This window comes from Methylobacterium sp. Gmos1, from assembly GCF_053764715.1.
Genome location: NZ_JBSNCC010000004.1, coordinates 444,169 through 499,232, shown reverse-complemented (window position 1 = coordinate 499,232; position 55,064 = coordinate 444,169). Strand labels below are relative to the sequence as shown.

The following is a 55,064-nucleotide window of genomic DNA, read 5'->3' as shown; positions in this document are numbered from 1 at the left end:
CGGGCGGGCCGCGGGCTCGCGGGCTGAGCGGGAATCGGGGACAGCATGAGCGTGGTGGATTTCGCGCGGTTCGTGGACGAGCTCGCCACCCAGTCGGGCCAGGCCATCCTGCCCTTCTTCCGCGCCGCCTTCGCCACCGAGGACAAGGCCAAGGGCCACGCCGCCTTCGATCCGGTCACCGAGGCCGACCGGGCCGGCGAGGCGGTGATGCGCCAGCTCATCAAGCGCAGCTTCCCCGACCACGGCATCCTGGGCGAGGAGTTCGGCACCGAGAACCCGGATGCCGAGTACGTCTGGGTGCTCGATCCGATCGACGGCACCCGCGGCTTCATCGCCGGCCTGCCGATCTGGGGCACCCTGATCGGGCTCACCCGCGGCGGCGTGCCCTGCTACGGCCTGATGAACCAGCCGTTCACCGGCGAGCGCTTCTTCGGCGACGGCGAGGCCGCCCACTACCAGGGCCCGCACGGGAGCCGCCGCCTGCGCACCCGCCGGAAGGGCGACCTGTCCGAGGCGATCCTGCACACTACCGATCCGCGCCTGTTCGGCGACGCCACCTCCGACCGGCAGGCCTACGAGCGGGTGGAGAAGGCGGCCCGCCTCGCCCGCTACGGCGCCGATTGCTACGCCTACGCGATGCTGGCCGCCGGCCACATCGACCTCGTGGTCGAGGCGTCGCTCAAGCCCTACGACATCGTGGCGATGATCCCGGTGATCGAGGGCGCCGGCGGCGTCGTCACGACCTGGGAGGGGACGTCCGCCGCCCAAGGAGGGCGGATCGTGGCCGCCGGCGACAAGCGGCTGCACGAGGCGGCCCTCGAACTCCTGAACGCCTGACCGCGCGGCCTTGCCGGCAGGGTCGGCGCTTCGCGTCGTGGCGGGTCGTCCGCGGCGCCGGCGGCCGCGTCCGGCGCGACTCCCGGACCGGACTGGACCGGCGGGCGCCGGCCGGGCTCGGTCCGGGACCTGCAACGAGGGCGACGCGACGCCTGTCCTGGCGGGCCCGGCTGACTAGCCCGCGAAGACTTGTCGACCGCCTCGACATGCGGGGAATTGGAGAAAAATTCTACGGCTTCCGCCGGAGCGCGGAGCTTACCCCTGGTCATCGACGTCGCGGTCTGCTAGGTAAGGCCGAATAGAACTTGCGAATACCTGATACGCGATTCTGATTCGATGAAGACGCTGATCTCGTCCGACGATCTCAGGTCCCGAAAGAAGTTTCAGACCTACCTCGAGATCGTCCGCGAACACTTCGTTCCGAGCGAGTGCCGGACGGTCGGCGACGGTGCCTTCCGCGCCCATATCGAGGCGGCCCAGGTCGGCGACCTGGTGATCACGCGCTCGACCTTCAACGGCCAGGCCATCGATACGACGCCGCAGACGATCCGTCGCCACGACAAGCACGACACGCTCGCCGTCGTCATCCGGCTGTCCGGGACGGCCCGCAGCAGCCAGTACGACCGGGCGGTCCTCCAGCAGCCGGGCGAGATCATGATCCTCGACAGCAACAGGCCCGCCCGCCTCGAATATCCCGATCCGACGAGCTCGCTGCTGATCGAGCTGCCGCGCGAGCGGCTCGAGGGCGCGCTCGGGTCGGCCCCCCTGTTCGCGGGCCTGTCCATCGGCGCCGGCCTGCCCGGCGCGTCCCTGGCGCGCACGTTCCTCACCGATCTCGTCCGGATGAGCGACCAGCTCAGCCCGGACATGGCCGAGCGCATGGCCCGCATCGGCACCGACCTCATCGTCGCCAGCATCGCCGAGCGGCTGGCGCAGGAGACGCCCCGTCCCCTCCAGGGCACCGTGATCGTGCAGCGGGCGAAAGCCTACGTCGACGCCAATCTCGGCGATCCGACCCTCGACCCGTCCCAGCTGGCGGCGGCGATGGGCGTGTCCCTGCGCCACCTGCAGCAGCTGTTTCACGAGCGCGGGCACGCGGTGGCGGACTGGCTGTGGCAGCGCCGGCTCGACGTCGCCGCCCGGCGGCTCGCCGATCCCGGGCACGCGCACCTGTCGATCGGGATGCTCGCCTATGACTGCGGCTTCATCAGCCAGGCGCATTTCGCCCGCCGCTTCAGGGACCGCTTCGACCTCACCCCGAGCGAGTACAGGCGCTCCGCCCTCCGACCGCCGCGTGAGGCGCGGCGGCCTCACCGGCACTTGTAGCTGCGCGGGACATCGGGCAGCCGCGCCGCGCCGGCCGGATGCGTCGTCGTCCATCCCGTGTGGGGCCGCGCGAGCGAGGCTTCGAACGCATCGACGAAGGTCGGGTCGAGGCGGTCGGGCGTCATGCCCCGCAGGATGCCGAGCGCCCCGGCGCGCGTCATCGCCGGGCGGTAGGGGCGCGCCTCGGTCAAGGCCGCGTAGATGTCGCACACGGACATCAGGCGAACGAGATCCTTGACCGCCTCCTTGGCGAGATGGTCGGGATAGCCGGACCCGTCGATCATCTCGTGGTGGTGCCGCGTCGCCTGCAGCACGACCGGATCGCGCAGCCCGGATTCGCGCAGGATGTCGTGGCCGACCGCGGCGTGCGTGCGCATCAACGCCATCTCGTCGTCGGTGAGCGCGCCCGGCTTGTTCAGGATCTCGGCCGGGATGCGGGCCTTGCCGATATCGTGCAGCAGGCCGGCCCGGACCAGGGCGACGCAGTCGCAGGCCGGCAGCCCGAGATGATGGCCGAGATTGGCCGCGAGGCCGGCGACGTGCATCGAATGCTGGACGGTGTCCTGGCTCGGATGGGCGTGGATCAGGCAGAGCCACTGGTGCACGCCCCCGTCCTGCAACACCCGCATGACCGGGTAGACCATGTCGTCCACCGCATCGAGGCCGATGCGCCCGTCGGCGGCCTCGTCGAACAGACGCGACAGGGTGGCCCTCGTCCGCTCGAAGATGCGGCCGGCCAGTAGATCGTCCATCGTTTTACTCCATGCGGATTCCGTCGCGATCGATGATCGCCGACGATTCCAATGCGAGACGGATCTGCTGCGGATCGAGCAGCAGTTCATGGTACGAATACTTGTGATCTCGACGGCAGCGACCCGTTAGCGACGAGTCGATGCTCCGGGACGAATAACCGAATCGTCGTCGGCACGCGCAGAGACGCGGCCCGCCACCGACGGCCGGGACGATCCGGCGCCGAGGCAGAAACCCCACGATCGCCTATCGAATGACGAAAATACGAGGGGCAGGACGCAACGATGACCGACGACCGTGGAGAACGACTTGCCTCGGCCGAGTCCTCCCACCCTTGAACTGCCAATCGAGCCGGCCTTTATCTTATCCGCCGGCCGCCGCCCGCATCAGGGCCCGTGTCCGGTTGCTTCGGTACGCCCGGCTTCTCGTACGCGCTGGCCTTGTCGTAGGCCGGCGCCACCATCGGATACGCATCCGGAAGGCCGAAGCGGGCCCGGTACTCCTCCGGCGTGAGGCCATGGGTGGCGAGATGCCACTTCAAGGACTTGTACGGCTTGCCGTCGATGAAGCTGACGATCCGGCTGCGCTGCACCGAGGCGGCGATCTGGATCTCGGTGAGCCGCACCGTCCCGCTCGGGCCCGTCCACGGCTGCGTCAGGGCAGAAAAGCCGGCATGGATGCGCGCGATGAGATCCCCGATCTCGGAATACGGCACACGATGTCGAGATACGTAGGCCGCCGTCACCGCCGATGTCAGCCTCAACATAGTCGACTTATTCATCGATACGCACCCGATAATCACCTGTGCGGTGAGGAACCAAGACGACTGGTGATCGCGTCGATAATTCTGATTTATCTGAAAATCGGCTGCAGGTCCCGGCAAGACATTGATGAAGCCCCTTCGCGATCGCCATCCAATCTGTGGAGACCGTATCGCAAGGGCGAAGCCGGCGCTTGCCTGAGCGCGCGCCGTGTTTTGACCGAACGCGCAATCGGACGGGATGTGCTGTCGCCGGCCCGGAGAATCCCGGCCATGACCTGGGATGATCGGCGCAATGTCGAGAACACCACAGTGTTCGATATTCAACTGCGCACATAACCGTAATAATACAAATTTTACTCGAAAATCCGCGAAAAACAAGGATTATGATTCGAGACATTGGTATAAAGCCGCACATTATCCCGCAAGAGCCCGAATACCGGGCGCGTGGGCGCACGCAGACGGGCAGCCTCCGGGATGGGCGGCGGGTGATCGGCTCCCGCTCGGCAGGACCGCCGCGACCTGGTCGCGAGTAGGCCTGCCGACGAGCGGTGCGTAGAAGCGAAAGGCTGCGGCAGCGCCGGACGAGCGGACCGGCTCGCTTCACGATGCCAGGCCCCTCCGGGGTGCCGGGCGGAGCGATCCCCCGGACCCACTCGGCCGGGAAGAGGGAGGAGACGCGACGGGGAACCCGCCCCGGGGACGTCGGTCCCGGACAGGGCGCGCCGTCAGGCGGTCGCGCGGCTCGCGGATTCCGGGACCGGCGCCGCCGTCCCGGGCACGAAGGCGTCGAACGCCGCCCAGAACTGCTCGCGGATCGCGTCGCGCTCCATCAGGATCTCGTGGCGGGCGCCGCGCAGCGTGATGGTGTGGCCGGCCGCGAGCCGCGCCGCGAAGCGCTCCACCGCCGGGGTGCTGCAGACCGGATCGGCGCCGGCGGCCACCACCAGCACCGGCACGCGGATGCCCAAGGGGTAGCGCGGGTCCTCGAAGCGGCGCATCGCCCGGAAGGCGGCGGCGAGCCAGCCGATGGTGGGATCGCCGATGGCGCCGGCCCCGACCGCGAGCGCCGCCGCGGCGTTGCGGGCGTAGCGGACCGGATCGGCGGTGAGCCGGTTGTTCGGGAACGGCTTGGTGGCGATCGAGACCGCCGAGCCGCCCGGCACGTAGCGCCGGCCGTGGCCCAGCGCGCGCAGGAACGCGGCGAGCCGCATCGCCGCCTTGGGCCGGCGGATCATGCAGATCGCCACCATCGGGGCGAGCACGACGAGGCGGCTGAACGGCAGCCAGCCCTCGCGCGCGGCGGTGAGGCAGATCGCGCCGCCCATCGAGTGGGCGAGGCCGAAGAAGGGCCGCGGCATCCGCGCCTCCATCACCTGCGTCTCCACCGCCGCGAGGTCGAGCTTGTACTCCGAGAAATCGTCGACGTGGCCCTTGTGCGGGTCCTCGACGGTGCGGTCCGAGCCGCCCTGCCCGCGCCAGTCGAAGGCGACGACGTGGAAGCCGCGGTCGCGCAGCTCGGTCACGGTCTCGAAGTACTTCTCGATGAACTCGGCCCGTCCCTGCACCAGGCAGACCGTGCCGTGCACCACCCGCGCCGTCGGCGCCCAGGTGGCGACGCGCAGGGACAGGCCGTCGGCGGTCCGGACCGTCAGGAGCGTGGCCCCCGGCGGGATCGGGTTGTCGGGCGTGGCGAGCAGCGGCACGGTCACGAGAGGGCCCCCGAAACGGTCATCCGCCGCATCCTGGCACGGCGCACCCTAATGAAGTGGGGCGGGAATCGCGTCCGTCCGGCCCTCCGAAAAAATTTCGCGGCAGCCCCTGGTGGCGGCCTTGACCAGTCGAGGCCAAGCTCCAATATGCGAGGAGCGCCGGCCGATACGGCGGCGCGCAAGACCGGGACCGGCCCCCGTGGCGGTTCCACAAGACTACATATTGCTTCAGATGGAGAATATGTCATGCGTCAGTTCGATCTCGCTCCCCTGTACCGCTCGACCGTCGGCTTCGACCGCCTGTTTTCCGCTCTCGACCAGTTCGTGACCTCGGATGCGGCGCCGACCTATCCGCCCTACAACATCGAGCGCACGGCCGAGAATGCCTACCGGATCACCCTCGCGGTGGCCGGCTTCACCGATCAGGACCTCTCGATCGAGACCCGCGAGAACGCCCTCACGGTGAAGGGCGAGCGCAAGGCCGAGGCCAAGCAGGCCGAGTTCCTGCACCAGGGCATCGCGGCCCGCGGCTTCGAGCGGCGCTTCCAGCTCGCCGACCACGTCCAGGTGACCGGTGCGGTGCTGGAGAACGGCCTGCTCCACGTCGATCTCGTCCGCGAGATCCCGGAGGCCAAGAAGCCCCGCCAGATCCAGATCGCCTCGGGCACCCGCCCGCAGTCGATCGAGGGCAGCGTCCAGAAGGCCGCGTAACCACCAAGCCTTCACCCTGTCAGGGGAACGCCCCGGCCGCGAGGCCGGGGCGCTTCTTCGCTTGCGTTCAGGGCAGGATGTGGGTGCCGTGGGTGAGCGCGGCGCCGGCCCGCAGGGCCACCGCCACGAAGACGGTCTCGGCGAGTTCCTGCTCGGTCGCGCCGGCCTTCTTCGCCGCCTCGCGATGCACCTCGAGGCAGTAGGGGCACTGCGTCGTGAGGGCGACGGCGAGCGCCATCAGTTCCTTGTACTTGCGCGGGATCGCGCCGTCCGCCAGCGCCGCCTTGTCGAGGGCCTCGAAGGCTGCCATCGCCTCGGGGGCGAGGCCCTTCAGGCCGGCGAGCTTCTGCAGGTTGCCAACGTCGTACATCGCGTTGGACATCGTGTGGTTGGACATGGGCGTGATCCTCCCGGGTTGGCCGGTGTCGTGACCGGCCGCCCGTCGGTCGGGGCGGCTCGGCACCCCGACTGTTAGAGGATCGCGGGCGGCAGGCCCAATGCGGCTTTGGGCCAGCCCGATATGCGTCAGAGGTCGCCGAAGGCGAGCTGGGCCGCCGCCGGGCTCTTCTGCGGCTTGCCGGCCTTGGCCGCGCCCGTCTTGGCGGCACCGGTCTTGGCGCCGGCCCTGGCCCCGCTCCTCGCCGCCGCCTTGCGCGGCCGCTTCGGCTCGGTGCCCTGGATGCGCGCCTTGCCCTTGTCGCGGGCCACCGCCTCCGGGGCGGTCTGGTCGCCCGAGAGCCACTTGCCGCGCTTGATCACCTCGTTCACCCGGCCCTGGTTGACGCCGAGCTTGAAGGCGATCTCCTGCTGGGTCATCTCCGTCGAGCCGTGCAGCTCGAGAATCTCGCGGGCGAGTTCCGGCGTCATCTTCTTGCCGACGATGCGGCGCCCGGGCTTGACCACCCGGTTGGCGCGGTCGCGCTCGCGCAGGCGCTCGAGAATCGCCAGCGCCATCTGCATGCCGTTCTCGCGCAGGGCTTCCTCGAATTCCTTCAGCGTCGCCATCAGGACCGAACTCCGCTGTCACGTTCCGGCAGGGAAACGGCGCCGGTCGGGGCTGGTTGCCACCGTGCACAGATCATCCACGGTTTGTGCGCGTCCTGTTCCGGGTTGGCAACCGCCCAAGGGGGGCCATCCACCGCTGTTGGAATTCCCGCTCCCGCCCGCGTGGACAAGCCCGGCGGCGTCGCGCATGGGTTGCCGCATCGCACGAGGAGGCTCACATGGTTCTGGAGATCGCGCAGATCGAGGTGAAGGCCGGGCACGAAGCGGCCTTCGAGGCCGGCGTCGGCAAAGCCGCGGAGCTGTTTCGCCGCGCCCAAGGCTGCCGCGGCATGGAGTTGCAGCGCTCGGTCGAGATCCCGACCCGCTACCGGCTGATGGTGCAGTGGGAGACCCTGGAGAACCACACCGTCGATTTTCGCGAATCGGCCGACTTCCAGGCCTGGCGCGCCCTGGTCTCGGAGCATTTCGCCGCCCCGCCGCAGGTCGAGCACACGGTGCTGGCCGTCCAGGGTTTCTAGCACCGGGGCTTCTCGAAACCGGGCCAGTCGCCGGCCGTTGCCCTCCGGACCGAGACCGGAGAGAGCCATGACCGACGACCGCACACCGGAGCCGAAGCCCGGCGAGGGGCTCGCCAACGACAGCCTCGGGGCGAGCCGCCGTCCTGCCGGCACGGCCCCGGCGGGAGCGGGCGGGCCGAAGCCCGCCGCCGGCACGCCCCAGGGCGGCCGGCCCGCCGACGAGCAGGTGCCGCGGGACTGATCGCCGGACGTCGCGCCGCAGCGTGACACGGGGCGCCCGACCCGCTACTCGCGAGGTCAAGGTTCCTCGATCTCACGGCACCCGACCATGGCCCGACGTCCCCTGCGCATCGGCACCCGCGGCAGCCCGATGGCGCTCGCCCAGACCGGGATGGTGCGCGACCGCATCGCGGCCGCGCATCCCGACCTCGCCGAGCCCGGCGCGATGGAACTCGTCGTCGTCACCACGGTGGCCGACAAGGTGCTCGACCGGCCGCTCTCCGAGATCGGCGGCAAGGGCCTGTTCACCAAGGAGCTGGAGCAGGCGCTCCTCGCCGACGAGGTCGACGTCGCCGTCCACTCGATGAAGGACGTCGAGACCTGGCTGCCGGACGGCCTCGTCATCGCCTGCATCCTGGAGCGGGACGATCCCCGCGACGCCTTCCTGTCGCCGCACGCGAAGCGGCTGGCCGACCTCGCGCCGGGGAGCCGGGTCGGCACCTCGTCCTTGCGCCGCGGCGCCCAGGTGCTGATGCGCCGGCCCGACCTCAAGATCGTGCCCCTGCGCGGCAACGCCAACACCCGGATGAAGCGGCTCCAGGAGGGCGCCTGCGACGCGACCCTGCTCGCCATCGCCGGACTCGAACGCCTCGGGCTCGCCGACCGCGCCCAGGAGATCCTGCCGGTGAGCGAGATGCTGCCGGCGGTGGCGCAAGGCGCGCTCGGCATCGAGTGCCGGGCCGGCGACGCCGAGGTGATCGCGCGCCTCCAGGCCGTCGCCTGTCCCACCACCACCATCGCGGTCGGGGCCGAGCGGGCGCTGCTGGAAGAGCTCGACGGCTCCTGCCGCACCCCGATCGCGGCGCTCGCGCAGATCGACGGCGACCGGCTCGCCCTCGACGGGCTGCTGTTCCTGCCCGACGGCAGCGCCCACTGGGCCACCCACCGCACCGGCCTCGTCGCGGACGCCGTGGCGATCGGGCGCGAGGCGGGCGCCGAGCTGAAGGCGAAGGCGGGCGAGACCTACCGGGCGAGGCTGCAATAGCGCTCCACGTCGATCGAGATACGTGACAAGGTACGTATCTTGACGGGGAGCAATCATGGCACAACCGGAATTCAAGGGCGCCATCACGACCACGGGCCGGTCGGAGGCGATCCGGCTCGACAAGGCCCTGTTCAAGGCGCATCCGGAGTTCCGGCAGCGTGCCCGCGTGCGCGCTCACGTGATCGGCCCGGGCAGCCTGCTGGTCACGCTCGACCCCGACCAGGAGGAAGCAGAGGCGAGCGCCGACGTTGTGGAGCGCGACCCGGTCGTGGCGGCCTACCTCGCCTTCCTGGAACAGGACATGCGCGCGCATCCGGAGGCCTTGCGGGCTTTCACCGACGACGAGATAACCAGGCTCCAAGCTCTCACGCAGGACGTCGTCGCGACGGACGATGACACGATTCCCGACGACGTCGGGCTGTGAAAACGCCGACTCGGCGCGACGAGCGTCACGGCTGGCGCATCTATCGCACGCAGGCCTTCGATGCGGCACTCGGACCGCTCGAGACCGAAGTCAGGCGTCTCGCGGCCGAGCAGCCCGACGAGTGGGTCAGCCATCCGAAGGCCAAGCTCCTGCGTCGGATCAACGACCTCATCTTTGACGAGATCCCGCGCGACCCGGCAGCCAACCTCCATGCGCTCGGCAACACCCTCGGCCCGGCGCATCGCCACTGGCGCAGAGCCAAGTTCATGCAGCGGTTCCGGCTGTTCTTCCGCTTCGACAGCGCCAGCCGGATCATCATCTACGGCTGGATCAACGACGAGACGACGTTGCGCAAGGCCGGGCCGCGCACCGATCCCTACGCGGTCTTCCTCCGGCGGCTGAACGCGGGCGACCCGCCGAGCGCCTGGGCGAACTCCTCGACGATTCTGGGCCCTGTGGTGATCCGGTCGGGTGAGAACTCTTCGTACGGATTTCACCCGATCCAGTCAGATGAAGATCGAGCGGAAATCGCATCACACCAGCACCGGCACCGCCTGCTGCGCGCCCACCCCGAAGACCCGCTTGTAGCGCTCGACCTCCTCCTCCGGCCCCAGCGCCTTGGTGGGGTTGTCGGAGAGCTTCACGGTCGCGTGGCCGTTGGCCGAGATCACCTTGCAGACGATCGAGATCGGGTCGAGGCGGCCGTCCGGCGCCAGGCCGCGGAAATCGTTGGTGAGCAGCGTGCCCCAGCCGTAGCCGATGCGCAGGCGGCCGTGGAAGTGGCCGTGGATCCGCTCGATCACGTCGACGTCGAGCCCGTCGGAGAAGATCGCCAGCTTCTCGCGCGGGTTGCGGCCGTGCCGGGTCCACCAGCGGATGGCCTCCTCGCCGCCCTCGATCGGGTCCTTCGAGTCGATACGGATGCCGGTCCAGTCGGCCATCCAGGCGGGTCCGCGCTCCAGGAAGCCGGTGGTGCCGTAGGTGTCGGGCAGGATCACCAGGAGGTTGCCGGCATAGTCGCGCTGCCAGTCGGCGAGCACCAGGTAGGGCGCGCGGGCGAGATCCTCCTCGGTCTCGGCCAGCGCCGAGTAGACCATCGGCAGTTCGTGCGCGTTGGTGCCCACCGCCTCGATGTCGTGGCGCAGGGCGATCAGGCAGTTCGAGGTGCCGAGGAAGCTGTTGCCCAAGCCCTCGATCATCGCCTCGACGCACCAGTCCTGCCACAGGAAGCCGTGGCGGCGGCGCGTGCCGAAATCGGCGATCGAGAGGCCCGGCAGGGTCTTCAGCCGTTCGATCTTCTCCCAGATCCGCGTCATCGCGCGGGCGTAGAGCACCTGGAGCTCGAACTTGCCCATGCCCTTCAGCACGCCGCGCGAGCGCAGCTCGTTGAGGATGGCGAGCGCGGGCACCTCCCACATCGTGGTCTCGATCCACGGTCCGTGGAAGGTGAGCACGTACTGCCCGTCCTGCTTCTCCAGCAGGTAGTCGGGGAAGCGGAAGTTCTCGAGCCAGTCCATGAAGTCCGGCGAGAACATCTGGCGCCGGCCGTAGAAGGTGTTGCCGCGCAGCCAGGTCGATTCGCCTCGCGTCAGCCGCAGCGACCGGCAATGGTCGAGCTGCTCGCGCAGCTCGCCGGGATCGATCAGGTCGGCGAGCCGGATCCGGCTGGTGCGGTTCTGGATGCCGAAGGTGACCGAGACGTTCCGGTGCCGCCGGAAGATCGTCTGGGCCATCAGCAGCTTGTAGAAATCCGTGTCGAGCACGGAGCGGATGATCGGGTCGATCTTCCAGGTGTGGTTGTAGACCCTGGTCGCGAGATCGAGCATCGCCCGTGCCTGCCTGCTTCAGGACCGCCTCCTGCGGGCGGCCGGACCGTCGCCCCTCGGGCGGGGCGACGGAAGCTGCGCAGCCGGCACGGTTCGGGCCGCCGAGTCAAGCGCCGGCCCGCTTTTGTGCGCAATCCTCTACCGGGCGCCGAGGTCGACGGCCTTCTTCTCGGTCTTCGGCGACTCGCCGGTCACCGCCGCCTTCACGTAGCCGTAGAGGTGCAGCATCGTCGAGTTCGGGCTGTCCCAGTACTCGCCCTTCTCGGGGTGGACGCGGATCAGCGCGATCGACGGATCGTCCTTGCCGCCCGGGAACCAGGTCTTCATGCCCTCGCTCCACTTGGCGTCGATCTGCGCCTTGTCGCGCACGATCTCGGCCTTGCCCGAGACCGAGACGTAGTTCTGGCTCGAGGGATCGGAATACGACAGGTTGACCTGGTTGTCGCGGCTGATCTCGCCCGCCACCGGCGCGTCGTGCTTGACGAAGAACCACAGGTCGCCGGCCTCGTCCGCGTCCTGGTTCCACATCGGGCGGCTGCGCAGCTGCCCGTCGGAATCGGCCGTGGTCATCATCGCGACCTTCACGTCCTTGATCATCGCGAAGAGCTTCTTTGCGCCCTCGTGGTCGCGGTGGCTGCCCTGATGCATCTCGATCTCCCGTAACGGCATGACGAGCGGGCAGGCCCGCTCGAAGCTGCACGACAACGGACGATCCCGGCTTTGGTTTCGGTTCCCCGCCATCGAAACTCGGCCGTGAAATCGCGCGCCCCCGGCTCGCCGGGACCGGGCGGGGCGCCTATCTGTCCGGCCATGACGGCGCGGACGCGCCACGAGGCGGGAGACCCTTTGCGATGAAGATCAGCGCGCGCAACCAGCTCGACGGCAAGGTCGTCGAGGTGAAGAAGGGCGCCACCACCGCCCATGTCCGGGTCGAGCTCGCCGGCGGGCAGGTCGTCACCGCGGCGATCACCAACGAATCCGCCGACGAGCTGGCACTCGCTCCCGGCAAGGCCGTGAAGGCGGTGATCAAGTCCAGCGACGTGATGATCGCGACGGACTGATTGTCGAAGACGATGCGGCCCGACCGGCGCTCCCTGCTCCTCGGCTCGGCGGCCCTCGCGCTGTCCTGCGCCGCACGCGCCGCGGACCCCGTGCGGGACGATGCCGGCCGGGTCCTCGACGGCCTGCGCGGGCCCGTCGCCCGGGTGTTTCCCGCCGGGCCTCCGGCGGCGATCCTGCTCTACACCCTGGCGCCCGACCTGCTGCTCGGCTGGCCGCGGGCGATCCGGCCTAGCGAGAAACCCTACCTGCTGCCGAAGGCCGCCGACCTGCCGGAGGTCGGGCGGCTCACCGGGCGCGGCAACACCGCCAACCTCGAAGCGGTGCTGGCGGCCAGGCCCGACCTGATCCTCGACGTCGGCTCGACCGCCGAGACCTACCGCTCGCTGGCCGACCGGGTGCAGGGCCAGACCGGCATCCCCTACGCCCTCCTCGACGGGCGGCTCTCCGCCGCGCCCGCCACCTATCGCAGCCTCGGCCGGCTGATCGGGCGCGACGCCGAGCCCCTGGCGGCCCTCGCCGAACGGACCCTCGCGACGGTGCGCGAGCGCGTCGCCGCGGTGCCGGAGAACCAGCGCCCCCGGGTCTACCTCGCCCGCGGGCCGCGCGGCCTCGAGACCGCGCGCCAGGGCTCGATCAACGTCGAGGCGCTGGCCCTCATGGGCGCCGTCAACGTCGCCGGCCCCGGCGGCAGCCTGGCGCAGGTCTCGCCCGAGGACGTGGTGGCCTGGGCGCCCGAGGTGATCGTCGCCCTCGATCCCGCCTTCGCGGCGGCGGCGCGGCAGGATCCCCTCTGGCAGGCGACGCCGGCCCTGCGGGCGAACCGCCTGCACGTGAGCCCGTCGCTTCCCTTCGGCTGGGTCGATTTCCCGCCCTCGGTCAACCGGCTGCTCGGCCTGTGGTGGCTCGGCACGATCCTCTACCCGGCGCAGTTCCCGGAGGACATCCGGGGGATCGCCCGCGACCTCTCGGGGAGGCTCTACCACGTGGTGCCGGACGAGGCGGCCCTCGACCGCCTGCTGGCGGGAGCCTCGTGAGCGGCATCGCGCAGGCCGTCGCGCTCGCGGGGGCCCGGGCGGTGCGGCTCGGCGGGCCGTGGCTCGCGCTCCTCGCCCTGGGGCTCGCCGCCGCCCTCGCCTTCGGGGTCGGACGCTACCCGGTCTCGCTCCTCGACGTCGCCCGGGTGCTCCTCGCGCGCCTCACCGGCCACGCGCCGGACGTAGGCCCGGCGGTCGAGGCGGTGGTGTGGCAGATCCGCGGACCGCGCATCGCCGCCGCGATCCTGATCGGGGGCGCGCTGTCGGTCGCCGGCACCGCCTTCCAGGGGCTGTTTCGCAACCCCCTGGTCTCGCCCGACATCCTCGGCGCCTCGTCCGGGGCGGCGCTCGGCGCGGTTCTGGGCATCTGGCTCTCCCTCGGGGTCTTGGCGATCGAGGGGCTGGCCTTCGCGGGCGGGCTCACGGCGGTGGCCTGCGTCTACGCCCTCGGCGCCGCCCTGTCGGGGCGCGATCCGGTGCTGGTGCTGGTGCTCGCAGGCGTCGTCATCGGCTCGCTCCTCGGGGCGGGCGTCGGGCTCGTCAAGTACCTCGCCGACCCCTACAACCAGCTGCCCGCGATGACCTTCTGGCTGCTCGGCAGCCTGTCGGGCACGCACCCCTCCGACCTCCTGCCGCTCGCAGGCCCGGTGATCCTCGGCACCGGGCTCCTGCTGCTGTTGCGCTGGCGCCTCGACGTGCTGTCGCTGCCGGACGAGGAGGCGCGCTCGCTCGGCCTCGCCACCGGTCCCTTGCGCGTCGCGGTGGTGGCGGCCGCGACCCTCGTCACCGCGGCGAGCGTCGCCACGGCCGGCATCGTCGGCTGGGTCGGGCTGGTGGTGCCCCACCTCGCCCGCTTCCTCGTCGGCCCCGGCTTCGGCCGGCTGATCCCGACCGCGGCCATGCTCGGCGCCGGCACGCTGCTGACCATCGACACGCTGGCGCGCACCGTCGCGCCGGTCGAGATGCCGCTCGGCATCCTCACCGCCTTCGTCGGCACGCCGGTCTTCCTGTGGCTGCTCGCCCGGGCGGAGCGGGACTGGTCGTGACGCTGCTGTCCGCCGACGCCCTCGCCTTCGGCTATCCCGGCCGGGAGATCGGGCGCGGCCTCTCGCTGCGGCTCGCCGCCGGCGAGGCCCTGGCGCTGCTCGGGCCGAACGGCGGCGGCAAGACGACCCTGCTCAAGACCCTGCTCGGCCTGCTGCCGGCGCTCGGCGGCACGATCCGGGTCGAGGGCCGGCCGCTCGGCGATCTCACCGCCCGGGAGCGGGCGCGGGCGATGGCCTACGTGCCCCAGGCGGCTGCCGGCGCCTTCGCGTTCACGGCGCGCGCCGTGGTGCTGATGGGGCGCACCAGCCGCACCGGCCTCCTCTCGGCCCCGTCCCGCGCCGACCACGCGGCGGCCGACGCAGCGCTCGCCCGGATGGGCATCGCCCACCTCGCCGAGCGGCCGGTGACGCGGCTCTCGGGCGGCGAGCGCCAGCTGGTGCTGGTCGCCCGGGCGCTGGCGCAGGAGCCCCGCATCGTGGTCCTCGACGAGCCGACGGCGAGCCTCGATTTCGGCAACCAGGGCCGGGTGATGGCCGAGATCCTGCGCCTGCGCGCCGACGGGCTCGGCCTGCTCTTCACCACCCACGACCCCAACCAGGCCGCCCGCTGCGCCGACCGGGCGCTGCTCCTGCGCGGCGGCGCGGCCCTCGCCGAAGGCCCGGTGGGGGAGGCGCTGGACGCCGCCGCCTTGAGCCGGCTCTACGGCGCGCCGGTCGAGGAGGTGCGGGATACGCAGAGCGGGGCGCGGGCCTTCCTGCCGGGCCGGTGAGCGCCGGTTCGATCCGCGCAAGGGCGGGTCGGTGGTGTCGCGCGGATATCTCCTATCAGGCGGGGCCGCATCTCACCGGAAATCCCGGCTCCCCACCCGCAACGGCCGCGCCGCCCCCCGCGCATCTCCTCCCCCGCGCCGCGCCTCGTCCCCCCGCCCGCCATCGACCGCGAGCGGCTCGACTGCATCCTCCGCCACCCGGCCGAGGAGATCCGAGCGGTCGATCAGGTGCTCGGCGACGAGGTGGATCACCTCGCCCTCGCGCTGCACCCGGCCGCGGGCGGCCATCAGGCCGGCCTGGAGGATCAGGCTGCGCTGGCGGGCAAACAGCGAGGGCCAGATGACGAGGTTGGCGACCTCGGTCTCGTCCTCCAGGGTGATGAACATCACGCCCTTGGCCGAGCCCGGCTTCTGGCGCACCAGCACCAGCCCGGCCACCGTCACCCGGGCGCCGTCGCGCAGGCGGCGCAAGGCGGCGCAGGTCGAGACGCCGTCGCGCGACAGCCCAGCCCGCAGGAAGGCGAGCGGGTGGCGGCCGAGGCTGAGGCCCGAGGCGCGGTAATCCGCCACCACGGCGGCCCCCTCCCCGAGGGGGGCGAGTTGCACCGCGGGCTCGGCGAGTTCGGGGGCGGGCATCGCCTCGCGCCGGTCGGCCGCCGCGAAGAGCGGCAAGGGCGCGGGCGCGAGGCCGCGGATCGCCCACAGCGCCTCGCGCCGCTCCACCCCGAGGCACGCGAAGGCATCGGCGGCAGCCAGGCTGCGCAGGCCTTTGAGCGAGAGCCCGGCCCGGCGCCACAGATCCTCGACCGAGCGGAACAGGTCGGCCTCCCGCACCGTGGCGATGCGGGCGCCGTCCTGGTTGCCCAGGCCCCGCACCAGCCTCAACCCCAACCGCACCGCGAGGCGCCCGTCGCCGATCGGCTCCAGGGTGCAGTCCCAGCGCGAGGCGTTGACGCTGATCGGCCGCACCTCGACGCCGTGGCTCCTCGCGTCGCGCACGATCTGGGCCGGGGCGTAGAAGCCCATCGGCTGGGCGTTGAGGAGGGCGCAGCAGAAAACCTCGGGATGGCGACACTTCAGCCAGGACGAGGCGTAGGCGATGAGGGCGAAGGAGGCGGCGTGGCTCTCCGGGAAGCCGTAGGAGCCGAAGCCCTCGAGCTGGCGGTAGGTGCGGGCGGCGAAATCCGGGTCGTAGCCGTTGGCGATCATCCCGCCGACCAGCTTGTCCTCGTAGAGGTTGATCGTGCCGTCGCCCTTGAAGGTGCCCATGGCCCGGCGCAGGCCGTCGGCCTCCTCGGGGGTGAAGCCGGCGGCGACGATCGCGACCTGCATCGCCTGTTCCTGGAACAGCGGCACGCCGAGGGTGCGCCCGAGCACGCTCTTCAGGGCCTCGGTCGGGTAGGTCACCGGATCGAGCCCGCGGCGCCGGCGGAGATACGGGTGGACCATGTCGCCCTGGATCGGGCCCGGCCGCACGATCGCGACCTCGATGGTGAGGTCGTAGAGATTGCGCGGCTGCATCCGCGGCAGCATCGCCATCTGCGCCCGGCTCTCGATCTGGAACACCCCGATCGTGTCGGCCTTTCGGATCATCTCGTAGGTGGGTTCGTCGCCGGGCTCGATGTCGGCGATTTCCCGCGGCGGGTTCGTCTCCGGCCGGTGCTCGGCCAAGAGCGTGAAGGCCCGGCGCAGGCAGCCGAGCATGCCCAGCCCGAGGACGTCGACCTTCATGAAGCGCAAGACCTCGATGTCGTCCTTGTCCCACTCGATGATCTGGCGGTTCTCCATCCGGGCAGGCACCACCGGGCAGAGGTCGTCGAGCCGGTCGAGCGTCAGGACGAAGCCGCCGGGATGCTGGCCGAAATGGCGCGGCGTGCCGATCAGCGCCCGGGCGATCTCGAGCGTCAGCCGCAAGGCGCGCGCGGAGAGGTCGAGGCCGAGCGCCGTCGCCTCGCGCTCGCCGACGCCCTCGCGCGACCAGCCCCAGACCAGGCGGGCGAGCGCGCCGGTGATATCCTCCGGCACGCCCAGCACCTTGCCGACCTCCCGCACCGCGCCGCGGGCGCCGTAGCGGATCACCGTCGCGGTCAGCGCCGCGCGCTCGCGGCCGTAGGTGGCGTAGATCCACTGGATCACCTCCTCCCGGCGCTCGTGCTCGAAATCGACGTCGATGTCGGGCGGCTCGTCGCGGTTCTCGTTGATGAAGCGGGCAAACAGCAGCCCCTGCTCGACCGGATCGATGGCGGTGATGCCGAGGCACCAGCAGATCGCCGAGTTCGCCGCCGAGCCGCGGCCCTGGCACAGGATGCCCTGGCCGCGGGCGTAACGGACGATCGCCTCGACGGTGAGGAAGTACGGCGCGTACTTTTTCTTGGCGACGAGGGCGAGTTCGTCCCCCAGCTGCTTGCGCACCGCCTCCGGCACGCCGGCCGGGTAGCGCCTCGCCGCCCCCTCCCAGGTCATCGCCGCGAGGCGCACCTGCGCCGGCCGGCCGTCCTCCCCGGCCTCGTCCGGGTAGGTGTAGGTGAGCTCGTCGAGCGAGAAGCGGCAGGATTCGGCGATCGCCGCCGCGCGGGCCAGCGCCTCCGGGTGGCGGGCGAACAGGCGCGCGGTCTCGTCGGGCTCGTGCAGGTGGCGCCCGGCATGGCGCTCGCGGGCAAAGCCCGCCGCCGCGATGGTGGTCTTCAGGCGGATGCAGGTGACGACGTCCTGCATCATCCGGCGCTCGGGCACGTGGTAGAGCACGTCGCCCAGCGCGACCGTCGGCACCCGCGCGGCGCGGGCGAGGGCCGCGAGACGATCGAGCCGCAGGTGGTCGTTGACGCCGAAGCGGCGCGACAGGCCGCAGGAGAGGTTTTTTCCGAAGATCGCCTTCAGGATGCGCAGGCGCTCGGTCAGCACATCATCCGGCCGGTCGGCCGGCAGCACCGCGACGAGCCCCCGGCTCCACGCGGCGACGTCCGCGGTTGTCAGCTGGCAACCGCCGCTTGGCGCCCGCTCCCGCGAGCGGCCGATCGTGAGGAGCCGGCACAGCCGGCCATAGGCCGCCCGGTCGGTGGGATAGACGAGCAGGCTCCAGCCTTCCACCAGATCGAGCCGGCAGCCGACGATCAGGCGGCAGCCGGTGGTGCGCGCCGCGGCGTGGGCTCGCACCATCCCGGCGAGCGAGTTGCGGTCGGTGATCGCGAGCGCCCGGATGCCGAGGAGGGCGGCCGCCGCAAAGAGTTCTTCCGGCGAGGAGGCGCCGCGCAGGAACGAGTAGTGGGTGGTGACCTGGAGCTCGACGCTCATCACGCCTCCCCCAAGCCGTGCAGCCACCAGCGCGCGCCGTCCGGCGTCAGGGCATCGCGAAACAGCCAGTAGCGGGCGCCGGTCTCGTCCTCGATCCGGTAGTAGTCGCGGGTCGCCGCGACCTCGTCGTCGGCGAGCCACCACTCGCCGAAGATGCGCTCCGGCCCGTCGGCGCGGGCCACCCGGCGGCGGGTGCCGCGCCAGGTGAACACGGTGGGCGGGGCGTCGGGCAGCGCCGCCAGCACCGCCACCGGCTCGGGCACGGGCAGCAGGCGGCCGGGCCGCGGCAGGTCGGCGGGCCAGGTGGCGCCGGCGGCCGGGCTCAACGGCGCGACCCGGCGCACCGCCCGCTCGGGCCACTCGCTCTCGACCGGAGCCCTGCGGAACACCCGGCCCGGCCCGAGCCGCAGCACCAGCCGGTCGACGAGTTCGGCCATCGTATCGGGGTCCGGCTCGTCGCCGGCGGCGGCGAGCTGACGCGCCTCCAGGCGCTCGACGCGGGGAGCGGTGAGCCGCGCCTCGTCGAGGCCGTGGCCGGGATCCACGTGGGGCAGGCGCTCGGCGAGGAGACGGGCGAGGTGGCGGGGATCGCGGCTCGGCCGGGCGGTGCCGACGCTGACCGACTGGTCGAGCCCGTCGACGCGGCGAAACACCAGGTCGAGCCGGCGCGCGCCGAGCCCGTGCCGGGCGAGGTCGTCGGCCAGCATCGCGGCAAGCCGCCCGGCCACCCGGGCCAGCGTCTCGGGCGCCCCGATCGGCTCCGGGAAGGCGAGCCGCACCGCGTGCTCCGCCGGCGGCACGAGATAGGCGAGCGGTTCGGGACGGGAGCCGAGTGCCTGGTCGAGGCGCTGGCCGGGCGCCTCGCCGAAGCGCAGGCGCAGCGGGCCGCGGGGCTGCTCCAGCAGATGCGCGACCCGGGTGAGGCCGAGCTGGGCGAGCCCCGAGACGGTGTCGGGGTCGAGGCGCAGGGCCCGGAGCGGCAGGGCGGGGAGCGCGGTCTCCTGCCCGCCGGGTGGCAGCACGGTCTCGGGGCCCAGGCAGCGGGCAGCGGCCCAGGCGGCGCCCGGTGTGTCGGCGAGCGCCACCCGCACCCGATAGCCGGCCCGGGCGAGGCGGCGGCGCAAGGAGGCGACCAGGGCCGCCTCGCCGCCATAGAGGTGGGCGGCGCCCGCGACGTCGATCCAGATCCCGTCCGGCGGGTCGGGAGCGACGAGGGGGGCGTAACGCAGGCACCAGGCCGCGAGGCGGGCAAGCGCCGCCGCGTCGCCCTCCGGGTCGGCCTCGATCACCGCGAGGTGAGGCACCATCGCCTGCGCTTGCGCCAGCGCGAGGCCGGGGCGCAGGCCGAGATGGCGGGCGGCGCGGTCGACGGCCGCGAGCACCCGGCGCGGGCCGTCCTGCATGGCGGCGACCAGGGGCTCATCCGGCGGCTTCCCGCCGTTCCGGCGTCGCCACAGGTCGGTCGGCCAGGTCGGCAGGAACACGCAGACGACCCTTCGCATCGGGAGCCTCGAGGAGCCAGGTGCGGGGCTCGGCGCCCCGGGCGCGAACGAGCGCCACGGTCCAGCGGGCCCGCGACAGGCCCGGCACGGGAAGAGCGGGGGACGGTGCCGCGACGACGCTCCAGCGCGTCGCGGCGGCGTTCGGCTCCGGGATGGCGGCGCCCCAGCGGCGGATCACCAGGGCGAGGCCGCCGCTGCCCTCGGCGGCGAGCTGGAGCCGGCGCGACGGGGTGAGGCCGAGCCGGGCGACCTCGCCGACCACCGCCGCGAGGCCGCGATGGCGCAACCCCTCCTCCATGGTGGGCAGCACCTCGGCCTCGCGCCGGGTCTCGGCGTAGAGCACCCGGTCGGGATGGAGGCCGACCGCGGCGAGGCCGGGAGCAAAGAGGTCGCGGCTCGCCAGGCACCACAGGACCGGGCCGGGCAACCGCGCAAGGATCGCGGCGGCAAACAGGGCCGCGAGCGCCCCCTCCCCGTCCACGGGGCCCGCCGCCAGCACCTCGTGCACCGCGCCGAGGCGCAGGCCCCCGCCCGGTAAATGCCCGTCCAGGGCCGCGACACCGAACGGCAGGACGGGCCGGCCCGCCCCTTCGGGCGCCAGCCCGCCGATCCGCTCGCGCAACGCCGCGAGTTGCCGCTCTCGCTCGGCCTGCCGCATCTCATGCCCATCACCGACCGAACCACCAACTCGTTCTTGTTTTGTTCGGTTTCAACGGAGTGTCAATCGGGGCTGTGGACGGCAGGACCGTCGGACCTTCCGGAAACCGGGCTCCTGTTGACGGCAGCGGGGACAGATGCACCGGCGCCGCCCGGAAAGCCCTGCGGGACAAGGGGATCGGGCGAAGGTGCGATTCGGGCGTCCGGCGGGCACAGCCGTTGGACAAGGCCGCGAAAGCCGCCAGGAGCGCCGCTGAGCTGGATTCGCGGCCGGCAGGTGCCGTACAACTGTCCTGGGGCGCGACGGGCCTCCTCGGGCCTCCTGGAGGAGAATCCGGCGATCCCGGCGCGTCGGCCGTCCGGGGTGCCGAATCCGGTGCAATCCGGGTGTGTCGCGGGGCCTCGCGCGGCACGCCGAGTCGCCTACGTCGGGCCGTCCGCGATTCACACAGCTTTCCAAGGTGTTAATCGGGGGCCCACGCCGAGTAACCTACGGGGCCACGCCGAGTCGCCTTCGCCGGGCCGGGGATTCCGCGCAGACCTGCCTACGCGGCCGCGCCGAGTTGCCTACGCGACCGCGCAGACCTGCCTACGCGAACGGGTCTCAACCCCTTGCAGGAATTAATGAAATCGCGACCCCATATAATATCCATATAGCTCTACGGATTCAGACTCAGAATCTGGATTCTGAATCTTTCATAAAAAGGCTTTTGGGGATCGGAAGTTAGGGGTTCTCAGGGTCCGATCGGCGCGATCCGGCCCGGTCGGGACTGGCTGGTGGGGAGCGTGGCGGTCCGGGTTCGGGCGGCACGACACGGTCCTCCCCTCCCCCGCTCTCCTCCGAGTCTCGAGGCCGACTCCTTGAGTCGGAGACTCGCGGCCCTCGAGTCCTCGCCCGACAAAGCCCAGCACAGCCGCAACCGTTTCGCCGTGGAAGAGTCGAGCCGAGGCTTGTGCGACCGGGGCCGACTCGCCTGTACGCGGGCTGATGATTCGCCGTCCCGATCCGGGACTCATTCTCGACTCGCGGAGAGGCGAGCGTGCTCGGAAATACTTGGTAGAGCCTCGCGGTGACTCGTGGGCGGAAAGGTTACCGGTGGGCTGCCAGGCCGCGGGGGAGCGTAGGCAATTCGGCGTGGAGCCGGCCACGTCCCGTAGGCGGATCTGCGCGGTGCGGGTTGCGGAAAAACCACGGAATCTCAACGGCAAGGCGTCTGATTCCGGGCGCCGTGCGGGGATGCGGGCACGTAGGCGATTCAGCGTGGTTGCGGGCGGTTCGGGCGGCGGCAGGGCGTAGGCAACTCGGCGCAGAGCGGTGGCCGCGGCCGGGTGCCGTGGTGCGGCCGGACATGATTCTCGAAGCGAGATCGTATGTCTATATCGGTGTATTTACCAATATTTATCGCCGACATGTCGAAATATCTCGTACTTACGAAGTAGTTTACGACGTAATCCTCGATCGGAGACGACGTGGATCTTGTGCGAAATGGTCGTTTCGCGCTCTCGGCCCCAATAGACCCGCCTTTGTCATCCCGGGGCCGCGCAGCGGAACCCGGGATCCATCACCGCTGACGGTCCCGGATGAAGCGGGACGCGTCCCGCCCCGTTCGGCACCGCCTGCGGTGATGGATCCCGGGTTCTCGGCAAGCCTCGCCCCGGGATGACCAGGAGGGTGACAAGTGTCATCGGAACCGATGAACCAGCCGTCGGTGGATGCGACGAGCGGAAGCCAGAGGAACAATCAACGAAAAGAAAATAATCCTATGAACGGTCGCGCGAAAGTCGGCGCACCGGCTCAGTCTGCACGCGCCGCATCACCCACCGCCGAGCCCACCCCCTCCCCTCGTAGGGAAGTCGGCGGAATCAAGCCTTTGCCCGGGCTCGCCTATTTGCCAGCGTCGCCTTGGGCGGCACCAGCAGGTCCTTCGGATCGGATGGCAGCAGCTGCATCCCGCCGTCGTCGAGGGTCAGGCGCAGGCGCGGAAACACCTCGGTGAGGTGGGCGACGTCCTTGCGGAATTCCTGGCGGAACGAGCGGATCGAGCCGTTCTCGCTGCCGAACTGCTTGTAGAGGTTGTCCCAGGTCAGGCGCAGGGGCCGCTCCAGGCGCGACAGCCGGTAGCCGACCCAGAACAAGAGGTCGAGCTTGCGTGCGGACCCCGCAAAGGCGCGGGCGGCGCGGATGTCGACCGGGAGCGCGTGCTGGATCAGGTTGTCGTAGAACTCGCGGTGGAAGGTGATGGTGGAGGACCAGAGCAGGCCCTGGTCCGGGTGGTTGTGCAGCGGCAGCCACACGTCCATCTGGCGGAACGGAGGCACGTTGAGGGTCGAGGCGCGGGTGCCGTCCCACAGGCCGATCTGCATCGAGCAGGCGGCGAGCCGGTTGAGCTGCTCCTTGAACTGCTTGAGCGTGCCGCGCTCGCCGCCGGTGACCGGAAAGCCCATGTCGCGGATGAAGCCCGACATGCTCTGCGCCACCTCGACCTTGGGGCTGCGCTGGCGCACCGCCTCCGTGCAGAGGTGCAGCAGGAGGAGCCGCGCCTTCGGGCCGTAGGGCAGCCCCTGCATCTCCATCTCGCCCGTCGAGGGGTTGATGAGCCGGCCGGCATTGATCGCGAGCGTGTTGCGGCCGTACTCGCGCGAGACGTTGGTGACGCCCTTCGGCTCCCGGTACGGCAGGCCGCACAAAGCCAGCACCGAGTGGATGTGCTGGATGTTCTCCGGGGCCGCCGGCTCGTTCTCGATCACCTCGCGCACCATGTCGCGGCGGCGCGCGTTGCGGGGCAGCCGGGCGCGCTCGGCCGCGGCCTCGGCCTTCAGCACCACCAGCATGTCGCGAGCCTCGGCTTCCGCGTCGCGCTTGGCCTGGCTGGCGCGCACGAAGGCGAGCGTCGCCTTGTAGGCGACGCTGCCGCGCGCCTTCTCGACGATCTCGATCAGGTCGGCGTCGCGCACGCCCTCGACCGGCTCGAGGGCGGATTGCGGCGGGGTCGTCGTCTCCACCAAGAGGGCTCCGCACGGGGACGCACGATCGAGGGCGTGCGTCGTGACTGTTGTCTGTCGATGAGTCCTAACGCGCGAAACCCGAATCGGCCGAGTCGAGTCCGGCCGATTCCCGAAGCAGAGCGACAGATTCCTGTGAATCCCTGTGCCTAACCGGCGAGTCTTCGTCCCACCGGCGCGACGGTGGGACGAACCTTAATCGGTCTCGTCGCGGGTCTTCGACTCGGTGAAGCTGGCGTAGAGCTGTGGAAGACTCTGGATAAGATAGGCGGCGAAGTCCGGCTCGAGGCTGTCGTCGACGGTGAGCTGGATGCCTTGCCGGCCGCGCTCGACCCGCACCACCGGCCGGCCGCCGAGATTGGTCCACACCGCCGGCGTTGGGGCCGGCCGCGGCGGCGGCGCGGTCAGGCCTGAGAGCAGCCGGGCGAAGCGGTCGTCGGAGGACAGATCCGAAAAATCCGGGGTGGAGAGGATGCGGGCGGCCGCCTCCCCTGCCCCGTCCCGGTCCAGCGCCTCGACGAGCGCGGTCCAGCGCGGCCGCCCGGCCTTCGGCGCTGGTCCGACCGCCGCCACGACCTGCGGAGGCACCGCCCGGCCGATGCCGATCAGCCGCGAGAGCTGGGTCTTTTCGACGGCCAGCGCCGCCATGATGGTGGCGCGGTCGAAGCCGCGATCCTCCAGCGCGATCGCGAACAAAGCCCGCTCGATGTAGCTGAGATCGGCCCGGGCCGAGTTCTCCTGGCCTTGCGCGACGACGAGGTCCTCGTCCGTGAGCGCCTTGACCACCGCCCGCACCGGCCGGCCGAGCTGGAGCGCCGCTCGCAACCGGCGATGGCCGTAGGCGACCTGGTAGCGCCCGTCCGCCCCCGGGTGCGGCCGCACCAGGATCGGCACCTGCTGGCCGCGCTCGCGGATGAGTTCGACGAAGGCGGCGTGCTCGGCCGGATCGCCGTCGAGGCGGTCCTGCACGAAGGAGCCGTCGATCAGCGCCGGATCGAGCTCGACCACCCGGTCGCCGGAGGCGACCATGGCGCGGGCCTCGGCCGCCGCGCTGGCGATGCGCCCGAGGCTGCGGCCCATCGCGCCGACGGCGCCGGAGCGCACCAGCGGGCGCGGCGCCTCGGGGGGCGTGTCCACCGGCTCGGGCGAGTTGCCAGCTGGCAACTCTCCTTGCGGCTCGTGAGAACGGGCGCCGAGTGCAGCGCGGAGGGCATCCTTGCGCTTCATGCCGGCACGCGTCCCCAGGCGCGGTGCATCAGGGTCTCGATCTCGCCGTTGACCCCGTCGAGCGCCTCGATCGCCCGGTCGTAGGTGGCGCGGGTGAAGCTCTCGCGGCCGACCTCGTAGAGGGTCTGCTTCGACAGGCCGGCATCCGAGATCGCGGTCGATTTCAGCATCAGGTGGGTCAGCACCCGCTCGCGGAACAGCGAGCGCATGAAGCCGACCATCTGGGTCTGCGGCGCGTCGGACGGCTCGTAGCGGGTCACGACGTAGCGCAGGAAGTCGTAGTCGAGGTCGGCGCCCGCCTCCTGCACCACCCCGAGCAGGTCGGAGGCCATCAGCAGGAACTGGCACATCGACATCACGTCGAGCATCTGCGGGTGCACCGTCACCAGCATCGCGGTGGCGGCGCAGAGCGCGCCGAGCGTCAGGAAGCCGAGCTGCGGCGGGCAGTCGAGGATCATCACGTCGTAATCGTCGGCGACGCTTCCGAGGGCCGTGGCGATGCGGCCGAAGAACGGCTCGGCGTTGCGGTCGGCCAGCACCCGCGGGGTGTCGTGCTCGAACTCCATCAGTTCGAGGTTGCCCGGCACGAGGTCGAGCCCCGGGAAGTAGGTCTTGCGCACCACCTCCGCGAGGGGGCGCTGCTCGTCGTCGTGGCGGATCGCGGCGTAGAGGGTCTGGTTGGGGCCGACGTCGAATTCCGGCTGGTAGCCGTGGAGCGCGGTCAGCGATGCTTGCGGGTCGAGATCGACGGCGAGCACCCGGTAGCCGCGGAGCGCCAGGTACTGGGCGAGGTGGGCCGCCGTGGTGGTCTTGCCCGAGCCTCCCTTGAAGTTCACCACCGCCAGCACCTGGCAATGTTCGTCGCCGGCGCGGTGCGGCACGTAGCGCTTCGCCTTCGGGCCGTCGTCGAGGAGCTGGCGCAGCTCGTTGATCTGCCCGAGCGTGTAGGAGCGCCGGCCGCCGGGGCCGGTCTCCGGCTGGGGTCCTTTGCTCGCGAGCGACAGCTGGCGCAGGTAGCCGTCGGCGACGCCGATCAGCTTGGCGGCCTCGCCCGAGGAGAACGAGCGCAGGAGCTTGTGCGAGGCTGGCGGGAAGAGCGTGCGACGCAGCGCGTTCAGCTCGCTCGACAGGGCGCCGCCGTCATCGGCGATGATCCGGGTGATCGAGGGACGGGCGGAGGCTGCGGCTCGCGCCTGCTCCTGCGGCTGATCGGGCATTTACGGTCCTCGGGCGCATCGCGAACATATTCCGTAAGACGATGCCAGCGTGGCCGTAGGGGCGCAAACGGTTTTTGGTTAAGGCTCGTTAACCATCGGATCGCGGTTGCCACCTGGCAACTCGGGTCAGGCCAGGCATTGCCAGGTGGCAACCGCGACGCAGGCGATGATCCACCCGTGTGTGCGCCACGCTCACGCGAGGGTGCGATCTTCTCGATGTTCAGGCGCGGCCGCGCGCCTTAAGCATCCGGCCACCGGCTGCGACGGAGAACGAAGCGATGGCGATCCTGGCGACGGAAGCGGATCTCGAACGGGTCTACGGCGAATTCGGGGCTGTCGGCGAGGCCTCAACCGTGAAGGTCACCGACCACATCACCCCGCATTACCGCCGCTTCATCGACGCGGCGCCGTTCGCCGCGCTCGCCACGAGCGGTCCGGAAGGGCTCGACTGCTCGCCCCGCGGCGACCGCCCGGGCTTCGTGCGGGTCGCCGATCCGCGCACGCTGCTCCTGCCCGACCGCCGCGGCAACAACCGCATCGACAGCCTGCGCAACGTCATCCGCGACCCGCGGGTCGGGCTGATGTTCCTGATCCCCGGCATCGGCAACGCGCTCCGGGTCAACGGCCGGGCGGTGATCGAGGACGACGCGGAGCTGTGCGCGTCCTTCGCCGTCGAGGGCAAGGCGCCCCGCACCGTGATGGTGATCCGGGTGGGCGAGGTCTACTTCCAGTGCGCCCGGGCGCTGATCCGCTCCGGCCTGTGGCGGGCCGAGGCGCAGGTCGATCCAAGGAGCCTGCCGACGCCGGGCCAGATCCTGGCCGAGTTGAGCGAGGGCCGGGTCGGCGGCGAGGCCTACGACGGTGCCTGGGCCGAGCGGGCAAAGCAGACGATGTGGTGAGGGGGAGGGCGCCGGTTGCCGCAGGGCCCGTCGACGCGGTGGCCAGGGCGGGGGCGGGACGGATACACCGGTCCCATGCAGAAGACCTTCACCGCCCACCGCGAGGACCGCCCGGGCCCCGCGTGGCTCGCGCGCTTCCGGGACGGGCGCGACGAGGCGGCGCGCTGGTACCTCGGCGACGGCGCGCCCGACCGGCCGAACGCCGCCGAGTGCCGCGCCGCCCTCGCGCACCACATGCCCGAGCTCGTCCCGCATTACGACGAGGTGTGCGGGATGGTCGGCGACGACGAACTCGCCCACCGCATCCTCAGCCATTACCGCCCAGCCCCGCACCGGCAGGGATGCAGCCAGGCGGTGTGGCTCGGCGAGGACGGCCCGGCGCTGATCCGCAACTACGACTACCCTCTGACCGCGATCACCGGTCGCATCGAGCTGACCGCCTGGGCGGGGCGGCGGGTGATCGGGATGGTGCAGCGGCCCTGGGGCGGCTGCCTCGACGGGATGAACGAGGACGGGCTGGTGGCGAGCTGCACCCTCGGCGGCATCGCCCGGCGCGGCGAGGGCTTCGCCATCATCCAGATGCTGCGCTACGTACTGGAGACCTGCGGCTCGGTGCCCGAGGGCGTGGCGGCGCTCTGCCGCCTGCCGGCGGTGCAGCTCCACAACGTCACGCTGCTCGACCGGACCGGCGACCACGCCACGGTCTTCCTCGGTCCCCGGCGCGAGGCCGCGGTGACGCGCCAGCGCACCTGCACCAACCACCAGGAGCGGATCCTCCCCGCCTCCCGCTCGCGCCTGCGCCAGCAGGTGCTGGAGGAGGCCCTGGAGGATCCGGCCACGAGCCTCGCGACCCTGGCGGCGCGCTTCTTCGAGGCGCCGCTCTACTCGCGCAAGCTCAGCTTCACCACCGCCTACACCGCCCTGTACCGGCCGGCCGAGGGCCGGGTCGACTACCTCTGGCCCGGCCGATGCTGGAGTCAGGGCTTCGAGCGGTTCGAGGAGGGGGCCTACACCCACGATTACGGCGAGCTGGAAACCTGATCCCGGCGCGGGAGCACGCTTGGCTCCCCCGTGCGGGCCACCTGCGGCAGCACCTGCTCCGGGGGACCGGAGGCGACGATCCGGCCGCCCTCCAGCACGTGCACGGTGTCGGCCCCGGCGAGGCTGGTCAGGCGGTGGGCGATCAGGATCAGGGTGCGGGTGCCGGAAAGCCCCTGCACCGCCCGCATCACCACGCCCTCGGTCTCGTCGTCGAGGGCGGAGGTCGCCTCGTCGAACACGATCACGTCGGGGTCGTGATACAGCGCTCGGGCGATGCCGATGCGCTGGCGCTGGCCGCCGGAGAGCCGGGCGCCGCGCTCGCCGACCCGCGTCGCGTAGCCCTCCGGCAGCGCGGCGACGAAGTCGTGCGCGCCGGCGAGCCGCGCCGCCCGCTCCACCGCCGCGGGGTCGGCGACGTCGAGGCCGAAGGCGACGTTCTCCGCGATGGTGCCGTCGATCAGAAAAATGTCCTGCGGCACGTAGCCGATGCGGTTCTGCCAGGCCGGCAGCGTCGCCGCATCGAGGGTCGTGCCGTCGACCGCGATGCGGCCGGCGGTGGGCGCGAGGAAGCCGAGGATCAGGCCGACCAGGGTCGACTTGCCCGAGCCGGTGCGGCCGACGAGCCCGATCGTGGTGTGGGCCGGGATCGTCAGGTCGATGTCGGAGAGCGCCGGGCGGCCGGGCTCGTAGTCGAACCGGACGCCCTGGAGGTGGATCGTGTCGCGAAACGGCAGGCGCTCGGGCGTGCGGGGGAGGGGCGCCCGTTCGCCGTCGAGCCCCTCGACCACGAGCCGCACCGCCGGCAGGGTGAAGCGCAGGAGGGCGAGCGCGTTGAACACGTTCTGGAACGCCGGCAGCATCCGGTAGCCCGCGAAGGCGAACAGGCCCAGCAGCGGCAGGATGCCGGCGGTGTCGAGCCCCTGCGAGAGCGCGAACAGCACCACCACGATGACGCCGCCGAAGGCGAGCGCCTCGATGACGAAGCGCGGCAGCTGCCCGGTGAGCAGGCTCTCGGCGCTCGCCTGCGCGTAGGCGCGGGCCGGCGCCTCGAAGCGGCGCGCGAAGCGTTCCGCCCGGCCGTAGAGCTTCAGTTCGGTCAGGCCGCCGAGGGTCTCGTGCACCACCCGGAAGCGGCCCTCGTTGCCGGCGACGGCCCGGGCGCCGATGCGCGCGAGCCGCGCCCGCACCACCAGGAAGATGCCGACATAGAGCCCGCCGAAGCCCGCACCGAGGATCAGCGCGAGGCGCGGCGAGACGACGAGCAGGAAGATGATCACCGCGGTGGCCGAGGTCGCCCGCGAGGCGATGACGGTGGCCGGCGTCAGGACGCCGACGACGAGCCGGTCGGTCTCGCTCAGGATCGTCTTGGCGAGCGCGGCGCTGTTCGCCGTGGTGAAGAACAGCCGCTCGCGGTCGACGGTGCGAAACAGCAGCCGGCGGGCGAAGCCGTAGCCGACGCTGTGGCTGAAGCGCAGCTGGGCGTAGGTGAGCCCGGCATTCACGCAGGACGTGGTGAGGATGGCCAGAAGCGCGCTCAGGCCGACGACGATCAGGAAGCTGCGGTCGTCGGTGAGGCCGATCCCGTCGCGGATCGCCCCGAGCGCCGGGATCCGCGCTGCGGCGCCCGGATCGCCGACCAGCGTCAGGAACGGCACCACCGAGGCGACGCCGACGACCTCGAGCAGGGCCGCGAGCGCCAGCCCGGCTCCGATCAGCCCGGCGCGGCGGCGCTCGCGCGGGGTCATGGCGCGAAGGAGGTCGATCAGGGCGCGCATCGTGGACTCATGAGGGATTCGGAAAAGGGGAGGAGGCTTACCGGGTGCCGATGTCCCGCATCAGGCCGGGCAGCGCCCGGGCGAGCAGGCCCGCGCCGCGCAGGGTCTCGCCGGCCTCCGACCCCGAGCGCCGCGCCAGCGCCTGGACGAGGCGCAAAGGCACCTGCGCGCCGAAGGCCGTCGCCACCAGGGCGAGCGCGGTCGCCCGGCCGTGATGCTTGGCGGCGTAGCGGATCTGGCTCTCGAGGAAGCAGGCGAGACGGTGGGCCTTCGCCGCCCGGGTGGTGCCCTGGCCCTCGTGCCGCACCGCGATGCCGGCCAGGTGCCGCACCGCGAAGCCGGCATCCCAGGCCCGGGCGCAGAGATCGACGTCCTCGTAGTAGACGAAGAAGCGCTCGTCGAAGCCGCCAAGGGCCTCGAAGAGCGGGCGGCGAATCATCAGGAAGGCGCCCATCACCTGGTCGACCGCCCGGTCCTCGGCGTGGTCCCACTCGGTCATGAAGTGCGAGGGCACCAGCCGCGCCCGGTCGAGGAGCAGGGCCTGGCCGATCAGCGAGACCGCGCTCGGCCGCCGGGCGCAGGAGCGCTGCACGGTCCCGGCCTCGTCGAGGAGCTGCGCGCCGACGATGCCGGTGCCGGGATCCGCCGTGAGCGCGGCGTAGGCGCCCGACAGGCTCGCGGCCGTGACCCGCGCGTCGGGGTTGAGGAACAGGATCGCGGGCGCGCCCCCCCGCGCCGCGCCCGCGTTGCAGGCCCGGCCGAAGCCCTGGTTGTCGGGATTCGCGATCACCGCCGGGCCGTGGCGCAGGCGCGGCAGATCCTCCAGCGAGCCGTCGCGGGACGCGTTGTCGACCACCACGACGCGCAGGGCCAGGGCGTCGCCGAGGTGTTCCTCCGCCGCCGCCAGGCTGGCGAGGCAGGCCCGCAGCAGGGCGCCGCCGTTCCAGTTGACGATCACCACGTCGAGGGCGGGGTGCGGATCGGGCGTCGTCGGATCGGGTATCATGGCAATCCTCGCGGCGGCCCGAGCCGGCCGCGCAGGCCGTCCATCACCGCGCCGGCGAGCTGCGCCAGCACGCCCGGGCGGAAGCCGGCATCGGCCCAGTACAGCAGGGCCTGGAGCGGCAGGTAGGCGGCCTGCCGCCGGCGCCAGCGCCGGGGCACGTGCGGCAGCCGCCACGCATAGACGCTGTTGCGCAGGTAGGCCGCCATCCGGAAGGGCGGCTGGCGCGGCATCTCGATTCCGAGGACCTTCGAGCGGATCACCCCGGCGCCGACCCGGTGGGGGAGGGCGGTGGCGGTCTCCATCCAGCAGCTATAGCCCCGCGCCCAGGCGCGAAAGCACCATTCGAGGTCGACGCCGTCGATGAAGAAGTCGCTGCGGAACGGGCCGATCCGCGCGTAGGCGGCGAGGTCGACGAGCGAGCCGGAGGTGGCCAGGAACTCCACCGGCACCAGCGAGCCGTTCTGCGCGAGACCGGGGCGGCGCGGATAGGCCGGCGCCTTGCGGCCGGGCGCCGCCTCCGGTCGCGGCCCGACCACGGCGGGCGGCGGGCTCGTGCCGCGCAAACGCGCCAGCGCGGCCTCCAGACCCGAGACCTGCTCGGGCGAGAACGCCGCGTCCTGGTCGAGCAGCAGCACCTGGGCCGCGCCCGCCTCGATGGCCGCCCGGGCGATCGCGTCGAGGGCGCCGCCGACGCCGATGTTGCGCCCCGCCGACAGCACCTGGGCGCCGTGCGCGGCGAGGGCGGCGGCCGCATCCGCGGGGAGGCCGCCATTGTCGAACACGATGGTCCGGCGCGGCTCCGCCTCGACCCGGGTGCAGAGAGCCGCGACCTGCGCCGCGTCCGGCCGGAAGACCGTGATGCCGATGGCGACGGACCGGGAATCGGGGAGGGGAGAGGTCGGCAGGGTCGTCTCGGCGGAGGGCTGGCGCGGCGTCGGGAACGGAGGACCCCGCCGTAGGGCCGTCGGGGCCGGCGGGTCAATATGCCGGGCCGGCAGCGAAATTGCGGCGGTGTCGAGCCTGGGGGACCGTGTGAAGGGTGATCGGATCCTGGTTGCCCGGCTCCGGGGATGCCGCGGCCCCGAGGTGCACGGCACGCGATGGCGGGCTGAGGCCGAGCTTGCGAGGAGAGCGTTTATCCTTGCGCGCCCCCTTTCCCGGATCTCCTTCCGCTGTCGCTTCAGTCGTCCGGGAAAGGGGGAGTGGCCGGCGAATGACCGTCCGGTTGCCAGAGATCATCCCAGGTCAAGGACCGTGCCCAGGATGATCCCGTGAGTGCCGAGGCCTTGCGAGGGCTCGACACGCTCAGCGCGCCGCCGGCCGCTGCATCGACGCCAGGCACGCGTCGGCGTCGAAATCCTTAAATCCGACGCTGGCCTCGCCCTCGATCAAGGCCGCACGCAGCGCATCGCGTATCTCCAGCAGGCGTAGGCCGGCCTCCACCACCTCGGTGGCCGAAGCGTACCGGCCGCCCGCCACCTGTTCATCGATGAACGCGACGAGATCGTCGTCGAGCGGGATCGTCCTGCTCCGGCGCATGGGCCACCTCCATGCCCCATCCTCCACGACTGTCGGTCCGTCGCCGGCACCGATTGCGCCCGCCCCCGCTTGCCCCGACAATGCCCGCCCCCGCATCCCAGCGGGCAAGAACAAGGCATGCGCGTCGTGATCGACCAGGTTTCCCAGCGCCAGCAGGACATCCTCGCCCTCGCCCGCCTGCACGGGCGGGTCAGCGTCGAGGAACTGGCGGCGCGGTTCGAGGTGACGCCGCAGACGATCCGCAAGGACCTGAACGAGCTGTGCGACAGCCGGCTCCTGTCGCGCATCCACGGCGGCGCCGTGGTCGCCTCGGGCGTCGAGAACGTGTCCTACGAGGCGCGCCGCCTCGTCGCCCACGGCGAGAAGCGGGCGATCGGCGAGGCGGCAGCAAGGCTCATCCCCAACAGCGCGTCCCTGTTCATCAATATCGGCACCACCACCGAGGAGGTCGCCCGGGCGCTCGGCGACCACGAGGACCTGCTCGTCATCACCAACAACCTCAACGTGGCGACCCTGCTCTACCGCCACCCGAAGATGAGCCTGATCGTCGCCGGCGGGCCGGTGCGGCGGGCGGACGGGGCGGTGATCGGCTCGGCGGCGGTCGACTTCATCAACCAGTTCAAGGTCGATTACGCGGTGATCGGCGTCTCGGCGATCGACGAGGACGGCACGCTCCTCGATTTCGACTACCGCGAGGTGCGGGTCGCCCGCGCGATCATCGAGAATGCCCGCCGGGTGATCCTGGTCGCGGACAAGCTGAAGCTGGAGCGCTCGGCCCCGATCCGGGTCGGCCACCTGCGCGAGCTCGACTACTTCGTCACCGACGCGCTGCCCTCCGGCGCCTTGCGCGAGATGTGCGCGGCCCACCGCGTCGCCCTGGTCGAGGCGGGAGTCGAGGCGCAGGACACCCCCGACGCCGCGGAGTGACGCCAAACCGAAAGTCTCGGGCTTTCGTTCGCGCCTATCCGCTTTCGGTTTCGCTTGCGTCAGGCCGCCTCCGCGGCTAGATTCGCTTCAGGAAGCAAACGAAAGAGCCGAAAGGCTCCGACAGGGAGGTGGCCTTGGCCCCCAGGCGCCAGCAGCCCGGCGACGAGCGCGGGGTGTTCGACCTCGCGGTGGTCGGCGGTGGCATCAACGGCTGCGGCATCGCCCGCGACGCGGTCGGCCGCGGCGCCTCGGTGGTGCTGTTCGAGCAGAACGACCTCGCCAGCGGCACCTCCTCGACCTCGACCAAGCTGATCCACGGCGGCCTGCGCTACCTCGAGCATTACGAGTTCCGCCTCGTGCGCGAGGCGCTGATGGAGCGCGAGGTCCTGTGGGGCATGGCGCCCCACATCGTCTGGCCCCTGCGCTTCGTGCTGCCGCACCATGCGGGCCTCAGGCCCGGCTGGCTCCTGCGCCTCGGCCTGCTGCTCTATGACAACCTCGGCGGCCGCAAGCGCCTGCCCGGCACCCGCACCCTCGACCTCACCCGCGACCCCGCCGGCGAGCCGCTGAAACCCGGCTTTCGCCGCGCTTTCGAATATTCGGATTGCTGGGTCGAGGATTCGCGCCTCGTGGTGCTGAACGCCCGCGACGCCGCCGAGCGTGGCGCGGTGATCCGCCCGCGCACCCGGGTCGTGACGGCCGCCCGCAGCGAGGGCTTGTGGGAGCTGACGGTCGAGGACCGCCAGACCGGCGCCCGCGACACGGTGCGGGCCCGCACCCTCGTCAACGCCGCCGGTCCCTGGGTGGCGAACGTGCTCACCGGCGTCGCGCGGGCGAACTCGTCGGAGGGCGTGCGCCTCGTCCAGGGCAGCCACATCGTGGTGCGGCGGCTCTTCAAGCACGATCGCGCCTACATCTTCCAGAACGCCGACCAGCGCATCATCTTCGCGATCCCCTACGAGCGCGACTTCACGCTGATCGGCACCACCGACCGCGACTACAAGGGCGACCCCGCCGACGTGAAGGCGAGCGAGGAGGAGATCACCTATCTCTGCGCCGCCGCCAGCGAATATTTCCGCGATCCGGTCACCCGCGACGAGGTGGTGTGGACCTATTCGGGCGTGCGCCCGCTCTACGACGACGGCGCCTCGAAGGCGCAGGAAGCCACCCGCGACTACGTGCTGACCCTCGACGCGCCGGAAGGCCAGCCGGCGATGCTCTCGGTCTTCGGCGGCAAGATCACCACCTACCGGCGGCTCGCCGAATCGGCGCTGGAGCGCCTGAAGGACCACCTGCCGGCGGCCCGCAAGCCGTCCTGGACCTCCGGCGCCGTTCTGCCGGGCGGCAACTTCCCGAAGGAGAGCTACGACGACGTCGTGGCGGGGCTGTCGCGCCAGTACCCGGGCGTGCCGGAGGCGCTGGTCGCCCGGCTGGTGCGGGCCTACGGCACCGACGCGCGCGAGATCCTGAGCGGCGCCCGCTCCATGGCCGATCTCGGCCGGCTCTTCGGCGCCGACCTCACCGAGCGCGAGGTGCGCCACCTGATGCGGCGCGAATGGGCGGCCACCGCCGACGACGTGCTCTGGCGCCGCTCGAAGCTCGGCCTTAGGGTCACCCCCGCCGAGGCCGCCGCCCTCGACGAGTACATGCGCCGCGCCGCCGCCGCCTCCGACGCGGCCTGACCAAGAAGAGACGGGAGGGCGCCATGACCCTGATCCTGGAGAACGTCACCAAGCGGGTCGGCCCCGAGACCCATATCCGCGACGTCAGCCTGGCGCTGCCGAAGGGCTCGCTCAACGTGCTGCTCGGCCAGACGCTCGCCGGCAAGACCACCCTGATGCGCCTGATGGCCGGGCTCGAGGCGCCGAGCGAAGGAAAGATTATCGCTGACGGCAAGGACGTGACCGGCCTGCCGGTGCAGGCCCGCAACGTCGCGATGGTCTACCAGCAGTTCATCAACTACCCCTCGCTCTCGGTCTACGAGAACATCGCCTCGCCGATGCGGGTCGCCGGCGTGGCGAAGGGGGAGATCGAGGCGCGGGTGCAGGAGGCGGCGGGATTGCTGCGGCTCACCCCCTACCTCAAGCGCAAGCCGCTCGAACTCTCGGGCGGCCAGCAGCAGCGCACCGCCATCGCCCGGGCGCTCTGCAAGCGCGCCGACCTCGTGCTGATGGACGAGCCGCTGGCGAACCTCGACTACAAGCTGCGCGAGGAACTGCGGGAAGAGCTGCCGCGCATCTTCGCCGCGACGGGGGCGATCTTCGTCTACGCCACCACCGAGCCGGCCGAGGCGCTGATGCTCGGCGGGCGCACCGCCACCCTGCACCAGGGCCGCGTCACCCAGGTCGGGCCGACGCCGGACGTCTACCGCCGGCCCCAGGATCTCATCACCGCAAAGGTCTTCTCCGACCCGCCGCTCAACACCCTGCGGGTGATGAAGGCCGGCGGCCGGGTCACCCTGCCGACCGGCGGGCAAGTGCGCGCCACCGGCACGCTCGCGACCGTGCCCGACGGCGCCTACACGATCGGTTTTCGCGCCCACCACCTTGCCCTCGATCCGCTGCCGGGCGAGGCGATCGTGCTGCCGGCCACCGTCTCTGTCGCCGAGATCACCGGCTCGGAGAGCTACGTTCACGTCGATGCCGGCGAGAGCCGCCTGATCGCGCTCGTGACCGGCGTGCGCCGGCTCGAGCCCGGCACGGCCGTCACGGCCTATCTCGACCCCCACCACGCCCTGGTGTTCGACGAAAGCGGCCGCACCGCCGCCCTCGACCTGCCGGCGGCAGCCTGAAGAGGAGAGGGGACATGGCCCGCATCACCCTCGACCACCTCGCCCACGCCTACGGCCCGAACCCGCAAGGCCCGCAGGACTATGCGCTGAAGGAGATCGACCACGTCTGGCGCCAGGGCGGCGCCTACGCGCTGCTCGGACCGTCGGGCTGCGGCAAGTCCACGCTGCTCAACATCATCTCGGGGCTGGTGGTCCCGACCCGCGGCCGCATCCTGTTCGACGACCGCGACGTCACGACCGTGCCGACCGAGGGGCGCAACATCGCCCAGGTGTTCCAGTTCCCGGTCGTCTACGACACCATGACGGTGCGGGAGAACCTGGCCTTCCCGCTGAAGAACCGGCGCGTGGCGCCGGCCACCATCCGGTCGCGGGTGGAGGAGATCGCCGGGCTCCTCGACCTCACCCGGGTGCTGGACCGCCGCGCCAACAACCTAACGGCGGACATGAAGCAGAAGATCTCGCTCGGCCGGGGCCTCGTGCGCCCGGACGTGGCGGCGATCCTGTTCGACGAGCCGCTCACCGTCATCGACCCGCACCTGAAATGGCAGCTGCGCTCGACCCTCAAGGAGCTGCACCGCAAGCTCGACCTGACGATGATCTACGTCACCCACGACCAGACCGAGGCGCTGACCTTCGCCGATACGGTGGTGGTGATGCATGACGGCGCCGTGGTGCAGACCGGCACGCCGGACGAATTGTTCGAGCGCCCGGCCCACACCTTCGTCGGCCACTTCATCGGCTCGCCGGGCATGAACCTGCTTCCCGCCGACGTGCAGGGCGCGACCGCGACGATCGAGGGTCACGCCATCCCGCTCGCCCGGCACTACCCGGCCCTGCCGAAGGGGAAGCGCATCGAGCTCGGCGTGCGACCCGAATACGTGCATCTGGCGCCGAAGGGCCTCGGGCTCCCGGTGCAGGTCAAGCGCATCGACGATATCGGCCGCCAGCGCCTCGCCCGGGTCGAACTGGGTGGCCGGCCCCTCGTCGCCACGGTGGCGGAGGGCCAGAGCCTCGACGGTGCGGAGGCGGCGCTGACCCTCGATCCGCGCCAGATCCACATCTACGCCGACGGCGCCCTGGTGCCGGGAGAGGCCGCATGACCAAGACCGTCAACCAGAAGGCCTGGCTCCTCGTCCTGCCGGTCTTCGCCGTCGTCGCCTTCTCGGCGGTGCTGCCGCTGATGACGGTGGTCAACTACTCGTTCCAGGACACGTTCGGCAACAACCAGTTCTTCTGGAACGGCCTCGGCTGGTTCCAGGAACTGCTCGACCCGTCGACCCAGTTCGGCGAGCGCTTCTTCGATTCGCTGTGGCGCAACCTGCTGTTCTCAGGCGTCATCCTGGCGATCGAGGTGCCGCTCGGCATCGCGGTGGCGCTCTCGATGCCGCGCGAAGGCCGCTCGGTCGCGTTCTGCCTCGTGCTGATGGCGCTGCCGCTCCTCATCCCGTGGAACGTCGTCGGCACGATCTGGCAGGTCTTTGCCCGCAGCGACATCGGGTTGCTGGGCGCCACCCTCAACCGCCTCGGCATCGACTACAACTACGCCGGCTCCGCGCTCGCCGCCTGGGTCACGATCGTGACCATGGATGTCTGGCACTGGACGAGCCTCGTGGCGCTCCTGTGCTACGCGGGTCTCAAGTCGATCCCCGACGCCTATTACCAGGCCGCCCGCATCGACGGGGCGAGCCAGTGGGCGATCTTCCGCACCATCCAGCTGCCGAAGATGCGCCGCGTCCTGCTGATCGCCGTGCTGCTGCGCTTCATGGACTCGTTCATGATCTACACCGAGCCCTTCGTGCTCACCGGCGGCGGGCCCGGCAACGCCACGACCTTCCTGTCGATCGACCTCGTCAAGCTGGCGCTCGGACAGTTCGATCTCGGCCGGGCGGCGGCGATGTCGCTGGTCTACAACCTCATCATCCTGAGCGTCTGCTGGGTGTTCTACACCGTGATGACCAACGTCGACGCCGGCAACCGCACGGTGCTGGCCGACGACCCGGCGGACGCGAGCGCCGCCGGCAGCCTGCCCCAAGCCACCACCATCCCGCTCGACCGGAGGGCCGCCTGATGCGCCCGCGCCACGTCGTGATGACGCTCTACCTCCTCTTCCTGATGGTGCCGATCTACTGGCTCGTGAACATGAGCCTGAAGACCAACCAGGAAATCAACACCAGCATGACGCTCTGGCCGCATGCGATCACGTTCGACAACTACATCCGGATCTTCACCGATCCGAGCTGGTACGGCGGCTACCTGAACTCGCTGTCCTACGTGGCGATCAACACGGTGCTGTCGATCGGGCTCGCCCTGCCCGCGGCCTACGCCTTCTCGCGCTACAGCTTCATCGGCGACAAGCACCTGTTCTTCTGGCTGCTCTCGAACCGGATGGCGCCGCCGGCGGTGTTCGCGCTGCCGTTCTTCAACCTGTACTCGTCGGTCGGCCTGTTCGACACGCCCTGGGCGGTGGCGCTCGCCCACTGCCTGTTCAACGTGCCGCTGGCGGTGTGGATTCTCGAGGGCTTCATGTCCGGCGTGCCGCGCGAGATCGACGAGACCGCGGCGATCGACGGGTACTCGTTCCCGCGCTTCTTTACGAAGATCTTCATGCCCTTGATCGCGTCGGGCATCGGCGTCGCCGCCTTCTTCTGCTTCATGTTCTCCTGGGTCGAGCTCTTGCTCGCCCGCACGCTGACCTCGGTCGACGCCAAGCCCATCGCCGCCACCATGACCCGCACGGTCTCGGCCGCCGGCATGGATTGGGGCCTGCTCGCCGCGGCCGGCGTGCTCACCATCGTGCCGGGCGCGCTCGTGATCTGGTTCGTGCGCAACTACATCGCCAAGGGCTTCGCCCTCGGCCGCGTCTGACCGGGAGACATCCGATGCCTGATTTCGCCTGGATGGCCTGGACCTGGCAGACCGCGACCTTCTTCGCGGTCATCGCTGGCCTGCTCGCCCTGATGACCGCGCTCGCCGTGTGGCGCCCGGAGACCGAGCAGGTCGGGATCCTGCGGATCCCCACCACCCGCGGCGACCGGCTGTTCCTGACGCTGGTCGGCACCGCCTTCATCAATCTCGCCTGGCTCGGCCTCGTCGGCCCGAGCCTGGAATGGGCGCTCGCGCTCTCGCTCGTTTACGGGGCGGTGATGTTCCGCTTCGCATGAAAGCCCGTCGCTACGTCCGGCATGAGCCGGCACCAGGCGGGCCGATCACCACCAGAGGGAGGACAACCAGCATGAAACGCCATCGTCTGCTCACGGCCGCGAGCGCGCTCGCGCTCAGCCTCGCCGCCGGCCACGCCTTTGCCGGCATGGAAGAGGCCAAGCGCTGGGTCGACACCGAGTTCCAGCCCTCGACCCTGTCGAAGGAGGAGCAGCTCAAGGAGATGCAGTGGTTCGTCGACGCGGCGAAGCCCTTCGCCGGCATGGAGATCAACTTCGTCTCCGAGACGCTGACCACGCACGAATACGAGGCCCGCACGCTCGCGAAGGCCTTCGCCGAGATCACCGGGATCAAGGTGCGCCACGACCTCCTGCAGGAGGGCGACGTGGTGGAGAAGATCCAGACCCAGATGCAGTCGGGCAAGAACATCTACGACGGCTGGATCAACGATTCCGACCTCGTCGGCACCCATTTCCGCTACGGCCAGACCGTGGCCTTGTCCGACTTCATGAAGGGCGAGGGCAAGGACGTCACCTCGCCGACCCTCGACCTCGAGGACTTCATCGGCCGCTCGTTCGGCACCGGCCCGGACGACAAGCTCTATCAGCTGCCCGACCAGCAGTTCGCCAACCTGTACTGGTTCCGCTACGACTGGTTCACCCGCGCCGACCTCAAGGAGAAGTTCAAGGCCAAGTACGGCTACGATCTCGGCGTGCCGGTCAACTGGTCGGCCTACGAGGACATCGCCGACTTCTTCACCAACGACGTGAAGGAGATCGACGGCGTCAAGGTCTATGGCCACATGGACTACGGCAAGAAGGACCCCTCGCTCGGCTGGCGCTTCACCGATGCGTGGCTGTCGATGGCCGGCAACGGCGACAAGGGCATCCCGAACGGCAAGCCGGTCGACGAGTGGGGCATCCGCATCGAGGGCTGCCGCCCGGTCGGCTCCTCGATCGAGCGCGGCGGCGACACCAACGGCCCGGCCGCGGTCTACTCGGTGACGAAGTACGTCGAGTGGCTGAAGAAGTACGCCCCGCCGCAGGCCGCCGGCATGACCTTCTCGGAGTCGGGCCCCGTGCCGTCGCAGGGCAACGTCGCCCAGCAGATCTTCTGGTACACCGCCTTCACCGCCGACATGGTCAAGCCCGGCCTCCCGGTGATGAACCAGGACGGCACGCCGAAGTGGCGCATGGCGCCCTCGCCGAAGGGCCCGTACTGGAAGGAGGGCATGAAGCTCGGCTATCAGGATGCCGGCTCGCTCACCCTCCTGAAGTCGACCCCCCTCGACCGTCGCAAGGCGGCCTGGCTCTACCAGCAGTTCATCGTCTCGAAGTCGGTCAGCCTGAAGAAGAGCCACGTCGGCCTCACCTTCATCCGCGAGAGCGACATCTGGGACAAGTCCTTCACCGAGCGGGCGCCGAAGCTCGGCGGCCTGATCGAGTTCTACCGCTCGCCGGCCCGCACGCAGTGGACCCCGACCGGCGTGAACGTGCCGGACTACCCCAAGCTCGCCCAGCTGTGGTGGCAGAACATCGGCGACGCCTCCTCGGGCGCCAAGACCCCGCAGGCGGCGATGGACGCGCTCGCCAACGCCCAGGACGACGTGATGGCGCGCCTGGAGCGCTCCAAGGTCCAGGGCGAGTGCGGCCCGAAGCTCAACCCAAAGACCTCGGCCGAGCACTGGTACGAGCAGGCCAAGAAGGACGGCACGCTGGCCCCCCAGCGCAAGCTCGCCGACGAGAAGCCGAAGGGTGAGACGATCGACTACGATACGCTCATCAAGAGCTGGCCGGCTTCGCCCCCGAAGCGCGGCTGACCTTGCGGAGCCGGGGCTCTCAAGCCCCGGCTCTCCTTTTCGCGGATGGCCGGATTCCGCTATCCTGGCGGCCAATGCCGCCACGGAGGTTGTCATGGCCTATTACTCGCTGGAAGACGCCATCGCCCGCCTGCCCGAACTCCTCGCCAAGGCGACGGAGGGCGAGGAGGTGATCATCACCCGCCTCGACGAGGATCTCGTCAAGCTCGTGCCGACCGAGCCGCGGCCGATGACCAAGGAAGAGGCCGACTGGCTGCGCGATACCATCGTGACACCGCGCGAGCCGATCGACGCGGTCGCCCTCGTCCGACAGATGCGGGATGAAGGCGCGTGAACCGCATTTATTGCGACGCCAACATCGTCATCGCGATCTTCGTGCGGGAAGCCTTATCGTCGCGGATTCAGACCTGGGTCACCGATCCGAGCGTCGGCGTCGTCATATCGGACCTCACGGTTCTCGAGTTTACGTCTGCGATTTCGCGGCTGGTCCGTGAGCGCAAGCTGGATGCGGCCGAAGCCCGGTCGATCTTCTCGCGCTTCGAGTTCTGGCGGGCGGCCCTCGGCCGCCCGATGACCATCACGCGGAACATGTTCGTCCACGCCCGCACCATCGTCGAGGACGCCTCCCTCGGCGTGCGCGGTCCCGACGCCCTGCATCTCGCGCTGCTCCAGGTCACCGGCCTGCCCTTCGCCACCTTCGACGCGCGGCTCCGCCGGGCGGCCGATACGCTCGGCCTGTCCACCCTGGAGCCGCCACCCCTCTAGACACGCCGCAACCGCGTGAAAGAGCCGCCGATGTCCTCCCTCATCCTCGCCATCGACCAGGGCACCACCTCCTCGCGCGCCCTGCTGTTCCGCCCCGACACCTCGATCGCGGGCCTCGCCCAGGCCGAGTTCCCGCAGCATTTCCCGGCCTCGGGCTGGGTCGAGCACGAGCCGGAGGATCTCTGGCGCACCACCCTCGACACCTGCCGGGCGGCGATGAAGCAGGCCGGGGTGACGGCACGGGACGTGGCGGCGATCGGCATCACCAACCAGCGCGAGACGACGCTGGTCTGGGACAGGCGCACCGGCGAGGCGGTGCACCGCGCCATCGTCTGGCAGGACCGGCGCTCGGCCGGGATCTGCGCCCGCCTCAAGGAGGAGGGCCACGAGCCGAGGGTCACGGCGAAGACCGGCCTGATCCTCGATCCCTACTTCTCCGGCACCAAGATCGCCTGGATCCTCGACAACGTGCCGGGCGCCCGCGCTCGCGCCGAGGCCGGCGAGCTCGCCTTCGGCACCGTCGATTCCTACCTCCTGTGGCGCCTCACCGGCGGCCGGCTCCACGTCACCGACGCCACCAACGCCTCGCGCACCCTGCTCTTCGACATCCATCGCGGTGTCTGGGACGAGGAGATGATGGGGCTTCTCGGCGTGCCGGCCTCGATGCTGCCGGAGGTGCGCGATTCGTCCGGCGATTTCGGGAAGACCGACCCGGAGCTGTTCGGCGCGGCGATCCCGATCCGGGGCGTGGCCGGCGACCAGCAAGCGGCGACCGTCGGCCAGGCCTGCTTCCGGCCCGGCATGGTCAAGTCGACCTACGGCACCGGGTGCTTCGCCCTCCTCAACACCGGGTCGCAGCCGGTGGTCTCGAAGAACAAGCTCCTCACCACCATCGCCTATCAGCTGAACGGGAAGCGCACCTACGCCCTCGAAGGCTCGATCTTCGTCGCCGGGGCGGCGGTGCAGTGGCTGCGCGACGGGCTCGGCGTGATCGAATCGGCGGCCGAGACCGGAGCGCTCGCCGAGCGGGCCGACCCGGGCCAGGACGTCTACCTGGTGCCGGCCTTCGTCGGCCTCGGCGCGCCGTACTGGGAGCCCGACGCCCGCGGCGCCCTGTTCGGGCTGACCCGCGGCACCGGCCCGGCCGAACTCGCCCGCGCGGCGCTCGAGAGCGTCTGCTACCAGACCGCCGACCTGCTGGCCGCCATGCGGGCCGACTGGCCGGACGGGGACGGCAGCGCAACGGTGCTCAGGGTCGACGGCGGCATGGTCGCCTCGGACTGGACGATGCAGCGCCTCGCCGATCTCCTCGCCGCACCCGTCGACCGGCCCGAGGTGAAGGAGACGACGGCGCTCGGCGCGGCCTATCTCGCCGGCCTTTCCTGCGGCCTCTACCCCGAGCCCGAGCACTTCGCCGACCACTGGCGCCTGGAGCGCCGCTTCGCCCCGGCGATGGAGCCGACCTTGCGCGAGCGCCGGCTTGCCGGCTGGCGCAAGGCGGTGAGCTGTCTGGTGGGGAAGTAGAGACCTGATTTACCGGCGCTGACTGGAAGACCAGATGGCGCGGGATCCCCTCTCCAGGCGATGCCGGGCTTGCCCGGTATCGCTGCAAGGTGTGGGAGAGGGGTAGGGGTGAGGGTGACACGCTTCGGAATCGAGCACTGAGCGTCGAGCTGCCAGCACCACGCCCACCGATTCATGTGGAAGCGTATCACCCTCACCCCCGGCCCCTCTGCCATATGGGAGAGGGGAGGGAGCTTTGTCTTGTTATCGACAATGCCGCGCCGACGTTTTTACTTCTCCAGCCTGGCGATCAGGCTCGACGTGTCCCAGCGCCCGCCGCCCATGCTCTGCACCTCGGCGTAGAACTGGTCGACGAGGGCCGTCACCGGGAGCTTGGCCTTGTTGCGGCGGGCTTCCGCCAGCACGATCGACAGGTCCTTGCGCATCCAGTCGACGGCGAAGCCGAACTCGAACTTGCCCTCGTTCATGGTCTTGCCGCGGTTCTCCATCTGCCAGGAGCCGGCAGCGCCCTTGGAGATCACGTCGAGCACCGCCTCGATGTCGAGCCCGGCCTGCTTGCCGAAATGCACCGCCTCCGACAGGCCCTGGACGAGGCCGGCGATGCAGATCTGGTTCATCATCTTGGCGAGCTGGCCGGCCCCGACCGGCCCGAGCAGCCGGCAGGCGCGGGCATACGACCCGATCACCGGCTCGACCCGCGCGAAGGTGTCGGAATCACCGCCGCACATCACCGTCAGCACGCCGTTCTCGGCGCCGGCCTGGCCGCCGGAGACCGGTGCGTCGATGAAGCCGAAACCGGCCTTCTCGGCGGCGGCCGAGAGCTCGCGCGCGACTTCCGCCGAGGCGGTGGTGTGGTCGACGAAGACCGTGCCCTTGCCCATCGCGGCAAAAGCGCCGTCCGGGCCGGTCGTGACCGAGCGCAGGTCGTCGTCGTTGCCGACGCAGGCGAAGACGATCTCCTGGCCTTCCGCCGCCTCGCGCGGCGTCGCCGCGGCCTTGCCGCCGTGAGCCTTTACCCAGTCGTCGGCCTTGGCCTTGGTGCGGTTGTAGACCGTGACGTCGTGGCCCTTGGCGGCGAGGTGGCGGGCCATCGGGCCACCCATCACGCCGAGACCCAGAAACGCGACCTTTGCCATGCGCTCACTCCTCCCACGCCGTTGTCCCGCGGCGATCGGCCCCCGGTGTAGTGAGCCGCGCCCGCGCCCGTCAAACCGGTTCGCCTCCTCTCCACGAACGAGATCGTTCGTGGAGAGGAGCGTCACTTCGTGTCGAACGGGATGTACTTCGCCCGGATGCGGTCGTAGCGGCCGTCCGCCTTGAGCGCCGCGAGTGCCCGCTCGAACGCCTCGCGCAAGGCGGGATCGCCCTTGCGCAGGCCGATCCCGACGCCCTCGCCGAGGAGCGGCTCCCCCGCCGGCACATCGCCGGCGAACCGGCAGCACGCCTCGCCCTCGGGCCGGCTCAGGAAGGTCGCGAGGTCGAGCTTGTCGCCGAGCACGAGATCGACCCGGCCGGCGCGCAGGTCGAGAGTCGCGTCGGCGAGGCTGTCGAAGGTGCGGATCTCGGCGCCCGGCACCCGCTGCTCCAGGAAGGCAACCTGCGGCCCGTGCGCCGCGACGCCGATCGTGCGGCCCCTCAGGGTCGCCGGGCTCGGGTTCGGCAGCGAGGTGTCGCGCCGCGTCACGTAGGCGAAGGGGATCCGGAGATAGGGCTTGGTGAAGGCGATGCGAGCGGCCCGCTTCGGGGTGATCGCCATCGCCGCCATGATGGCATCGTACTCGCCGGCCTCCAGGCCCTTGATGATGCCGTCCCACTGGTGGAGCAGAACCGTGCAGGTGAGCCTGGCCTCGGCGCACAGGGCCTGGGCCAGATCGACCTCGAATCCCGCCGGCTTGCCGTCCTCGACGTAGTTGAACGGCGGGCGGCCGCCCTCGGTGGCGATGCGCACGGGGGAGGGGAGGGCGGTGGGGGCTTGCTGAGCGGTGGGGGCCTGCGGAGTGACAGGGGCTTCCTCGGCGCGGGCCGGCGCGGCGGCCAGCAGCGACAGGAGCAGGAGGCGGGAGAGCAGGCGGCTCATCCGGCGGCGGTCCCTCGTGGCGGGGTGGTCGATGAACGGGGCCGGACCCTGCCACGGCCACGCCTGCCGGCGCAACTCGCGCGTCGGATCCGCGCCCGCGGCGGTGACGCCTCGTCAGGGTTAACCGGCCTTTAAGCGCGGGGCGCTCTGATCCGTCCATGCGCCTGAGCTTCCGCCCGCCCCACCCGTCCCGCGACTCCGCCGACGCGGTCGAGATCCTGCCGCCGCTCCCCGTCGGGCCGGCGGTCGAGGGAGCGGCCGAGGGAGCCGGGCGCGATGCCGGACGGGCCGGGCGCGACGCCGTCGACCGGGTCGAGGCGGAGCTGGTCCGGGCCGCCCGCGCCGTCGGGGTCGCGGCCCGGGACAGCTGCGCCGAGACCGAGGCGGCGGCCGCGGACGCCGCCGCCCTCGCCCGCGGCCTCGATGCCCTGGGAGCCTGGGCCGAGGAGGCGGAAGCGCGCGGCCGCGCCCTCGGCACCGAGGCCGGGACCCTCGCGGCGGAGGCCGACGGCCTTGCCGGCGTGCTGGTCCAGGCCGGCCGCCACCTGGAGCGCACCGACGCGCAGAGCCGCGTGCTCGAAGCCGAGATGGGGAGCGCCGCGCAAGAAGCCGCCCGCGTCGTCGAGGCGGTGGCGACCCTGGTGCGGCAGGCCAACCGCCTCGCCATCAACGCCACCGTCGAGGCGACCCGCGCCGGCGCCGGCGGCGGGCCGCTCTGGCAGGCGGCGGAGGAATTCAAGCTTCTCTCGGCCGACGCCGCCCGGGCGGTGGCGGAGGTGCGCGCCTTGAGCCGCCGCCTCTCCGGCCCCGGGGCGGTGGCGATGGGCAGCGTCGCGACCTCGCTCGCCTGCCTGCGCCCGGCCTTCGCCGCCACCGGCTCGGCGGCGGAGGCGCAGGCCGCCGCCGCCCGGCGCCTCGCCGACGACGCCCGCGACCTTTCCGCGGTCACCGACGACCTCGGCCGGGAGGCCGCCCTGGCGACGGCGTCGGCGGCCGAAGCGGCACGGCGGATGGAGGCGGCGCGCTCCGTCGGGGCCGGCGTCGCCGGCCTCGCCGGGGGGCTTGCCGGGCGCACGGTCGCGTCCCTGCGCCAGGCGGAGATCGGCGACCGCCGCGTCCACGACCGCTATCCGGTCGACCTCGCGGCGCGGGTCGGCAACTGGGGCCTCGGGCGGGTGCACGACCTGAGCCGGGGCGGCCTGCTCCTGACCCCGCCGGAGGGCTGCGGCGCGGCACTCGGCGCCCGGCTCTCCCTCGACCTGCGCGGCATCGGCCGGTTGCAGGTGCGGGTGGTCGGGGCGAGCCCGCGCGGCCTGCACTGCGCGGTCGGTGACGCCGGATCGGAGGCGCGGCTGCGCGACGCGCTCGTGGCGATCGAGGAGGAGAACCGGCCGCTGATCGCGGCGGCGCTCGGCGGGGCGGCGTCGGTCGGCGCGGCCCTGGAGCAGGCGCTGGCCGCCGGCCGCCTCGCGCACCACGCCCTGTTCGACACCACCTACCGCCCCGTCGCCGGCATCGAGCCGCCGCACTACCTCACCGCCGCCGTGCCGGCGCTCGAGGACATCCTGCCGCCGATCCTCGAGCCGCTGCTGCTTGCCGATGCGCGCACGGCCTTCTGCATCGCGGTCGACCGCAACGGCTACGCCCCGGTCCACAACCGCGCCCAGGCGCAAAGCCCGCGGACCGGAGACCCGGCCTGGAACGCGCTGCATGCCCGCCAGCGCCGGCTCTACGACGACCGCATCGGGCTTTCCGCCGCCCGCTCGACCCGGGCCTTCCTGGTCCAGGCCTGCCCGCAGGACGAGGCCGGCCGCCAGCCCCTGCGCGAGGTGTCGAGCCCGATCCGGGTGCACGGCCGGCACTGGGGGGCGCTGCGGATGGGATTCCGGATCTGAGCGAGGGGGCCTCAGCCCCCCGTCGTACTCATGTGCCGCGGCACCGCGGGCTTGGCCGCGCGGGCGATGACGAAGTCGTGGCCCTTCGGCTTGCGGGTGATCGCCTCCCGGATCGCCTCGGCCACCACCGCGTCGTCGGGGGAGGCGCGCAACGCCGCCCGCAGGTCGGCGGCGTCTTCTTGACCCAAGCACATGTAGAGCTGGCCGGTGCAGGTCAGGCGCACCCGGTTGCAGCTCTCGCAGAAATTGTGGGTGAGCGGGGTGATGAAGCCGAGGCGCCCACCGGTCTCCTCCACCCGCACGTAGCGGGCGGGACCGCCGGTGCGGTCGGGCAGCGGGGTGAGGGTGAGGCGCTCCGACAGGCGCTCGCGCACCACCGAGAGCGGCAGGAACTGGTCGACGCGGTCCGGCTCGATGTCGCCGAGCGGCATCACCTCGATCAGCGTCATCTCCATGCCGAGCCCGTGGGCCCAGGCGAGCATCGCCGGAATCTCGTCCTCGTTGACGCCTTTCAGCGCCACGGCGTTGATCTTGACCTTGAGGCCGGCCTCGCGCGCCGCCGCGATGCCGTCGAGCACCGTATCGAGGTCGCCGCGCCGGGTGATCGCCCGGAACTTTTGCGGGTCGAGGGTGTCGAGCGAGACGTTGATCCGGCGCATGCCGAGATCCGCCAGCTCGGCGGCGTGCTGGCGCAGGCGCGTGCCGTTGGTGGTGAGCGTCATCTCCTCCAGCGCGCCGGAGGCGAGGTGGCGCGAGAGGTTGCGAAACAGCCGCATGATGTCCCGGCGCACCAGCGGCTCGCCGCCGGTGATCCGCAGCTTGCGCACCCCGCGCTCGACGAAGACCGAGCACACCCGGTCCAGCTCCTCCAGGGTGAGCAGGTCGCGCTTGGGCAGGAAGGTCATGTCCTCGGACATGCAGTAGACGCAGCGCAGGTCGCAGCGATCGGTCACCGAGACGCGCAGGTAGGTGATCGCGCGCTGGAACGGGTCGATCAGCGGCGCCGGCCGCGCCGGCACGGACGCCGCCGGCATCGGATCGTCGGTACGGGGACCCCACATGCGATCACTATCCTCGAGACTTGAGGCTCTGGCGGCCGGCAGCCAGCCTGCATATGAGCGCTCGCGGGACGACCGGCAAGTTGTGCTTGAGGCGCAGGGAGACGCAACCCATGACCGAGGCTCATAGGACCCCCGAGGCTCATAGGACCGACGACGCGGACTGGCCGACCGAGATCCGGCTGTCGCGCGACAAGCGCACGCTCCACGTCGCCTTCGCGAGCGGGGCGGCCTACGCCCTGCCGGCGGAATACCTGCGGGTCGAGAGCCCCTCGGCCGAGGTCCAGGGCCACGCGCCCTCCGAGCGCAAGTGGATCCCGGGCAAGCGCGAGGTCGAGATCCTGGCGGTGGCCCCGGTCGGCAACTACGCCGTCAAGCTCACCTTCGACGACATGCACGATACCGGGATCTACGCCTTCGACTTCCTGCGCCGCCTCGGCGAGGAGCAGGCGGCGCGGTTCTCCCGCTACGAGGAGGAGCTGGCGGCCCGGGGCCTGAGCCGGGAGCCGGCGCGGCGGCGGTGATCAGCCCACCGCGTGGGCCGGTCGCGACGCCGCCGACAGGCTGAGCGCCGCGACCGCGACGGCCAGCGGCGCGAACGACACCCACAGCACCACGTCCCAGCCGTAGCGGGCGAGCAGCCCGCCGGAGGAGAACGAGCCGACCGCCATCGTGCCGAACACCACGAAGTCGTTGAGCGACTGCACCCGGGTCCGCTCCTCCGGCCGGTGGCAGTCGAGCACCATCGCGGAGGCGCCGACGAAGCCGAAGTTCCAGCCGAGCCCGAGCAGGACCAGGAAGGCCCAGAAATGGCCGAGGTCCAGCCCCGACAGCCCGACGAAGGCCGCGACCGCCGTGAGCGACAGCCCCGCCGCCACGACGCTGGCTGCGCCGAACCGCGCGATCAGCCGCCCGGTGAAGAAGCTCGGCGCGTACATGGCGATCACGTGCCATTGCAGGCCGAGATTGGCGTCGTCCTGGGTGAAGCCGCACAGGTGCATCGCCAGCGGCGCGGCGGTCATCAGGAAGTTCATCAGGAGGTAGGACACCACCCCGCACAGCACCGCGGTGACGAAGCGCGGCTGGCGCGCGATCTCGCCCAGGGGGCGCCCGCCGGAGAGCTCGGCCGTCGTCGGCCCCGGCAGCCGCACGCCCATCAGCACCACGGCCGAGACCGCCGCCACCGCGGCCTGGGCGAGAAAGGTGGCGGCGAAGGCGTGGGCCGGCCACAGCGACATGGTGTGGCTGACGAGCTGCGGCCCGATCACGCCGGCAAACACCCCGCCGGCCATCACGGCGGAGAGCGCTCGCGGCCGGCGCGCGGCTGCGACGCAATCGGCGGCGGCGAAGCGGAACGACAGCACCACCGCGGCGTAGGCGCCGCCGAAGAAGGTCGCGACGCAGAACAGCCAGAACGAGGACAGGACGACCGCGAGCGCCGCGATGAGTCCGACGAGCACCCCGCTCCCGGTGCCGGCGAGGAACGCCGTGCGGCGGCCGTAGGCCCGGGCGATGCGCCCGGCCGGCAGGGTGCAGGCGGCCATGCCGACGACGAAGATCGAGATCGGCAGGGTGGCGAGGGCGGGGCTCGGCGCGAGCTGGCTGCCGATCACCGCGCCGGTGGCGTAGACCACGACCGAGTTGGCGCCGGCGAGCGCCTGGGCGAGCGCCAGGCGCAGCACGTTGCCGGTGCCGGTCCCGGCGCGGACGGAACTCTCAGGAGGGGCGGCGGGGTTGGACATCGCTCGTCTCGTCGGGGGCGTCAGAGGGTGAGGTCGGCCCGCCAGCGCGCATCGCGCGGCGAGGGGCGGCGGTGGAGGCGCCGGTCGAGGAGCGCGCGGGCCTTGGCCGCCTCGCCGGCGCGCATCAGGGCGACGAGGAGCGTGTCCTCGATCACCTCGCGCTGGGCGCCGCTGCCGCCGAGGCGCACGACGTCGGCGGCGACCGGTTCGAGGATCCGGGCGCAGGACGCGAAATCCTCCTCCGCGAAGGCGAGGGCCGCCCGGCAGATCGCCGGCACCACCGGGCCCGCCGCCAGCGTCCCCGCCTCGACGAGGCCGGCGAGCGCGTCGATGCGCCTGTGCGCCGCCGCCCGGTCGCCGGTCGCGGCGGCGAGCAGGCCCATATGCGCGTCGGCGAAGCCGAAGCCCGCCTTGACGTAGTACGGCCGCGCATAGGCCCGGACCTCGTCCCACAGGCCGGCCGGGACGGCGTGCCCGTAGGCGGCGAGCCGCCAGAGCAGCGAGACCGTGTCGGTGATGACGTTGAGCGATAGGCCCGCGGTCACCCCGGGCTGGACGTGGGCGCCGTAGATCGCCAGCGCGCCCTCCGCGTCGCCGCGCTCCAGCGCCGCGAGCGCGGCGTGCCAGGCGATGTGGCCGTGCAGGATGCCGGAGCGGTCGTAATCCGGCAGCCACCCGGCGATCAGCGCCTCGGCCTCAACCCCGGCCCCGTCCTCGAACAGGGCGTGCGACAGGGCGTGGGCGCCGTTGGCGTTCTCGCGCCGCAGGGCGAAGCCGTGCTCGGCGAGGGCGCGCCCGCGGGCGACCGCGCCGTTCTCGGTGTGGGCCCAGCCGCGATAGGTCGTGAACCACCAGTCGTCCGCGTCGTAGGCGTGGGCGTGGCGCTCGCAGAGATCGACCCGTGCCTGATCGTGGTCGGCCCGGCCGGAGAAGGCCAGGAGCCCGAAGGCGCCGAGCGGCAGCGACAGGATCAGGGCGTCCCGCGGCCAGGATTCGGCGTGGGCGAGGGCGCGGGCCAGCGCCGGCTCCGACTGCCCGTCGATCGCGAGCGACAATACCGCGACGTGGCTGCGCTCGCGCTCGGTCCCGCCGCGTGCCAGGCACTCGGCGGCCTTCGCGATGAAGGCCCGCGCCGCTCCCGATTCGGCCCGCATCGCGTGCAGGCGGGCCCGGGCGGCATGCGCCAGGGCAAAGCCCGGATCCTCGGCGATCGCCGCATCGAGCGCGTCCGCGGCGCCCGGCCAGGCGGCGAGCAGCAGGTCGGTGCCGGCGCGGTAATGCGCGGCGGCGTCCTCGGAGCGGGTCGACAGGGGCAGGCCGCGGCGATCGGGGTGGGCCATCATGTTCTTCTCTGGCAGCGGCCTGCGGCAGCAGAATTCTTCTCCTGCATAGCCGGGAAACGACTGTCCGTATCTCGACGGGGTGACAATTCGTGTAGACTGGCTGCCAAACTGGAGCCCGGCATGCAGTGGGAGACGATCGAGACACCGCGCGATGCGGCGCCCCCGCGACCCCTGACGGTGCGCGCGCAAGCGATCCCGCCGCGCCACTCCTTCCCCGAGCACGCCCATGACTGGCACCAGGTCGTCTATGCCATCTCGGGGGTGCTGACGGTGGCGGTGGCCGGCCGCTCCTTCGTGATCTCGCCGGAGCAGGCGGTGTGGCTGCCGACCGGGCACCGGCACCGGGTCGGCTCCCTGCTCGGGGCGGAGTTCCGCAGCCTGTGGATCGCCGACGCGGCCGGGCGCGGCCTGCCCGGGGAGCCGACGGTGCTCGGCGTCCCGGCCCTGCTCCAGGCCCTCATCGTCGAGGCCGCCGCCCTCGACGGGCAGGCCGACGCGGACGGCTATGCCGGCCGCGTCGCCGGCCTGATCCTCGACCAGCTTCGCCGCGCCGCGCCGCTCCCCGGGGCGCTGCCCTGGCCGCGCGGCGGCCCGCTGACGGAGTTGTGCGAGGCGCTCTACGCCGAGCCGGCCGATGCGCGGGGCCCGGAGGAATGGGGCCGGGCGCTCGGCCTGTCGGGCCGCACGCTCGCCCGCCGCTTCGAGGCCGAGCTCGGCATGAGCCTGCGCTCCTGGCGCCGGCGCCTGCGCCTGTTCAAGGCGGTCGAGCTGATGGGCGGCGGGCTCGACGTGACCCGCACCGCCCTGGCGCTCGGCTACGGCTCGACCTCGGCCTTCGTCTACGCGTTCCGGTCCGACATGGGGTGCGCGCCGCAGGCCTACATGCGCGGGCGGTCGGCGGGGCTGTCCGGGGAGAAGAAAAGGCACGGTCTTCCCCCTCCCCCCAACGGAACTCGGGCGTGCCCGAGTTCCGCATCCACTTGCCCAAGTCGGGCATGCCCGACTTGAGTCGGGGGAGGGTGCCCGGCTGCGAGTGCGAAGCACTCGTGCGCCGGGCGGGAGAGGGGCAGCGCGACGCTTGAGGATGTGGCGCCCTTCATCGAGCGCGCGACTCTCTGGAAGCGGCGTCCCCTCTCCCGACCCCCTTCGGGGGCCACCCTCCCCCGCAGAGGGGGAGGGACAAAGCCTTGAGTCTCTTCTTTTGCCCGGACAGCCCTGCCGCACGCGGGGAGAGGTGAAAATCCGCCCATAAGATCGCGCATATCGGGCGAACCGCCATGAAAAAGGCCGGCACAAGGCCGGCCTCTTCCAACATCCAGGCGATACCGCGCTTCGTCAGCGCTGCACGATCACCTTCGTGCCGACCTTCACGTGGGTATACAGGTCCATCACGTCGTCGTTGGTCATCCGGATGCAGCCGGAGGAGACGGCGGTGCCGATGGTCTCGGGCTCGTTCGAGCCGTGGATGCGGTAGAGCGAGCCGCCGAGATACATCGCGCGGGCGCCGAGCGGGTTCTCCGGGCCGCCCTTCATGTAGCGCGGCAGGTCGGGCCGGCGGCGGATCATCTGCGCCGGCGGGCGCCAATCGGGCCACTCGCGCTTCATCGAGACGGTCTGCACGCCGCCCCAGGTGAAGCCCGGGCGGCCGACGCCGACGCCGTAGCGCAGGGCCTGGCCGTTGCCGAGCACGTAGTACAGGCGGCGCTCGCTGGTCGAGACCACGATGGTGCCGGCGCCGTAGGGACCCGAATAGGCCACCGTCTCGCGCGGGATCGGGCTGAGCTTGGGCACCGAGGCGTCGAGCGGGTCGGCCGCGGCGCCGGCGGGGGACCGCACCGTCACGGTGAGCGGCTGGTCGAGGGGCTGGCGGGTGAGCGGGTCGATCTCGTAGGCGGCGGCGGGCGCCGCCCAGGCGGTGACGGCGCAGACCAGCCCGGCCAGGGCGGGAACGAAGCGGCGCATGGAAGCCTCTTGGCAAAGGAAAGCTTGGACGGGAAGCGCGGGTAGGTCGGTGCGAACGCGACCGGCACCGTACGGCTGAACCAATGGCCAAGCCGTAAACGCCCACGTCTCAAAGCCAAGCTTAAATCCGGCGCGCTTTCGCGGTTGCGAAGTCGGCGTTGTGCCCGCGCCACACCGTGGCGGCGCGGGCACGTTTCCGCACCGTTACTGCAGGGCCGCGAGTGTGCGGCGCGCCCGCTCGGTGATGGCGGCGAAATTGCCGGCGCGGATCTCGGCTTCCGGCGCCAGCCACGAGCCGCCCACCGCCGCGACGTTCGGCAGGGCGAGCCAGGCCTTGGCGTCGGCCTCACTGACGCCGCCGGTGGGGCAGAAGCGGGCTTGTGGGAACGGCCCGCCGAGCGCCTTCAAGGCCGCCATGCCGCCCGCCGGCACCGCGGGGAAGAACTTCGCCACGGTGAATCCGGCGGCGAGCACCTGCATCAGGTCGGAGGGCGTGGCGATGCCGGGCATGAACACCATGTCGCTGGCCGCGGCCGCCCGCAGAAGCTCCGGCGTCGCCCCCGGGCTGAGGGCGAAGCGGGCGCCGAGCGCGTGGGCGGTCTCGAGGTCGGCGGGCGTCAGCACCGTGCCGAGGCCGACCACCGCCTCGGGCACCTCGGCCATGATGGCCTTCGCGGCGTCGCGGGCCACCGGCGTGCGCAGGGTGATCTCCAGGGTGGTGATGCCGCCGGCCACGAGCGCGCGGGCGAGCGGCACCGCGTGGGCGAGCTCCGGCACGGTGATGACGGGAATCACCGGGGAGGCGGCGAGCAGCGCGTCGAGGCGCCGGGCGCGGGTCTCGGTCGTCATGAGCGGTCCTGTTTCGTTGCGGAGGCAGGGGCGGGCGGCAGGTCGGGCATCGCCACCCGGGGGATCACGGCGCCGCGGTGCCCGATCACGGTGCCGGCGAGGCGGTGGCCGCGGGACGCGGCCTCGGCAGGCGGGCATCCGGCGAGGCGGGCCGCCATGTAGGCCGCCGCGAAGCTGTCGCCCGCCGCGGTGGTGTCGACGACGGCCTCGACGGGCGGGGCCGTCACCGTGACGTCCTCGGTCCCGGCGAGCACCCGCACGCTCGGCGGCGAGCCGCCGCCCTTCAGCACGATCTCGCAGCGGCCGTGATGGCGCAGCACCTCCTCCTCGCCCTCGGCCCCGTAGAGCCATTCGAGGTCTTCCGCGGAGGCGAAGATCAGGTCGGCCGCCGCCATCGCCTCGCGGAAGGATCCTTGCGCCTTCGCCTTGTCGGGCCAGCCGCGGGGCCGGTAGTTGGTGTCGAAGGCGACCCGCCCGCCCCGCGCCTGGACCGCCCGGCAGGTCTCGGCGAGCGCCGCCCGCCCGGCCTCGCCGTAGAGCGACAGGCTGATGCCGGAGGCGTAGACGAGGTCGTAGCCCGCGAGCGCGGCCCGGGTCTCCGCGGCGCCGGGGCCTGAGAACAGGTCGCGGGCGGCGGCGCTGTCGCGCCAGTAGTGGAAGCTGCGCTCGCCGGCGGCGTCGGTGCGGATGATGTAGAGCCCCGGCATCCGCCCGGGCAGGCGCCGCACCCGGTCCGTGCCGATCCCCTCGGCGGCCCAGGCCGCCAGCATCTCCTCGCTCCACGGATCGTCGCCGAGCGCCGTCACGTAATCGACCGCGACGCCGAGCCGGGCGAGGTAGAGCGCGGTGTTCAGCGTATCGCCGCCGTAGCCGCGCGAGAGGCTGCCGTCGGGCCGCTCCGACAGCTCCATCATGCACTCGCCGATGCAGGCGACCCTCGTTGCCATCGTG

52 protein-coding genes and 1 pseudogene are annotated in these 55,064 nt (G+C 71.6%); 28 read left to right on the top strand and 25 right to left on the bottom strand.

All coding sequences use genetic code 11. From position 1 onward, the window contains the following. Positions 1 to 45 precede the first annotated feature (45 nt). Both hisN and ACS5PV_RS11435 read left to right on the top strand, forming a co-directional pair. On the top strand, positions 46 to 837 hold the full coding sequence (gene hisN, locus ACS5PV_RS11440) for a histidinol-phosphatase (protein ID WP_455395448.1): 792 nt from the start codon (positions 46 to 48) through the stop codon (positions 835 to 837). Positions 838 to 1,173: 336 nt separating this feature from the next. Continuing rightward, positions 1,174 to 2,163, top strand: coding sequence for a helix-turn-helix domain-containing protein (locus ACS5PV_RS11435; RefSeq protein ID WP_455395447.1), 990 nt, complete (start codon positions 1,174 to 1,176; stop codon positions 2,161 to 2,163). Here the strand turns inward: ACS5PV_RS11435 and ACS5PV_RS11430 are convergent. The 3 genes from ACS5PV_RS11430 to ACS5PV_RS11420 form a co-directional block, all read right to left on the bottom strand. Further along, positions 2,148 to 2,915 carry an HD-GYP domain-containing protein gene (locus ACS5PV_RS11430; RefSeq protein ID WP_455395446.1) on the bottom strand — a complete coding sequence of 256 codons (768 nt, stop codon included), beginning with the start codon at positions 2,913 to 2,915 and terminating at the stop codon, positions 2,148 to 2,150. The genes ACS5PV_RS11435 and ACS5PV_RS11430 overlap by 16 nt on opposite strands. 356 nt (positions 2,916 to 3,271) lie before the next feature. Next, positions 3,272 to 3,679, bottom strand: a complete 408-nt coding sequence (locus ACS5PV_RS11425; RefSeq protein ID WP_455395546.1) for a MucR family transcriptional regulator — start codon at positions 3,677 to 3,679, stop codon at positions 3,272 to 3,274. 722 nt (positions 3,680 to 4,401) lie between these two features. After that, on the bottom strand, positions 4,402 to 5,385 hold the full coding sequence (locus ACS5PV_RS11420) for an alpha/beta fold hydrolase (RefSeq protein ID WP_455395445.1): 984 nt from the start codon (positions 5,383 to 5,385) through the stop codon (positions 4,402 to 4,404). A gap of 246 nt (positions 5,386 to 5,631) precedes the next feature. On the opposite strand from ACS5PV_RS11420, the gene ACS5PV_RS11415 reads away from it, so the two are divergent. After that, complete coding sequence (locus ACS5PV_RS11415; protein WP_455395444.1) at positions 5,632 to 6,096, top strand: Hsp20 family protein; 465 nt, start codon at positions 5,632 to 5,634, stop codon at positions 6,094 to 6,096. A 67-nt stretch (positions 6,097 to 6,163) separates the two neighbouring features. On the opposite strand, the gene ACS5PV_RS11410 is transcribed toward ACS5PV_RS11415, so the two are convergent. Then, positions 6,164 to 6,493 (bottom strand): carboxymuconolactone decarboxylase family protein, encoded by a 330-nt coding sequence (locus ACS5PV_RS11410; protein ID WP_455395443.1) that lies wholly within the window; start codon positions 6,491 to 6,493, stop codon positions 6,164 to 6,166. Positions 6,494 to 6,621: 128 nt separating this feature from the next. Further along, on the bottom strand, positions 6,622 to 7,101 hold the full coding sequence (locus ACS5PV_RS11405; protein ID WP_455395442.1) for an RNA polymerase subunit sigma-70: 480 nt from the start codon (positions 7,099 to 7,101) through the stop codon (positions 6,622 to 6,624). 218 nt (positions 7,102 to 7,319) lie between these two features. Here ACS5PV_RS11405 and ACS5PV_RS11400 point away from each other — a divergent pair, with 218 nt between their 5' ends. The 5 genes and pseudogenes from ACS5PV_RS11400 to ACS5PV_RS11380 form a co-directional block, all read left to right on the top strand. Further along, entirely contained in the window at positions 7,320 to 7,619 is a 300-nt protein-coding gene (locus ACS5PV_RS11400; RefSeq protein WP_455395441.1) for an antibiotic biosynthesis monooxygenase family protein, read from the top strand. A gap of 67 nt (positions 7,620 to 7,686) precedes the next feature. Beyond that, entirely contained in the window at positions 7,687 to 7,860 is a 174-nt protein-coding gene (locus ACS5PV_RS11395; RefSeq protein ID WP_455395440.1) for a hypothetical protein, read from the top strand. Positions 7,861 to 7,947: 87 nt separating this feature from the next. Then, positions 7,948 to 8,883, top strand: coding sequence for a hydroxymethylbilane synthase (gene hemC / locus ACS5PV_RS11390; protein ID WP_455395439.1), 936 nt, complete (start codon positions 7,948 to 7,950; stop codon positions 8,881 to 8,883). A 55-nt stretch (positions 8,884 to 8,938) separates the two neighbouring features. Further along, positions 8,939 to 9,307, top strand: a complete 369-nt coding sequence (locus tag ACS5PV_RS11385; RefSeq protein ID WP_455395438.1) for a type II toxin-antitoxin system PrlF family antitoxin — start codon at positions 8,939 to 8,941, stop codon at positions 9,305 to 9,307. After that, positions 9,304 to 9,726 (top strand): annotated as a pseudogene (locus ACS5PV_RS11380) (type II toxin-antitoxin system YhaV family toxin); the annotation flags it as partial. The gene ACS5PV_RS11385 and the pseudogene ACS5PV_RS11380, both read left to right, overlap by 4 nt. A 114-nt stretch (positions 9,727 to 9,840) precedes the next feature. Here ACS5PV_RS11380 and ACS5PV_RS11375 read toward each other — a convergent pair. Together ACS5PV_RS11375 and ACS5PV_RS11370 are read right to left on the bottom strand one after the other, a co-directional pair. Then, positions 9,841 to 11,133, bottom strand: a complete 1,293-nt coding sequence (locus ACS5PV_RS11375) for a nicotinate phosphoribosyltransferase (RefSeq protein WP_455395437.1) — start codon at positions 11,131 to 11,133, stop codon at positions 9,841 to 9,843. Between the two features lie 138 nt (positions 11,134 to 11,271). Then, a complete protein-coding gene (locus tag ACS5PV_RS11370) occupies positions 11,272 to 11,781 on the bottom strand; it encodes a pyridoxamine 5'-phosphate oxidase family protein (RefSeq protein ID WP_455395436.1) in 510 nt (169 codons plus the stop codon). A 203-nt stretch (positions 11,782 to 11,984) separates the two neighbouring features. On the opposite strand from ACS5PV_RS11370, the gene ACS5PV_RS11365 reads away from it, so the two are divergent. Genes ACS5PV_RS11365 through ACS5PV_RS11350 form a run of 4 tightly spaced genes read left to right on the top strand, consistent with a single transcriptional unit; the run spans position 11,985 to position 15,045 of the window. Further along, positions 11,985 to 12,194: a TOBE domain-containing protein gene (locus ACS5PV_RS11365; protein ID WP_455395435.1), complete on the top strand. Its 210-nt coding sequence runs from the start codon at positions 11,985 to 11,987 to the stop codon at positions 12,192 to 12,194. A 12-nt stretch (positions 12,195 to 12,206) separates the two neighbouring features. Beyond that, positions 12,207 to 13,229 carry an iron ABC transporter substrate-binding protein gene (locus ACS5PV_RS11360; RefSeq protein ID WP_455395545.1) on the top strand — a complete coding sequence of 341 codons (1,023 nt, stop codon included), beginning with the start codon at positions 12,207 to 12,209 and terminating at the stop codon, positions 13,227 to 13,229. Between the two features lie 5 nt (positions 13,230 to 13,234). Next, positions 13,235 to 14,275, top strand: a complete 1,041-nt coding sequence (locus tag ACS5PV_RS11355) for a FecCD family ABC transporter permease (RefSeq protein ID WP_455395544.1) — start codon at positions 13,235 to 13,237, stop codon at positions 14,273 to 14,275. Continuing rightward, complete coding sequence (locus ACS5PV_RS11350) at positions 14,272 to 15,045, top strand: ABC transporter ATP-binding protein (protein WP_455395434.1); 774 nt, start codon at positions 14,272 to 14,274, stop codon at positions 15,043 to 15,045. The genes ACS5PV_RS11355 and ACS5PV_RS11350 overlap by 4 nt, the downstream gene beginning before the upstream one ends. 72 nt (positions 15,046 to 15,117) lie before the next feature. Here ACS5PV_RS11350 and ACS5PV_RS11345 read toward each other — a convergent pair whose 3' ends face one another. From ACS5PV_RS11345 to repA, 6 genes are all read right to left on the bottom strand, one after another. Next, positions 15,118 to 18,336, bottom strand: a complete 3,219-nt coding sequence (locus ACS5PV_RS11345) for an error-prone DNA polymerase (RefSeq protein ID WP_455395433.1) — start codon at positions 18,334 to 18,336, stop codon at positions 15,118 to 15,120. Beyond that, complete coding sequence (locus tag ACS5PV_RS11340) at positions 18,336 to 19,838, bottom strand: DUF6504 family protein (protein ID WP_455395432.1); 1,503 nt, start codon at positions 19,836 to 19,838, stop codon at positions 18,336 to 18,338. Before ACS5PV_RS11340 ends, ACS5PV_RS11345 begins: the two co-directional genes overlap by 1 nt. Then, on the bottom strand, positions 19,756 to 20,496 hold the full coding sequence (locus ACS5PV_RS11335) for an ImuA family protein (RefSeq protein WP_455395431.1): 741 nt from the start codon (positions 20,494 to 20,496) through the stop codon (positions 19,756 to 19,758). Before ACS5PV_RS11335 ends, ACS5PV_RS11340 begins: the two co-directional genes overlap by 83 nt. A 1,862-nt stretch (positions 20,497 to 22,358) precedes the next feature. Next, a complete protein-coding gene (locus ACS5PV_RS11330) occupies positions 22,359 to 23,498 on the bottom strand; it encodes a replication protein RepA (protein WP_455395430.1) in 1,140 nt (379 codons plus the stop codon). Positions 23,499 to 23,693: 195 nt separating this feature from the next. Then, positions 23,694 to 24,635, bottom strand: coding sequence for a plasmid partitioning protein RepB (gene repB / locus ACS5PV_RS11325; RefSeq protein WP_455395429.1), 942 nt, complete (start codon positions 24,633 to 24,635; stop codon positions 23,694 to 23,696). An 86-nt stretch (positions 24,636 to 24,721) separates the two neighbouring features. Continuing rightward, positions 24,722 to 25,942, bottom strand: coding sequence for a plasmid partitioning protein RepA (gene repA, locus ACS5PV_RS11320; protein ID WP_455395428.1), 1,221 nt, complete (start codon positions 25,940 to 25,942; stop codon positions 24,722 to 24,724). 278 nt (positions 25,943 to 26,220) lie between these two features. Here repA and ACS5PV_RS11315 point away from each other — a divergent pair, with 278 nt between their 5' ends. Further along, the gene (locus ACS5PV_RS11315) at positions 26,221 to 26,841 is read left to right on the top strand and encodes a pyridoxamine 5'-phosphate oxidase family protein (RefSeq protein ID WP_455395427.1); all 621 of its coding nucleotides are present in this window, start codon (positions 26,221 to 26,223) and stop codon (positions 26,839 to 26,841) included. A 75-nt stretch (positions 26,842 to 26,916) separates the two neighbouring features. Further along, the gene (locus ACS5PV_RS11310; RefSeq protein ID WP_455395426.1) at positions 26,917 to 27,882 is read left to right on the top strand and encodes a C45 family autoproteolytic acyltransferase/hydolase; all 966 of its coding nucleotides are present in this window, start codon (positions 26,917 to 26,919) and stop codon (positions 27,880 to 27,882) included. On the opposite strand, the gene ACS5PV_RS11305 is transcribed toward ACS5PV_RS11310, so the two are convergent. The 4 genes from ACS5PV_RS11305 to ACS5PV_RS11290 form a co-directional block, all read right to left on the bottom strand. Beyond that, complete coding sequence (locus ACS5PV_RS11305; protein ID WP_455395425.1) at positions 27,861 to 29,657, bottom strand: ABC transporter ATP-binding protein; 1,797 nt, start codon at positions 29,655 to 29,657, stop codon at positions 27,861 to 27,863. The two genes, ACS5PV_RS11310 and ACS5PV_RS11305, sit on opposite strands and share 22 nt — an antisense overlap. Positions 29,658 to 29,694: 37 nt before the next feature. Continuing rightward, on the bottom strand, positions 29,695 to 30,663 hold the full coding sequence (locus ACS5PV_RS11300) for a glycosyltransferase family 2 protein (protein WP_455395424.1): 969 nt from the start codon (positions 30,661 to 30,663) through the stop codon (positions 29,695 to 29,697). Next, the gene (locus ACS5PV_RS11295) at positions 30,660 to 31,445 is read right to left on the bottom strand and encodes a rhamnosyltransferase (RefSeq protein ID WP_455395423.1); all 786 of its coding nucleotides are present in this window, start codon (positions 31,443 to 31,445) and stop codon (positions 30,660 to 30,662) included. The genes ACS5PV_RS11300 and ACS5PV_RS11295 overlap by 4 nt, the downstream gene beginning before the upstream one ends. Before the next feature lie 523 nt (positions 31,446 to 31,968). Further along, positions 31,969 to 32,202 (bottom strand): type II toxin-antitoxin system ParD family antitoxin, encoded by a 234-nt coding sequence (locus ACS5PV_RS11290; protein WP_455395422.1) that lies wholly within the window; start codon positions 32,200 to 32,202, stop codon positions 31,969 to 31,971. A gap of 117 nt (positions 32,203 to 32,319) precedes the next feature. Between ACS5PV_RS11290 and ACS5PV_RS11285 the strand changes: the two genes are divergently transcribed. The 11 genes from ACS5PV_RS11285 to glpK all read left to right on the top strand — a co-directional run bounded on the left by ACS5PV_RS11285 (position 32,320) and on the right by glpK (position 43,187). Further along, on the top strand, positions 32,320 to 33,129 hold the full coding sequence (locus tag ACS5PV_RS11285; protein WP_455395421.1) for a DeoR/GlpR family DNA-binding transcription regulator: 810 nt from the start codon (positions 32,320 to 32,322) through the stop codon (positions 33,127 to 33,129). A 134-nt stretch (positions 33,130 to 33,263) separates the two neighbouring features. Continuing rightward, positions 33,264 to 34,811 (top strand): glycerol-3-phosphate dehydrogenase, encoded by a 1,548-nt coding sequence (gene glpD / locus ACS5PV_RS11280; protein ID WP_455395420.1) that lies wholly within the window; start codon positions 33,264 to 33,266, stop codon positions 34,809 to 34,811. A 23-nt stretch (positions 34,812 to 34,834) separates the two neighbouring features. After that, a complete protein-coding gene (locus ACS5PV_RS11275; RefSeq protein ID WP_455395419.1) occupies positions 34,835 to 35,920 on the top strand; it encodes an ABC transporter ATP-binding protein in 1,086 nt (361 codons plus the stop codon). 14 nt (positions 35,921 to 35,934) lie between these two features. Beyond that, entirely contained in the window at positions 35,935 to 37,020 is a 1,086-nt protein-coding gene (locus ACS5PV_RS11270) for an ABC transporter ATP-binding protein (protein ID WP_455395418.1), read from the top strand. After that, positions 37,017 to 37,988, top strand: a complete 972-nt coding sequence (locus tag ACS5PV_RS11265; protein WP_455395417.1) for a carbohydrate ABC transporter permease — start codon at positions 37,017 to 37,019, stop codon at positions 37,986 to 37,988. Before ACS5PV_RS11270 ends, ACS5PV_RS11265 begins: the two co-directional genes overlap by 4 nt. Further along, on the top strand, positions 37,988 to 38,785 hold the full coding sequence (locus ACS5PV_RS11260) for a carbohydrate ABC transporter permease (RefSeq protein WP_455395416.1): 798 nt from the start codon (positions 37,988 to 37,990) through the stop codon (positions 38,783 to 38,785). The genes ACS5PV_RS11265 and ACS5PV_RS11260 overlap by 1 nt, the downstream gene beginning before the upstream one ends. Before the next feature lie 14 nt (positions 38,786 to 38,799). Further along, a complete protein-coding gene (locus ACS5PV_RS11255) occupies positions 38,800 to 39,081 on the top strand; it encodes a DUF2160 domain-containing protein (protein WP_455395415.1) in 282 nt (93 codons plus the stop codon). Between the two features lie 71 nt (positions 39,082 to 39,152). Next, entirely contained in the window at positions 39,153 to 40,898 is a 1,746-nt protein-coding gene (locus ACS5PV_RS11250) for an ABC transporter substrate-binding protein (RefSeq protein WP_455395414.1), read from the top strand. A gap of 94 nt (positions 40,899 to 40,992) precedes the next feature. After that, a complete protein-coding gene (locus ACS5PV_RS11245) occupies positions 40,993 to 41,232 on the top strand; it encodes a type II toxin-antitoxin system Phd/YefM family antitoxin (protein ID WP_455395413.1) in 240 nt (79 codons plus the stop codon). Beyond that, positions 41,229 to 41,663, top strand: a complete 435-nt coding sequence (locus ACS5PV_RS11240; protein WP_455395412.1) for a type II toxin-antitoxin system VapC family toxin — start codon at positions 41,229 to 41,231, stop codon at positions 41,661 to 41,663. Before ACS5PV_RS11245 ends, ACS5PV_RS11240 begins: the two co-directional genes overlap by 4 nt. 30 nt (positions 41,664 to 41,693) lie before the next feature. Further along, on the top strand, positions 41,694 to 43,187 hold the full coding sequence (gene glpK, locus ACS5PV_RS11235) for a glycerol kinase GlpK (protein WP_455395411.1): 1,494 nt from the start codon (positions 41,694 to 41,696) through the stop codon (positions 43,185 to 43,187). Positions 43,188 to 43,456: 269 nt separating this feature from the next. Here glpK and ACS5PV_RS11230 read toward each other — a convergent pair whose 3' ends face one another. Together ACS5PV_RS11230 and ACS5PV_RS11225 are read right to left on the bottom strand one after the other, a co-directional pair. Then, a complete protein-coding gene (locus ACS5PV_RS11230) occupies positions 43,457 to 44,323 on the bottom strand; it encodes an NAD(P)-dependent oxidoreductase (RefSeq protein ID WP_455395410.1) in 867 nt (288 codons plus the stop codon). 122 nt (positions 44,324 to 44,445) lie between these two features. Continuing rightward, positions 44,446 to 45,264 carry a transporter substrate-binding domain-containing protein gene (locus tag ACS5PV_RS11225; protein WP_455395409.1) on the bottom strand — a complete coding sequence of 273 codons (819 nt, stop codon included), beginning with the start codon at positions 45,262 to 45,264 and terminating at the stop codon, positions 44,446 to 44,448. 158 nt (positions 45,265 to 45,422) lie between these two features. Between ACS5PV_RS11225 and ACS5PV_RS11220 the strand changes: the two genes are divergently transcribed. Next, complete coding sequence (locus ACS5PV_RS11220; RefSeq protein ID WP_455395408.1) at positions 45,423 to 47,159, top strand: chemotaxis protein; 1,737 nt, start codon at positions 45,423 to 45,425, stop codon at positions 47,157 to 47,159. An 11-nt stretch (positions 47,160 to 47,170) separates the two neighbouring features. On the opposite strand, the gene moaA is transcribed toward ACS5PV_RS11220, so the two are convergent. Further along, positions 47,171 to 48,220 (bottom strand): GTP 3',8-cyclase MoaA, encoded by a 1,050-nt coding sequence (moaA, locus tag ACS5PV_RS11215; RefSeq protein ID WP_455395407.1) that lies wholly within the window; start codon positions 48,218 to 48,220, stop codon positions 47,171 to 47,173. 110 nt (positions 48,221 to 48,330) lie between these two features. On the opposite strand from moaA, the gene ACS5PV_RS11210 reads away from it, so the two are divergent. Then, positions 48,331 to 48,741, top strand: a complete 411-nt coding sequence (locus tag ACS5PV_RS11210) for a gamma-butyrobetaine hydroxylase-like domain-containing protein (RefSeq protein WP_455395406.1) — start codon at positions 48,331 to 48,333, stop codon at positions 48,739 to 48,741. Here ACS5PV_RS11210 and ACS5PV_RS11205 read toward each other — a convergent pair whose 3' ends face one another. Further along, positions 48,742 to 49,959 (bottom strand): MFS transporter, encoded by a 1,218-nt coding sequence (locus ACS5PV_RS11205; protein ID WP_455395405.1) that lies wholly within the window; start codon positions 49,957 to 49,959, stop codon positions 48,742 to 48,744. It lies immediately after the preceding gene. A 20-nt stretch (positions 49,960 to 49,979) separates the two neighbouring features. Further along, positions 49,980 to 51,299: a tetratricopeptide repeat protein gene (locus ACS5PV_RS11200; RefSeq protein WP_455395404.1), complete on the bottom strand. Its 1,320-nt coding sequence runs from the start codon at positions 51,297 to 51,299 to the stop codon at positions 49,980 to 49,982. Positions 51,300 to 51,422: 123 nt separating this feature from the next. Here ACS5PV_RS11200 and ACS5PV_RS11195 point away from each other — a divergent pair, with 123 nt between their 5' ends. After that, positions 51,423 to 52,310, top strand: coding sequence for an AraC family transcriptional regulator (locus ACS5PV_RS11195; protein WP_455395403.1), 888 nt, complete (start codon positions 51,423 to 51,425; stop codon positions 52,308 to 52,310). A gap of 327 nt (positions 52,311 to 52,637) precedes the next feature. Here ACS5PV_RS11195 and ACS5PV_RS11190 read toward each other — a convergent pair whose 3' ends face one another. The 3 genes from ACS5PV_RS11190 to ACS5PV_RS11180 all read right to left on the bottom strand — a co-directional run bounded on the left by ACS5PV_RS11190 (position 52,638) and on the right by ACS5PV_RS11180 (position 55,060). Further along, entirely contained in the window at positions 52,638 to 53,264 is a 627-nt protein-coding gene (locus ACS5PV_RS11190; RefSeq protein ID WP_455395402.1) for a L,D-transpeptidase, read from the bottom strand. A gap of 204 nt (positions 53,265 to 53,468) precedes the next feature. Next, positions 53,469 to 54,113 (bottom strand): bifunctional 4-hydroxy-2-oxoglutarate aldolase/2-dehydro-3-deoxy-phosphogluconate aldolase, encoded by a 645-nt coding sequence (eda, locus tag ACS5PV_RS11185; protein WP_455395401.1) that lies wholly within the window; start codon positions 54,111 to 54,113, stop codon positions 53,469 to 53,471. Beyond that, complete coding sequence (locus ACS5PV_RS11180) at positions 54,110 to 55,060, bottom strand: sugar kinase (RefSeq protein ID WP_455395400.1); 951 nt, start codon at positions 55,058 to 55,060, stop codon at positions 54,110 to 54,112. Before ACS5PV_RS11180 ends, eda begins: the two co-directional genes overlap by 4 nt. Positions 55,061 to 55,064: the final 4 nt, after the last annotated feature.

Excerpts from the sequence above, each read along its gene's own strand:
- ACS5PV_RS11430 (WP_455395446.1), bottom strand. The coding sequence starts at position 2,915 with ATGGACGATCTACTGGCCGGCCGCATCTTCGAGCGGACGAGGGCCACC.
- ACS5PV_RS11400 (WP_455395441.1), top strand. The coding sequence starts at position 7,320 with ATGGTTCTGGAGATCGCGCAGATCGAGGTGAAGGCCGGGCACGAAGCG.
- ACS5PV_RS11190 (WP_455395402.1), bottom strand. The coding sequence starts at position 53,264 with ATGCGCCGCTTCGTTCCCGCCCTGGCCGGGCTGGTCTGCGCCGTCACC.
- moaA (WP_455395407.1), bottom strand. The coding sequence starts at position 48,220 with ATGTGGGGTCCCCGTACCGACGATCCGATGCCGGCGGCGTCCGTGCCG.
- ACS5PV_RS11275 (WP_455395419.1), top strand. The coding sequence starts at position 34,835 with ATGACCCTGATCCTGGAGAACGTCACCAAGCGGGTCGGCCCCGAGACC.
- eda (WP_455395401.1), bottom strand. The coding sequence starts at position 54,113 with ATGACGACCGAGACCCGCGCCCGGCGCCTCGACGCGCTGCTCGCCGCC.
- repA (WP_455395428.1), bottom strand. The coding sequence starts at position 25,942 with ATGCCCGATCAGCCGCAGGAGCAGGCGCGAGCCGCAGCCTCCGCCCGT.
- ACS5PV_RS11365 (WP_455395435.1), top strand. The coding sequence starts at position 11,985 with ATGAAGATCAGCGCGCGCAACCAGCTCGACGGCAAGGTCGTCGAGGTG.
- ACS5PV_RS11290 (WP_455395422.1), bottom strand. The coding sequence starts at position 32,202 with ATGCGCCGGAGCAGGACGATCCCGCTCGACGACGATCTCGTCGCGTTC.
- ACS5PV_RS11385 (WP_455395438.1), top strand. The coding sequence starts at position 8,939 with ATGGCACAACCGGAATTCAAGGGCGCCATCACGACCACGGGCCGGTCG.
- ACS5PV_RS11315 (WP_455395427.1), top strand. The coding sequence starts at position 26,221 with ATGGCGATCCTGGCGACGGAAGCGGATCTCGAACGGGTCTACGGCGAA.
- ACS5PV_RS11410 (WP_455395443.1), bottom strand. The coding sequence starts at position 6,493 with ATGTCCAACCACACGATGTCCAACGCGATGTACGACGTTGGCAACCTG.
- ACS5PV_RS11205 (WP_455395405.1), bottom strand. The coding sequence starts at position 49,959 with ATGTCCAACCCCGCCGCCCCTCCTGAGAGTTCCGTCCGCGCCGGGACC.
- ACS5PV_RS11210 (WP_455395406.1), top strand. The coding sequence starts at position 48,331 with ATGACCGAGGCTCATAGGACCCCCGAGGCTCATAGGACCGACGACGCG.
- ACS5PV_RS11250 (WP_455395414.1), top strand. The coding sequence starts at position 39,153 with ATGAAACGCCATCGTCTGCTCACGGCCGCGAGCGCGCTCGCGCTCAGC.
- ACS5PV_RS11230 (WP_455395410.1), bottom strand. The coding sequence starts at position 44,323 with ATGGCAAAGGTCGCGTTTCTGGGTCTCGGCGTGATGGGTGGCCCGATG.
- ACS5PV_RS11195 (WP_455395403.1), top strand. The coding sequence starts at position 51,423 with ATGCAGTGGGAGACGATCGAGACACCGCGCGATGCGGCGCCCCCGCGA.
- glpK (WP_455395411.1), top strand. The coding sequence starts at position 41,694 with ATGTCCTCCCTCATCCTCGCCATCGACCAGGGCACCACCTCCTCGCGC.
- ACS5PV_RS11345 (WP_455395433.1), bottom strand. The coding sequence starts at position 18,336 with ATGAGCGTCGAGCTCCAGGTCACCACCCACTACTCGTTCCTGCGCGGC.
- ACS5PV_RS11200 (WP_455395404.1), bottom strand. The coding sequence starts at position 51,299 with ATGGCCCACCCCGATCGCCGCGGCCTGCCCCTGTCGACCCGCTCCGAG.
- ACS5PV_RS11415 (WP_455395444.1), top strand. The coding sequence starts at position 5,632 with ATGCGTCAGTTCGATCTCGCTCCCCTGTACCGCTCGACCGTCGGCTTC.
- ACS5PV_RS11265 (WP_455395417.1), top strand. The coding sequence starts at position 37,017 with ATGACCAAGACCGTCAACCAGAAGGCCTGGCTCCTCGTCCTGCCGGTC.
- ACS5PV_RS11340 (WP_455395432.1), bottom strand. The coding sequence starts at position 19,838 with ATGCGAAGGGTCGTCTGCGTGTTCCTGCCGACCTGGCCGACCGACCTG.
- ACS5PV_RS11335 (WP_455395431.1), bottom strand. The coding sequence starts at position 20,496 with ATGCGGCAGGCCGAGCGAGAGCGGCAACTCGCGGCGTTGCGCGAGCGG.
- ACS5PV_RS11305 (WP_455395425.1), bottom strand. The coding sequence starts at position 29,657 with ATGCGCGCCCTGATCGACCTCCTTCGCGCCATGACCCCGCGCGAGCGC.
- ACS5PV_RS11225 (WP_455395409.1), bottom strand. The coding sequence starts at position 45,264 with ATGAGCCGCCTGCTCTCCCGCCTCCTGCTCCTGTCGCTGCTGGCCGCC.
- ACS5PV_RS11360 (WP_455395545.1), top strand. The coding sequence starts at position 12,207 with ATGCGGCCCGACCGGCGCTCCCTGCTCCTCGGCTCGGCGGCCCTCGCG.
- hemC (WP_455395439.1), top strand. The coding sequence starts at position 7,948 with ATGGCCCGACGTCCCCTGCGCATCGGCACCCGCGGCAGCCCGATGGCG.
- ACS5PV_RS11310 (WP_455395426.1), top strand. The coding sequence starts at position 26,917 with ATGCAGAAGACCTTCACCGCCCACCGCGAGGACCGCCCGGGCCCCGCG.
- ACS5PV_RS11395 (WP_455395440.1), top strand. The coding sequence starts at position 7,687 with ATGACCGACGACCGCACACCGGAGCCGAAGCCCGGCGAGGGGCTCGCC.
- ACS5PV_RS11405 (WP_455395442.1), bottom strand. The coding sequence starts at position 7,101 with ATGGCGACGCTGAAGGAATTCGAGGAAGCCCTGCGCGAGAACGGCATG.
- ACS5PV_RS11260 (WP_455395416.1), top strand. The coding sequence starts at position 37,988 with ATGCGCCCGCGCCACGTCGTGATGACGCTCTACCTCCTCTTCCTGATG.
- ACS5PV_RS11180 (WP_455395400.1), bottom strand. The coding sequence starts at position 55,060 with ATGGCAACGAGGGTCGCCTGCATCGGCGAGTGCATGATGGAGCTGTCG.
- ACS5PV_RS11220 (WP_455395408.1), top strand. The coding sequence starts at position 45,423 with ATGCGCCTGAGCTTCCGCCCGCCCCACCCGTCCCGCGACTCCGCCGAC.
- ACS5PV_RS11370 (WP_455395436.1), bottom strand. The coding sequence starts at position 11,781 with ATGCATCAGGGCAGCCACCGCGACCACGAGGGCGCAAAGAAGCTCTTC.
- ACS5PV_RS11255 (WP_455395415.1), top strand. The coding sequence starts at position 38,800 with ATGCCTGATTTCGCCTGGATGGCCTGGACCTGGCAGACCGCGACCTTC.
- ACS5PV_RS11425 (WP_455395546.1), bottom strand. The coding sequence starts at position 3,679 with ATGTTGAGGCTGACATCGGCGGTGACGGCGGCCTACGTATCTCGACAT.
- ACS5PV_RS11245 (WP_455395413.1), top strand. The coding sequence starts at position 40,993 with ATGGCCTATTACTCGCTGGAAGACGCCATCGCCCGCCTGCCCGAACTC.
- ACS5PV_RS11375 (WP_455395437.1), bottom strand. The coding sequence starts at position 11,133 with ATGCTCGATCTCGCGACCAGGGTCTACAACCACACCTGGAAGATCGAC.
- ACS5PV_RS11435 (WP_455395447.1), top strand. The coding sequence starts at position 1,174 with ATGAAGACGCTGATCTCGTCCGACGATCTCAGGTCCCGAAAGAAGTTT.
- hisN (WP_455395448.1), top strand. The coding sequence starts at position 46 with ATGAGCGTGGTGGATTTCGCGCGGTTCGTGGACGAGCTCGCCACCCAG.
- ACS5PV_RS11285 (WP_455395421.1), top strand. The coding sequence starts at position 32,320 with ATGCGCGTCGTGATCGACCAGGTTTCCCAGCGCCAGCAGGACATCCTC.
- ACS5PV_RS11270 (WP_455395418.1), top strand. The coding sequence starts at position 35,935 with ATGGCCCGCATCACCCTCGACCACCTCGCCCACGCCTACGGCCCGAAC.
- ACS5PV_RS11300 (WP_455395424.1), bottom strand. The coding sequence starts at position 30,663 with ATGATACCCGATCCGACGACGCCCGATCCGCACCCCGCCCTCGACGTG.